Raw genomic sequence first — 57,671 nt, forward strand, 5'->3', positions numbered from 1 at the left:
TAGTTTTATCTCTTCTATTAATTGCTGGTACTACAGCACCACTCCATCTTGTTGATCAAACCGTTACTGGATTGGCCAAGTCTATTGGAATACCGATAAACTCTGAAGAAGACATGGGCCCAAGGCATTGATTGAGACTAATAAATATAATGAAAAGGGTGACAGGCACCATCCATTTTCTGGATGGTGCCTGTCACCCTTTATACCATCAAAATCTCCCGGATATCATCTTCGGTCAGCGATGAAAATGAACCATCCTGCTCGATGATTTCCTGGATCATATCCCGTTTTTTATCCTGCAGTTCATTCATTTTTTCTTCGATGGTTCCCCGGGCCACCAACTTGATGACCTGCACCGCATTTGTTTGTCCCATTCTGTGGGCACGGTCCGCTGCCTGCTCCTCGACAGCTGGGTTCCACCACGTATCGTACAGGATGACGGTGTCGGCGCCTGTCAAGTTTAGCCCTGTTCCACCGGCTTTCATGGAAATGAGGAAGAGATCCCGTTCGCCGGCATTGAAGCGATTGCACCTCTCCACCCTATCGGCAGAAGGTGTCTGGCCATCCAAGTAGAAATAGTCTTGTCCTTGTCCGTTCAGCTCTCTTCCGATCAAGCCAAGCATTTTCGTAAATTGTGAGAAAATCAATACCCTGCGGCCAGCATGCTTGGATTCATCGATGATTTGCATCAAGTGCAAGAACTTACCGGATGTACCGGTGTACCCATCGACAAAGAGGGCGGGGTGGCAGCAAATCTGTCGCAGCCTCGTCAATCCAGCGAGGATCTTGATCTTGTTTTTTCGGAGCGTGTCCCGGTCCAGGTGCTTCAGCGTATCATGGCGCAGCTTCGCCAAGTAAGCGGTGTAGAGCTTCTTCTGCTCGGGCAGCAGTTCCACAGAGTCAGCCGATTCCACCTTTTCAGGCAACTCTGCAAGGACGTCCTCTTTCAGCCTTCGCAGCAAAAATGGCCCGATCCGCTTGGCAATCGACTTTCTGGAAAGGTTGCTGTAATTCTTCAATCCCTGGAATAGTTCTGGGAATACGACATGGAAAATGGACCATAGCTCTTCTGAAGAGTTTTCGATCGGCGTTCCAGTGAGGGCGAAGCGGTAGTCGGCCTTGAGCTGTTTCACAGCGCGAGCCGTCTGCGTCCCCGGATTTTTGAATGCCTGTGCTTCATCGAAGAAAACGGTATGGAACGACTGCTTTTCATACCACTTCACGTCGCTTCGAAGCAAAGGATAGGATGTAATGACGACATCGACGTTGGATAGGTCCCGCTGCAGCTTCACCCTTTCTTGCTTCGCTCCGTCGATAACAATCGTTTCGATTTCAGGGGCGAAGTGGGTGAGTTCGCTCAGCCAGTTGTATGTCAGCGAAGATGGGCAGACGATCAGGGCAGGTTTCTTTCCTGCACGGATGCCGCCAAGTTCTGATAAAAGAAAGGCAATGCCCTGAATCGTTTTCCCAAGCCCCATGTCGTCGGCCAATATTCCCCCGAAACCGTAGTAAGCGAGCGTCTTCATCCAGTTGAAACCTTTGATTTGATAGTCCCTGAGAATCGCGGATAAGCTATCCGGAACCGGTAACTCCAAGATCCCAGGGTTTCTTATCGTTTTTAGAAAATCACGGAACGATTCTTCAAAATTGAAAATCTCTGATTCGTCGGCCGTATCAAGCAGCTGCAAGCCACGGGAAAGCGGAAATTCTATGCCATCACTTAGGTCTTGTATCTGTTCAGGAACGGTGCTTAAGAAACGGTTAAGCTCCTGAATTTCCTTTGTTTCAAGGGAGAAAAGAGAGCCGTTGGGGAGGCGGTAATATTTCCGTTTTTCCTCCAATGCCTGGAGCAGTTCGCGTACGTCATTCTCTGCGAAGCCATCCATCTCGAATTTGAACTCCAGCCAGTTGATCCGATCCTTTTGTGCCTTCACCCGGATCCGAGGCTTGGCATTCCCCCTGAAAATTCGATTCCGTACTGCTGTGGTCGCATAAATCTGCGCCATTTTTTGCAGTTTCGGGACGATATACGTCAAAAATTCATACTCGATTTCTTCATTATGAAGAAAGTAGCCGCCGTCCGTCTTCCCGAAGAATTCATCCATCAGGCTGAGGATTTCATCTTCTTTTTCCACATCGCGGATGATCAGCGACTTGGTCGGGAGTTCCCGATTTTCGAGCGGATTGATGACGAGGTTCTCATAATGAAACTCCAGCCCGGCGAGGAGCCTGTTGTTCACCCGGTCCAAATACAGCTTCGCCATCAAGGGTGTCTTCTTTAGCTGTTCGGCAATGTCAGGCGCAATATCGACCCGGCCGAATTTCTTCAGTCCCGGGATGACCTTTTCCATGAAGAATCCGACTTGCTCTTGGGAGATTGGAATCGCATTTGTTCCAGCTTGTGCGGTCAATTTTGCAAGGTATGAAAGCCTTTGGCAATCATCGACTTTCAGCTGATAGACCTTTCCTTCGTAAAGCGCTGTATTGTAGGATTTCAAGACGATCAAACGTGTTAGTCCGTATACATGAAGCTTATAGCTTTTGCCGTTTCCCTTGGAGAATTCGAACCGTAAAGAATGCGTCTCTGGGGAAATTTCCAGTGGATCAAACTGTTCTCCGGCATATACGAGTGAAGTTTGGGCTTGTTCTAAAAGCGGCAGCAGCTCTTCCCAGTAAGAAGGGGAGAGCGTGAGCAGGGATTCTTTATACCTAGTATGCTCATTACGGGCTTTTTCGTCTTCCAGCGCTGAAATGAGCTGCTGAATAATTTCATTATCAATATTTTTAAAACAATGACGGGACGGATTATATGTGAATGTTTCCGAAATTCGCATGGGTTCTAACGTTTGTACGCTCCGTAAAAGCTCTCGTATATCTTTGATGGGGAACCCTTCCATATTCATTCCGATCCCGATCAACTTTTCCGCAGTTTGGAGCTGGCATGTGAAGCCAACCTCAAGAATCTGTCTATCCTCGAAGTGGAGCTGCTCGCCGCTCGTTCGTTTCTGCTTGTCATCAAAGAGTGTCAGCAAGCCTTGCGCAAGATGATCATCGGCATTGTGATCTCTGCCGTGTGCGATTTCAGCAGAAATTGGACTCTTTTTCTGGAGATAATATATCGCTAAAAGGACTGCTGCGATATGCTGGCAGTCACGGTCAAACGAAGCTAGCGAAGGGCAGCTGCATGTCGCTGCGAATCCACTGTTTGCCTCTTTTTTAACTGACACATGAAAATCTTCCGTCCCGGCAACGGTCGCTTCACAAAAGTCGTTGGTATATTCATTGATCGTCACTTTATTAGCGCGGTAAAAGGCTTCACCCCGTTTGAAGGAGACTTCGCCGCACATTTCTTTGATGGTCTTGATCGATAGTTTGATATCCACGTTTTCTGCTCCTTCCTGGGGGATGTTTTCAATCCGTTCCTTGGTTCTCATAAGGATTATTATACTATTTTTGTGGAGTTATTTAAAAACCTCTAACACCATTCGAGCTATTTCCTTGGAAATTGACAAGGGGATTTCTTCATCAAACGATTGATTAAATGGGGGAGGAATGAAGTACGGGAGGGATTTGAAACCATTTAAGTATGTGAAGGTTGTCGAAAAAAGAGAGAACCATTGTTGGTGATTATTCAGAAAACACCATCACTTAGAGTTTATTCTTGGGAATAGGAGGGATGTTGCTTAGAGTGATTCAGGGCATACCCATTATATTTGGGGATTATTCCATCATGTTTTATGGTTTTTCAATCACAAATTACATTTGTATTCACCAAACCAGCTTAAACAGATCGAGTGGAGGAAAAAAAGAGACAGTATCCATCAAGAAAACGGATGAATACTATCTCCTTTTTTAATTAACTAGGCCAAAAAGAAGAGAGTTATTTTGAAAAGAACTTCTTAAACTCATCTTTATCCTGTAATCCTTCTATTCTCTTTATTTCTTTGTCTCCTCTGAATTTTACTAAGGTCGGGGTGCCGACAATATTATATTTTCCCCATCCATCTTCAAATTCTAATAAGTTATATTTATAAACGGTTATATTTAATTTTCTTGAAACGGAAACCATAATTGGTGTAGTTTCCTTGCAGTATTTACAGGAGGAACTATAAAAGTAAACAAATGTATCCTCATTACTGCGTTTCAGCTGTTGCAATAATTTTTTCGGTTGAATAATGTTTTGATAATTGGGATCATTTAATTGTTTTACTGTTTCGGGATGAAGATTCTTTTTTCCATATATATCAGATCCTTTTGTTTGTCCGTTGAAATAGAAAGATCCAAACCCAAATAGGAGTGCTGTACTAAAAAATATCAGTAATATTTTTTTCATTGTATTCCCCTCCTGATATTTATGAACGAAATAATGGAGATGACTAAAAAGCTTGTTAATGCTAAAAATGGAATAGTAATAAAACCAAACCAGTTTATATATTGTCCTGCGCAGGATACTTGGTTACACATGGTCCCTGAATGAGGGAACACCCCTTTTTGTAGGCCATAATGAAATAAGGAAATCAGCGAACCAATAATAGATAAAGTAAAAGCATAATGTGTAAAAAAGGACTGTTTTCTAATAATGGCTACGATTCCTAGGATAGCCATCGGGTACATTAAAATTCTTTGATACCAACATAATTCACAAGGAATATATCCAGCTACTTCAGAGAAAAAGAGGCTGCCCGCTGTAGCAAAAAAGGAAATCACCCAAATTACAAAGAGAATATTTACCTTATTTTTCATTCTTTTTTTCCTCTTTTGCTCTTTTTATTGCTTTACTCACATCAAGTACGGGTATCGATTGGTTATCTTCCTTATTAATTTTGGCTGTTTGAATGATAATTTTTTTAACTTCTTCAGGGTCTAAATTAGGATTTTCATTAATTATCAATGCTGCTGCACTGGCAACAAGTGGAGTTGCAGCTGAGTTTCCATCAAATTTTATTAATTCTTTTCTATTTGGCATGATTGTCTTAATATCATTACCTGGTGCAAAGATATCTACTTTTCCAATATCAGAAGGATTAATTACTTTGCTATTGCCTGCAATTGCTCCAACGTTGATGACCCCACTATATGAAGCGGGATAGTACTTTTTTTCACTAGCTTTATTTCCGTTAGAAGCTACGATGATGACCCCGTGATGGATGGCATTAGATACTGACTCTTCAAGTATAGGTTCATTTTTTGTAGTTCCCATACTAATGTTCAATACTTTAACGCCCTTTTTTACTGCTAAATATATAGCTGAAGCTAATTGTTTTGATGTCATTCCCATATCTGTACCCGCTTGGATAGAAATAATATGGGCATTTGGTAAAGTTCCAGTACCTTTATTTTGTCTAGCCAAAATACCGGCAACCATTGTTCCGTGCATTTGTTGTGAGGTTTTAGAAAGATCATCTAAGTAATATTGGTCAATATTTGATTCTTCTAAGTACTGATGGGTGGTTTGAATACCAGTATCAATTATTCCGATGTCAGGAGTTTTCCCTTTATAAGGAAAATAATTATTACCTGAAATTAATTTAATAGATTGTTCACCATGAGAATATTTAGTGCCTATGAAAAATGCCACAGAGAAAGCTACGAGTAATAAAACCGTTATAATAAGGGATTTTTTTTTCATATGTAAAACTCCTTTTTGAAAAAATTAATGTAAAGCACACTTTACTGTAAAAAACACTTTACAGTAAAGTGTGCTTTACATTATAATGGGATTATAAAGGTAAATAATTCTAAGTGAGGTGAATATGTATTGAAAAAATGTATACCTGATAACAACATTCCAGATTTAAGAATGGAGTTAAATATGTCACAAGAATTATTAGCTCAAAAAGCAGGAACGAGCAGGCAAACCATAATTTCAATGGAAAAAGGGAAATATTGCCCATCTTTGCCATTAGCAATGAAGATTGCCAAAATATTTAATCGACAGATTGAAGACATCTTTGTCTTCAGTGAGGAGGAAAAAAATGAATAAAAGGATTTCATTTCTAGGCTTAGGATCATTTTTTACTTTATTAGCAGGAATAATGATGATTGCGTTAATAATGGATTCAACGAATCATGGATTTAATTATAATTTACTGATAATGATTGCCTTAGCAGTTTTATCATTCTCTTGTGCTGCGGTATTACCACATATGCAAGACCAAGATGAAAGATCAGCTTTTATCAAACAAAAAGCTGTAAAAGTAACTTTCATTACTCTTTGCATTGTAGTGGCAGTCATTCTTATACTTGCCTCAACAAGCATAATTAGTTTAGGGGCAGTTCCCATTATCCAGGTAATTATTTCAATTTCGATTATTGTATCGTCAATTTCCGCCATTGTAATTGCAAAAAATAACTAAAAGCTTTCTGCTTACGCAGGAAGCTTTTAGTTTTATAGTAACTTGAAAAAACAATAAAATTAATGTCTCAATGCTTTTCCGAGACAATAGCCGATTGTCCCACCTGAACCAGCTGCACCAGCATATAGACATGGAGCACAAGCAGCTCCTGCTGTACCGACACATGCAGCTCCACATAAGAATCCTAATGCAGCAATAACTGCCCACGAAACTCCTTGGCTAGACAAACAATCATTAAAATATGAGAAGGACCATTGTGGTTGAACATCAGGCTTTTCGAATTGTACTTCCTGTACTTTTTTTCCATTTAACCAAGATGTTAATTCTGCGGCATCATTACTTGTTTCTTTTAATGTAACCTCAAGTGTAGAAGTTACTTTTTTATTGGAGTCAAACGTAACAGAAACACCATTGAATTTTTCTACATCAGAATTACCTTTTAAAGGTACTTTTACAAAATATCCACCGCCATCTAGTGATTTTACAATAGCGTCATGAAAATCAAGGTTACTATTTTTTAATGAATTTAAATCATAGTCTTTAAGATGTTTCTTGGTAATCTTCGTGAGATCCTTCTTTTCTTTGTCTTTTACGTCAGCCGTTTGTGCGTTATATTCCTCGACAATTGATGAAACTTGCATTGAAGCTCCATCTACTCCTGGTTCAGCCGCACCAACATTTCCAGCAAAAGTAGTCGCTGTAAAAGTAAATGCCATTGCACATACTGTAGCAACCTTAACGATTGGGGTGAAAATTCCTTTCTTCATTCAAACCACTCCTTTTTTTGTAAGTACATGTAAAAAGTTACCATGTTTTTTTCTTTAAAAAAGGAGATATTAATAGAGTTATAAATAATAGGTAATTTGAATCATTTTACAAAAAATTTAAATATTAAATGAATGGATATAAATAGGTGTATTAAATTTGCTTATAGATTGATCATTATTAACTTGCATTTTTAGAAAACTATTGAAATATTATCTTTATTTTGCAATAAAAAAACCCCCCTCATAGCTGCATTAATGTCTTCATATCTCAATGAAGTCTATTTTATGCTTGCTTTGAAGGGGAAATTAATGAAAGTAATAATGGTCATAGTATTTATTTTAATGTTGATTTGGAAGATCGTTGGTTATGGGCAGATTAATTTTAATACCATGGTGAAACGGTGTGGTTGGTAATAAAATTATTCCAATCGCAAGTATAGATAGTAGAGTTTTTTTCATAATCTCTCCTCCTTTCCAACCTATAATACAATACCATGGAAGAAAACAACAATTATAATAATGAGTATATTTGATTGTATAATTTCCATTTTTTGAAAATAGATAATAAAATATAAGTATAGTAATAATCTTGAGGATGTGTTTATTTTTGAAACCAAAAGAAGAAATAATAGGCGAAAAGATTAAACTCTTTAGAAAAAAAATTGGGCTTACTCAAAAAGAACTAGCTGCAGGAATTATTTCGCAGGCTCAAATGAGTAATATCGAAAAAGGAGAGGTAATTCCGTTATCTACAACATTGTACGAAATTTCCAACAGATTAGGTGTGGATGTAAATCTTTTTTACGAGTTTGCTTATAATGACCAGTATCAATATTTATCAGAAGTGAAAACTCGCATTAGGAAAGCTATTCGAAAGCGTGATTATAAGAAAGTCTCTTTTATTGTAAAGGAAGTCCTTGATAATCCATCTTTTAGTAATCCAAAGGAACAAAAATTTTTACTATGGCACAAAGGAGTTTCGGATTATTATCTTACAAAAAATCTTGAAGATTCATTGATTACTCTTGATAAAGCTCTTCATTTAAATAAAAAAAATGAAATTGTAGCAATTGTTGACATTGAAATCTTAAATAGTATTGGAATTTTATATAATGAAACACAACAATATGAAAAATCAGTAAAAATGTATAATCAAGCTTTTAGTAAATTTAATTCTTTGCTCGAACCTGCAGATTTTAAAGTCTGGGTAAGAATGTGCTATGGAACGGCAAAGTCTTTAAATAAATTGAATGAACATAAAAAATCTATAAATTATTGTCATGATGGTATAGCGGTATGCATCAAAGAAGAATCTTTGTATTTATTAGGGGAACTCCATTATGAAACCGGTCAAAACTTGAAAAGTCTTGGTCAAGTTAAAGAGGCTTACAATTCCTTTAATAAAGCTGTGAATATATTTGAAATTGAAAATAGGTTTAGTTATTTAGAAGCAACGAAAAAGAAAATTAGAGAACTATATTAATGAATGTTCATTAGAGAGAAACGCACTTAGAACATATAATTAATGTGGCCAATATATGAATGGATACAATAGAGAGCAAGACTTTATAGAGTTGACCATAAAAGGGACAAGCATCTTTCCTATTGTCCCTTTTTCCTTTCTTGATTAATCATCTCAATTTTCTGGATGGTGCCTGTCACCCTTTGGCTCCCTGATTTTCTTCCAATGCCCATTCGAAAAAGTTCATGATGTAGCATATTTCGTCGTCGGGGACGGTTAAGGCGTATTTTTTTTCTAGAGGAATGAGGATCTCTTTCAGGGTGTTGAACATTTGCTTGTTGTTTTCGATGTATGTGGCTTTTTCGGAATAGGAAACTGGGTTTTCATCTAAGTTGAGTCGGTCCAGCATGCAGCTGATGTGAAGGACGATGCCGATTAAATCATTTTTGTTGATCGTAGTGTTCAGGTGTTCTTGTACGGTTTCAAGAAATCGGCGGATATCGGGTACGATTTTTCTAGCATCGAGTTTTTCCAAGTGGTGATGGAGCGTCTCTTCCATGGAGAGGTAGATTTGCTCTTGGTCCACGAGTGTTTGGATTTCTTTTATTCCTTTTAACCTTACGACATCCTCTATCGAAAACTGAGGGTATTGATCTGTCAGGTGAAAATGGCTGACGATGCAGACGATTCTTTTCTCCTTCGACAATGTGTGGATGAGTCTTGCTGCTTCGGTTCTCTCCGAAATGTTGATGGAGATGAACTCGAAGTTGTTTTTGTCATAGGATAAGTACTTCTTCAGGGCGTTCTTGATGGTTTTCGCACTTCCATGGCCGGTAAGGCAGGCCGTCACAATGGCGAGTTTGGCAGGCTGGTCATGATTCACCGGATTTTTGGCCACTTGATAGTCTGCTGTCATGAGCTCTCCATATAATTCGTCCAATGAATATCCGAGCACGGCTTTTCGCACGATTTCCAACACATGTGGTGTACTGACCGCATCGATTGTTCTGACAGGCACACCTAAATCTTCTTGCAGTTTTTCCCCGAACGATACGAGCGATCCCATATCGACAAGCAGGAGCAATCCGGATTTTGTTTTTATCTTAAGAGCCATTTTTTTCAGTGATTCATAAGCGGCAGCCGTGCTCATATGAAGCGGCATATCGATCGATCTTGCATAGTTTTCATTCAACAATTGATTGACGGTATCGGCCATGGAGGAGGCTGTACTGTTTCCATGCATCATCACGATGACAGGAACTTTTTCACGGGATTCTTCCGGAAGCCCCATGTGCTCCGATTTGAAAAACATCGTTAAATAGCCCGCTTCGTCTATCGGCAAATTGACTTTCAAGTCTTCTTCGATCAACCGCAAGCTTTCCAGGGCGACCCAGAATTCTTGTTTATAAAAAGTTCTTAAGGAGTTCAGCTTCGGGTTCATGATTTCTTTTCCTAGTTTCAATCGCTCAATGGAAGTATGGATATGGAGAGCCAACCCCAGTGTGATTTTATTATCGAATCTTTTTTGAAGGCGTTCCTCGGCATATTGGATGATCTTTTCGCTTAGCTTGATGAATTTCACGTCAATGACCTTGAGCAGGTCTGCTGTATCCAGTTTTTGTTTGACGGAATTTATATATTGAGTGAAGGATTGTTCGATTTCGTGGTCCATCAATGTATTAATCTCATTTTTAGGTAGACCTTTGTCAGTTAGTTCGTGATGCTTTCTTTCGATTAAATCGTAGATATTTTGAGTTTGTTCAAAAGGGTCTTCGATCATAGGGGCGTCTTCTGCTTGCTTGCTGAATATGTAGTAGCGGTGATTCAATTGGATAGCCGGCTTATTATCCCTATAGGCAAGTCCTTCCCTTACATAAGCATTGAGATCGGTGCTGTTGATTTGGATTCTTTCTTTTTTCTCGGTGATAAAATCGGCATAGGCTCTCGCACAGGCGAGCTGGATATCATTTTTCAACTGTCCCACGTTGTTTGGACAAGGGTAGTATAAGAAAGAATATAGGGTATTCGCGGATACAAAGATTTCCTTCCCAAGCTGGATCGCTTCTTCTTTGAAGAAGTCCTTGATCATTTCATATCGTTCTTTTTCCGATCTCTCCCTTAGCGGAGGGATGGTGATGACCATGGGAATCCGCCTGATGAACGTTTGCAGCAAGGACGACTGTGCGTTTTCGGAGGTCGCGCAAATGATCATCACTTTTGCCGACCTTTCTTGATCGGCTTCTCCCAATTTTCTAAAAGTCCCATCGTCCAGGAACTTGAAAAACATCTCCTGTCCTTCTGGAGGAAGGCGATGGACCTCGTCCAAGAAAAGTATTCCTTGATCCGCCTTTTCGATTAATCCTTCCTGATCGACAGCTCCCGTGTAGGCGCCTTTTTTCACCCCAAACAAATGGCTGAGCAGCAATTGGGCGTTATTCGAGTAATCGGCACAGTTAAAGGAAACGAAATCATTGGAGAATCTTCCTGATTCCAGCCCGAAAGAATGCATCATCCTGGCAAACATCGATTTCCCTGCCCCTGTTTCTCCCATGATAATGGTATGCAACCCTTTCGGAGGATATAAAATCGCTGCCTTCCCTTGCTCGATTGCCACATGCAGGCTCGGGTTCTTTTGTGTGAATGTATCGATCTTGGATAAAATATGGTCCTTGTCCCCGTTTTCTTCCAAGCTGAAATAAATCGGTCGGCCCTTGCTCTTTTTCAATTTCCCTTCCTTATACAGATTATTTAAATCATGGCTCACATTTGCCCGATCAAGCTGCAGGTTCCTTGCAATTTGACTTGCTGTTGCCCCGGTATCCGCTCCCATTTCCTTGATCGCTTGAAAGATTCGCGTTTGTCTGTTCATGTAAATCCTCCTTTCCTATTATTCTGTCATTTACTTTATTTGGAATTAGTTTATCAAATTAGTAGATGATCTACAATGACCTGACACACTAAATGACACAGTAGTCAAAAGAGGACACAGTGTCCTTTCAACCCTTTGTTTATCCAGGATCATATACTTGGCATGAATCTTGCTAGATATTTGTAAACAAAGAAAGGGGAGGGAAAAATGAAAAATGAGGAATATCTTATTAGTCTGTGCAGCGGGGATGTCCACCAGTTTACTCGTTCAAAAAATGGAGAAAGAAGCGGCAAGCATGGGGCATGAGGGGAAAATATGGGCGGTGTCTGTGGATGAAATCAATGCGCATATCGATTCTGCCGATATTGTTTTGGTCGGGCCGCAAATCAGGTACAAGCTTCCTAAACTAAAAGAGCTCGGCAATGAAAAAGGCATCCCGGTGGAAATGATCAATCCGAGTGATTACGGGATGATGAACGCAAGGAATATTCTTGAAGCTTCTTTCAAAATCCTTGATGGAAAGGGTGCTTAAAGTGAATAAACTGCAAAATTTCCTCGATGTAAAATTGATGCCGATTGCCGGGAGGATTTCGGAACAGCGCCACCTGCAAGCCATTCGGGACGGAATCATTTTAGCCCTGCCCTTATTGATCATCGGTTCTTTTTTCTTGATCATCGGATTCCTGCCGATCAATGGCTACAACGATTTCATGGCAGGTATTTTTGGACCAAGTTGGCTCGATAAGCTCCTTTATCCAGTAGGGGCAACGTTTGATTTACTGGCCCTGTTTGTGAGTTTTGGCGTAGCCTACCGTTTGGCTGAAAAATATAAGGTCGACCCGGTTTCTGCAGGCGTGATTTCCGTTTCGGCCTTCATGCTGGCAACTCCTTTTCATGTTTCTTTTACCCCGGAAGGAGCTGGCAAAGCTGTTGAGGTCGGCGGGGCGATTCCGCAAGCATTGATGGGGAGTCAAGGGATGTTCGTAGCCATTATCTTAGCTATTTTATCAACCGAAATTTTCAGGAAGATCATTCAAAAGAACGTTGTCATCAAAATGCCGGATGGTGTTCCGCCCGCTGTGGCCCGGTCCTTTACTGCGTTGGTCCCTGCACTGGCTGTCATCATCACGGTATGGGTCTTAAGGCTGCTCATCGAACTGACGCCGTTTGAAAGCATCCACGCCATCGTCAAAGATCTACTGGCCACACCGTTGTCTTATTTGGGAGGAAGTCTCTGGGGCACGCTGATCGCCGTCTTTTTGATGATGCTCCTCTGGTCGATGGGGCTGCATGGCGATGCGATCGTCGGCTCGGTCATGGCCCCAATCTGGCTTCAATTGATGGACGAGAACCGAAAAGTATTCCAGGCGAATCCCAATGCAGAATTGCCTCATGTCGTCACACAGCAATTCATCGACCTGTGGCTGAATATCGGCGGGACCGGGGTGACCTTGGCGCTTGTCCTGCTCATGCTGATCCGGGCTAGGAGCAAGCAGATGAAACAGCTCGGGAAGCTTGCCTTCGGGGCAAGTTTGTTCAATATCAGTGAACCGGTTGTCTTTGGCACACCGATCGTCATGAATCCGACGTTGTTGATTCCATTCATTCTCGCGCCGCTCGTCTCGGTTGTCATCACGTATTTTGCGATGGATTGGGGCTGGGTCGCCAAACCGAATGGCGTGTTGGTCCCGTGGACTTCACCAGTTCTGGTCAGCGGTTATTTAGCAACAGGCGGAAAGATTTCCGGAATGGTCCTGCAAGCCGTGAATGTCGTTGTTGCCATGTTGATTTATTATCCATTTTTCAGGGCATGGGATAAGAAAAAGATGGAAGAGGAGCTGAGTTCTGAAAAAACTGCTGAGCCGGCTGTCAAGACCAATACACTGGACATCTAGATAAGGAGGAAGGAGAAATTATGCTATCGATGGAGGAAAACTCGTTCAGGATCATTCTAAAGGGCGGCAACGGAAAAAGCTTTGCCATGGAGGCCATAGGTGAAGCGAAGATGGGAAGGTTTACGGAAGCAAGGGAGCTGCTTGACCAGGCGGCATCCGAGTTGATAGAGGCTCACCATATCCAAAGCGAATTGATTCGCCAGGAAGTGAATGGAAATGAGCAGCCATTATCCCTGCTTTTGATCCACGCCCAGGATCATCTTATGAATGCGATGACGGTTAAAGATTTGGCAAGTGAGATGGTCGAGATGTACGAAAGGTTCCAGGCGAAGGGGGCGATGGAATGAGCGGGGCAGGCTTGAAGATTGTCACCATCGGCGGGGGATCCAGTTACACACCGGAATTGATCGAAGGATTCATCAAGCGGTATGAGGACCTCCCTGTAAAAGAGCTATGGCTGGTGGATATCGAAGAAGGGGCCGGAAAGTTAAAGATCATAGGCGACTTGGCCAAACGGATGGTCAAAAAAGCAGGGGTGCAATTGGAGATTCATTTGACATTGAATCGCGAGGAAGCGTTAAAAGGCGCCGATTTTGTCACCACCCAATTCCGGGTCGGCTTCCTGGAAGCACGTGCCAAGGATGAGCGTATCCCATTGAAATACGGGGTGATCGGACAGGAAACCAATGGACCGGGGGGATTATTCAAAGCGCTGCGGACCATCCCAGTCATCCTGCAAATCGCAGAAGAGATGGAACGACTCTGCCCGGATGCCTGGCTGATCAACTTTACGAACCCCGCCGGAATCGTCACGGAGGCTGTGTTGCGGTACAGCCATTTTAAAAAAGTCATCGGGCTGTGTAATATTCCGATCGGGATGAAAATGAAAATTGCCTCCTTTTTAGGGGAAAGTCCCGAAGATATCCAGATTGATTTCGCGGGGCTGAATCATATGGTCTTCGGACTCAACGTCTATCGAAAAGGCGAAAACATTACGAAAGATCTCATCGAAATGAAAAGCGGGGGCGAAGAGTCAGGCATGTCGGTAAAAAATATTGAGGATATTCCGTGGGAGCCGGAGTTTTTAAAGGGACTTGGGATTTTTCCTTGCCCGTATCACCGGTATTATTACCAAACCTCCAAAATGCTTGAAGAAGAAATGAAAGCGTCAAAGGAGAAAGGTGTGCGCGCAGAAGTGGTCAAGCAGATTGAAGAAGAATTGTTCAAGGAATATCAAAACGTGTCCCTCGATGTGAAGCCGCCTCAACTCGAGAAGCGGGGCGGAGCGTATTACAGCGATGCTGCTTGCAGTCTGATTGACTCGATCTACAACAATAGAGGTGACGTGCAAACGGTAAACACAAAAAATAACGGGGCGATATCCAGTCTGCCAAGGGATTCTGCTGTCGAGATCAACTGCATCATCACCAAAGATGGTCCCAAACCGATTGCCATCGGCGACCTGCCCGTATCGGTCAGGGGGCTTGTCCAACAGATCAAATCTTTCGAACGGCTCACCGCCGAAGCGGCCACAACCGGCGACTATCAAACAGCCCTGGTCGCCATGACCATCAATCCACTAGTACCATCAGACACGCTGGCTAAAGTCATTTTGGACGAAATGCTGGAGGCGCATAAGGAGTATTTGCCTCAGTTTCATAGAAAAGTTAATTGAAATTTAGTTTAGTAAGAAAACACCGTCCAGCTTTATTTGGACGGTGTTTTTCGTCTTGCTGTTAACCGCCGCCATTCGAGCTATTTCCTTGGAAATTGACAAATGGAGTCCTTGATCAAACGATTGATTAATTGAGTGGGAAATTAAGGGAGAACTCGGTTTGAGAACAAATCAGTCTGTGATCATTGTCGAAGAGTGTGGGGTATTCTTTGTTTTGCAGTCCTAATAAGAATAGGTAGCCCGAAAATGTTTTCTATAAGAGCTTTTTCTTCTAATTTGGGATTATTGAAATCCAGTTGATTAGATCCGAGGGGAATTAGTGGTAGACCAGGATCTCGATAGCGCGGATTCACAGTGTATCCATCACTATTTCTCATTTCTCCATCATACTTTGGGATTTCTCCATCACTTTTTGAATTTTTTCCATCAAGTTTCTGGGTTTTTCCATCACTATTTGGATTTTATCTATCAACTCTCAGGGTTTCTCCATCACGAGAAAAGAAAAAGGTGACAGGCACCATCCAGGAATTGGATGGTACCTGTCATCTCACTTGATTAATCATCTCGATCATTCTGATCACTTCGATCGTTTCTTCTTTCGGTATGGGGCTTGTTTTCGTATGAAAGAATTCCATGATTTTCTCTAAGAGGCTGGCATAGAATGGTTTGTGGTCCTTGGTTATGTCTGCGTGATAGGATTCTGTTTTTGTATGAACCACCGCTCCGAAACGGGGGTGCCATTCGGGGTCGCCTTTTATGATGGCATGCCTGCCGTCTTGCCATTCGGCGATCACGATTTCATGCAGGTTGTTCGCGGTGACGGATACATTTTTTATGCCTGTTCCCAGCGCTGCAACCGCCATTTCGATCATATGGATCCCGTACCAGAAGTAGCCTGGCATATGCTCCTGCATAGGCAGGGGGCCGTTGATATAGATGCTCGTGATGTCTTCTTTGTATTTTTCGATCAGCGCTGACAATGATTCGGCATAGCGAAGGGAGGAGGTGCTCATGGCTGGGACCTTGTGTGCCTCTGCTAGTGCAAAAAGTTCTTTCGCATCGTTGACAGAGAGCGTCATCGGCTTATCGATGAAGACGGGCAGTTGATAGGGCAGCAGCTCTTTGAATAGGTCCACGTGCTTCCTCCCATCAACGGCCGTTAAGAGGATGGCATCGCTCATTTTTGCTGTTCCTTTGATAGATTCCGTGATTGTGATATTGAATTCTTTTTCCAGCGTGTCGGTATAGCCGGAAACACGTTCTTTGCTGATAGGCAGGTCTTCTGAAAAGAAAGGGTAGGCAGATGTAATTTGTCCCCCTGGTACATGGTAAGGAAGGCTTGGGTTATTTAATAATTTCGTAAATTCGATGCAGTGAGAGGTATCAAGTCCAATCATACCGATCTTTAGAGGTTTCATTTATTTCCCTCCTGATAAATTCGTTAACAGAGTTTTATCGATGAGCTCATAAACTTGACGCGGTCTTCCCCTTGTCGATATTTTCTCCATCCCGATGATGGAGATGAGATTGGCATCCAGCCACTTAAGAATGATCCGGTGTGCACTGCGGGCTGTTATTCCCAATGTTTCTGCCAATTCATGGGCGGTGAATTGACTGTCTCTTTTCCTTCTGATTAGAGAGAGGAGCTTCTGCTGATAAGTCGCGGACATTCCTGCCTGTTCGGCTTTTTTCAGCAATGACTCGTCTGTGATATGTAATGGATAGATCATCGGTGCAGACTGTTCCACAGGTCCGAAAACACTGCGGTCTTCTTTGACGATGAAACAGCATTCGCCGCCGAAATCCATGGCCTGCATCAAGGCATGGCGGGCATGGGTGCCTGCTTCATTGGCGGATAAACCAAACCCGACTCCCATCGATATGTTCAGTTTTAATTGTTTCTTTGCTTCAGCGATGAGCGGAATCCATTTATATCCCTGGGTCACCCGTTCAAATACACCCCTTGTGGTGATGAACATAAATTCATTCCCGCTAAGGGAGGTTAAGTGGCCCTCGAGCTGCTCGACATAGTCCAGGATGAGTCGGTTCAAGCGAAGGTTCTGCCGCTGGATGAGATGTTCAGAAGCCATCTGATGGACGAGTTCATAGTAGCCGTCGAATTGGATCAGGCCAAAAACGATCTGAGACTCGCGATTCCGCCTTTTTTCTGTGGAGAGCAGGGCGCGCTCCAAGGTCACGATGATATCTTCTTCTGTCGGCACCACCCATTGATTAGGAATCTCTAGCTTTGTAAGCTCATCTGCGACGACTTTCAGTCCAGTGATTGCAGCATTGGTCTGCAGCGCAAATGATTTCTTATGGAAGTCAATCATATCCTGTATTTTTTCAAGATCATTGGAGCCCTCATAATAGGAAACGGAAATATCCTCATCTAATTCCCTTAATGCACGCTTAACATCTTGAGCCGGCAAAATATCAATGGAAATCCCCTTGATATCAGGCTGGATTTTCTTTAAGCCGTATAATGTCCGGTAAAATCCGGATCCTTTTAAAGGGATGAAATGTGCGGGAATATGGGGGGGGATTTCCTTCTTCGACAGCGAGTAAGGCGACCAGCCTGAATATAACAGAACATCGACTTTCTCGGATAATTCTTTTGTGAATAAAGGAGCATCAAAAAGATGGTTTGATAATCGGTAAGTAGGCTGGAAATTAGGGAACATCTTCAAGCTATGATTAATTTTTTCATATAAGTACTCAGGGCCGATGATCCCGATTTGTATTTGGTTCAGCATTATTTTCCCTCCTTTAAAAAGCTGAACACTCTCCGTTAGGAAAGTGTTCAAAATAACGCTACTGGCCGGATTCGACTAGGAGTTGTCTGACAAAAGCATCGTCGTTTAATTGTGGATAATCCCCATATACACGATCGATTTCACTTGCCTGCCCTGAACTTAGCTTTTCTTTCTCAAGCAGACACCAGTTTCCTTTCAGCAGCCCTTGTCTTGCCAACACTTCATTGATTCCGGCGATGCATCCTCTAAAGCCATTGGCAGAATCGAAAAAGGCGGCGTTTGAGTCTGTGACAGATTGGCCTAATGTAAGAAGGGCGGATGGTATTTCTTCCTTATCCCTTACCGCCTTTATTTCATCCAGAAGCTCCACTGCTTTTTTCGTCCAGACCGCCCAGTGGCCAAGAAGTCCTCCGACGATCTGCTTTTTTACGGATTTCCCGTTTACATTGAATTGATAGGTGGTCAGCAAATCATTGACGATATTATCATCATTGCCTGTATAAAGGGCGATTTCATCACAGCGCGAAGAGTGGCAGACAGCCCTCGCGACATCCAATGTCTGATATCTGTTGAAAGGCGCCATTTTGATGGCATGGACGTTTTCGATCTCGGCAAATTCTTTCCAAAATTCATAAGAGAATACTCTGCCGCCGACTGAAGGCTGCAGATAAAATCCGAAAACAGGGATGACTTCGGCTACTTTACGCGTCCGTTCCAGCAATTCGTCTTCAGTCCATCCGGCTAAGCCGCCGTTGCTCAAAAGCCCAATGTCATAGCCCAGTCCCTTGGCAATCTGGGCTTCTTCTACCGCCTGGTCATTCCTGCCGCAAATTCCTGCTACTTTAATAAACGGCCTGGTCGACTTTTTCCTGTTTACTTCTTCTACAGCAAGACGCAAAACCCTTTCGTAAAGATTGAATTCGGGGTCCCGGATCTCGAATTGTGTGGTGTGGACGCCGACTGCGATTCCACCGGCGCCTGCGTCCATATAATAATTCGTCAGTCTCCTCTGTCCTTCTTCATCCAAACTCCGGTCTTCGTTTAATGCCAACGGGTGCGCCGGAATGACAGTCCCTTCGAATAGCAATCGTTTAATGTCTTGTTTCAGCATGTTAAAACGCTCCTTGCCGCTCTTGGAAGTGGGTGGGCTTGTTTAACACATAACCACCTTCCATGACCCACTCCGCTATCCAGGAAATCATTTGATTCAATGATACTTTTGGATACCCGAATAGCTGGTGGGCTTTAGCGGAATTGTTCAATAATGCGGTCGGCTGTTCTTCATTGGTAAAGGATACTTCTTTATTGAATGCCTTACCGAATTGTTCGGCAAGCCATCTGACTGAAATGGTTTCTGGACCTGTCGCGTTCAGAATGGCTGGAGGGCTGTCGGCAATCTGTAATGATCGGAGTGCATATTCATTCGCATCGCCTTGCCAAATGACATTCACATGGCCCATCGTTAAATCAATGGGTTTTTCCTGATAAATCTGACGGGCGATTTCCAGGAGGACCCCATAGCGCATATCAATGGCATAGTTGAGTCTGAAAATGGTTACCGGTGTCTCATTCCGATGGGAGAAGTTCGTGAAGATCCGTTCCCTGCCAAGACATGACTGAGCATACTCGCCGATTGGATTGACCGGATGTTCCTCATCGCAACCTGATTGTGCAACAGGAACAAGCGGATATACATTCCCTGTAGAGAATGCGACTATTCGGGAGTTTTTGAATTTATCTGCCACACGTCCGGGCAAGTAGGCATTCATCGCCCATGTGTAGTGTTCATTGCCGTTCGTTCCAAATTTATTGCCCGCCATATAAATCACGTTTTTTACATCAGGAAGATTTTGAAGCTGCTGATCATCCATTAAGTCTGCAGCGATTGTTTCGACACCTGATGCCTCCAGTTCTTCCTTTAATGGACCGGAAGAAAATCGAGATACGCCAATCACTTTTTTTGCTGAGTTCCCTTTTCTCAGGGCACGCACCGCCATTTTGGCAAGGGTAGGACCCATTTTTCCGCCAACACCGAGAATCAGGATATCTCCATCCAGGCTGCAAAGATCCTTGATTAGCTCATTTGAGGGAATGGTCATCATTTCTTCTACTTCTTCTATTGTTTTCATATCAAATACCTCCCAGATTATAAAAAGAATGTGATCAATAAAAATTGATGTTATTAACAATTTTTCAAATGAATCCTTTGTGTGTGGATTGGTGCGAAAGGTATGAGACTCCGAAGTGATCACCCCCCGCCCTTCTGGAAGCTAGCATCCTTACGTAGAAGTCACCATTCCACACTCATGATGGATAGGAACAAACTTTACAAAGAAAACATTTGTAAACAAGTGAAAGTTCTTATTAAAAAAAGATATTGATGATGTTGTTGACGGCCAGCAAAATCAGGACGATCAGCCCCGCGGTGCCAACTATATTTTTCCAAAGTGTATTCTTTAAAGAACCCATGATTTTTTCGTCATTGGCCACTACCAAGATGGCAATCGCGATGAATGGGACAATGACGATGGTGATTGCTTGGGCGAAGATGATCATATTGATCGGGGCGCCGCCAAATATGATTCCGATTAGCGAACCAAATGCCATTACTAATAATATGAGTCCTTTCACGGATTTGGAGGATAATTTGCTTCCAAGCCCCAGCCCATCAGCAAGCATCGATCCACCTATCGTGGCATTTCCGACCTGGGAGGAGAAGGATGCACCGAACAGTCCGACCATAAATACGATTGTTGCCCAGTTTCCGTAGAGTGGCTCAAGGGCCATCCCCATTTCAGAAACAGAATTAACGACGATTCCCTTTGGCTTAAGAATGGCAGCTGCACAAATCATGATCATCATTGAGATAAATCCAAGAATGAATATTCCCCAATAAGTCTCTTTGACGCTGGAGTGATTTTGCTGCAGTGTCCAGCCTTTTTCCTGAATCAAGTAAGATTGATAAACAGCGCCTACAATTGAAAAACTCGTGGCAGTCAGGGCGATGATGAGAGGAAGTGAACCATCAGGGATGGCAGGTGCGAAGCCGGAAAGAACATCAGTCAAGGAAGGTTTGGTTAAAATCAAAGTAATGACGAACGATACCAGCATGATCATTACAAGACCAAGCATTAATTTCTCTAAGATGTTGTAAAAGTTTTTTGCGAAGACAAGTCCCATTCCCAGAATTGTAATGGCCAAAATCCAAAAAGTCGGGGAAGATCCAGTGATGGCCGATACAGCCAACCCTGAACCTAACGCATTGCCTGCCTGGAAGGATGCTGTGACGAGAAAGGCGCCGAGACCGATTAGCAGGGAAGCGGGCTTTCCCCATTTCGTTTTCATGACTTGAATAAAGGACTCTTTAGAAGCCATCCCGATTCGTGTGCTCATTTCGGTGTACATCATCATGAAAAAGACCACAATGACCAAGATCCATATCAACTGCATCCCATAAATGGCGCCAATCTTGGATGACAGCGTCAAACTGCCAGGACCGAGCACCAATGCCGATGTAATCAACGCAGGGCCTAATTGGCTGAGAAAACTCTTCTTGACCTGTACTTCTTGGCTGGTTGCAGGACTTTGATTAATTCCAGATTCCATCATTCATTCCCCCTTTAATAATTTCAGTAAATTCAGATTACTTATATTTCCATGTTAAATTGGCATTCAATTGAAGACAATGTCTTTAATATGTCTTTAAATAAACATTTTGGTGTTTTATCAGCCAAAAGTCCTGTTTTTTCTGAAACATCATAAATTTATTGATTTTTCTGTCAATTAATAATACCTTTATGATTGAATACAAGTTATATACATGTATTTTATTTTTTAAATCCAGTCTGATAAGGGAGGAAAAAATGAAAAAGATTACTCGGTTTATTGTTTTATTGTGCAGTGTATTGATTTTTCAGCTTGTGCATCCAGGATTGATACATAAAGCGTTGGCAAAAGGGAATGATCACCAGATTTCTTTGGCAAATGCAGGCTTTGAAGAGAGTGAGGTCAATGGGAAAATTCCCGGGTGGACGCAGGATTTTGGGACTGGGGGGATTGTTATCACAGACCAAGAGCATTCATCAGGGGAACATAGTCTGAGAATAAATGATGCCGGCAGTACAAATTATGGCATCATCAGCGACAATGTTCCTGTAAACCCTGGCTGGGAGTATGTAGCGTCGGCAAAAATGAAGAGCACCGGGGGATCAGGGGAAATCTATATCAGGTTTTTTGATAAAAATGGAAGTTATATCACGGGGATGAACACTGCTGTTCCTGGTCCGGTACCTGATTGGACGGATATCAGTGTATCGGAGACAGCACCTGCTGATGCTGCATATGCGGCGATTTTATTTTATTCGGGGAAAGCAAATAAAGGTACTTTTTATTTTGATGATGCTTCATTCACAGAAATCAAGCCGATTATGCCGATTGACCAAGTTGGCGAGGATTTGGGCATACAAGCTTCTAAAACGACAGTCATGCTTGGGGACATTGGGAAGGATGCAAACGGGCGTGATGTTTTATACACCGTTGTGGCAGGTGCCCCGGCCAAATTTGCCATCGTTGATGTCGAGACGGAAAAATTGATAAAGAGCTATCCGCTTGAAGACACTTCAGGAGCTTGGGGGGTCAAAGTCGCTGCTGATGGGACTGTCTATTTAGGCGGATACAATAAAGGCTACCTCTACCGCTATCTTCCTAAATCAGATGAGCTTGTGAACTTGGGCTATCCGGTGAAGTCGACGGATGCGGTCCTTTATCCGATGGATACAGCGAGCGATGGGAAGATTTTCGGAGGGACATACGGTTCAGGATCCGTGTACGAATACGACCCTGCTTCCAATGCATTCACGGACTTCGGCAGGATGGCTGAGGGGCAGAATTGGGTAAGGAGTACAGTCTATGATGAAAAGAATAATAAAGTTTATGCAGGGGTTGGAAGCCAGGCTCACTTAATTGAATATGATGTTGCTACAGGTGAAAAGCGTAATATCCTGCCGGCGCAGTTCAGTGATATCATCTCCGTTTATGACCTTGATTTAGTGGAAGGGAAATTGTTTGCTCAGAAGGAATCCGCTTATGAAATGTTTGTCATGGATACGGATACAAATCAATTGGTCGAGGCGACCAATGGTGATACAGGAGAGAAAACATTCGATATTCCTGAATCATCCCGCGGTGTTTCAGGGAAGTCGCCGGTTGCCAACAAAATCTACTATACGCACTATGGGATTTTATACGAATATGACCTGGATACAAATACGTTCAAATCATTGGATGTGGATATAAAGGGGAGCGCCATCAGTTACAAGTTCCTTCAACTGAATGAAGAAGGCTTCCCTGGCTATTCTCTCGTGGGCCTTTCTGGAAACGGGGGCAAGATGTACAAATATAATCTGGAAACGGGCAACCTGAAGCTGACGGATCTGGATCTGCCTTCAGAGCCGGTCCAAATCCATGATGTAGCGAAGGGGCCGGACGGAAAAATTTACAGTACTGGCTACCTTCCAGGAAACATGGGCGCTTATGTGCCGACAACAGGCGAAAATATTCGCTTCGACGGTATCGGACAAAGTGAAGGAATGGCTAATCTCAATGGCAAAATGTATTTAGGTCTCTATCCCCATGCGAAAATTTATGAATTTGATCCGTTCGAGGAGTGGAACAGGACGGATTCCGACGCGCTGAACCCTAATTTATTGTTCAGCCTTGAAAATAATGCCGAAATCCCTGGGTATACACCGCAGGACCGCCCATTTGCGATGCTCGGGGTAGAGGATTATAACCAATTGTTTATCGGCACTGTACCAAAGAACGGGAACTTGGGCGGGGCGTTTACGATCTACGAGCCTGGCACAGGGAAAGATCCTGACGTTCACTGGAATTTAATGCCGGATCAAAGTGTCGTTTCATTGGTTTATAAGGACGGAAAGGTATATGGTGGGACGACGATAGCCGGAGGACAGGGTTCCGTTCCGACCACCTCTGAAGCAAAGATGTTTGTCTGGGATGTTGAAAAGAGGGAAAAGACGGAAGAATTCATTCCTGTGGGCGGAAAGAAAGCGATAACGGCGTTGACGGTTGGTGCGGACGGAAATATTTGGGGAATGGCTGATGGAGTCTTATTCAGTTTTGATCCAGAAACCGATCAAGTCGTTTCCACCAATGAATTGGATCCGAATACATCCAACAACTGGCGTGATGCATCTCTTGAGGTCGGTACTGATGGTAACCTGTATGGCATCATCGGAAGGAAGTTCTTTAAATTTGAACCTGAAACAGGAGATTATGAGTTTCTTGCAGGGAATGTGGATTTCATGGCACAGGATGATTATGGTTCGTTTTATTTATCCAGCGGCATCAAACTATATAAATATACCGATCCATCGCTGCTGGTGAAGATGACGGGTGCTGAGCTCCTTATCGGAGATCAAAAGCTGAAAGCCGGCAGTTCCGTTCCGTTGAAAATGAAAGCGATTTTGGAGAAGAATAGAAGCACATTTGATTTATCGGGAGCAACGATAGAGTACAAAGTTGATAAGCCGAAAATCCTTTCTGTAGAAAATGGTGTCCTCACTGCATTAAAGAGCGGCCACGCAAAAGTATGGGCCATTGTAAAATTGAACGGGGTGTCCGTAGAGACGCAGCCTATTCCTATTTGGGTGAACAACAAAGGTGGAAATAAATAATATTTTGGGTTGCCTGGGGATTAATATCTAATTCCCGGGCTTTTTTTAATAGAGAAGATCTTCGAATAGAGTTTAATATTTTTTAATTATCTAACAATTCATTGAAAATAAACGGAAGTTATAATAATATTAAGTAAAATAATATACATGTTATATACATGTATACAAGAGGTTGGTGTTAATTTCATGAAAATGGCCAAATTAGGACTTCTTTTTGATCAGAAAGAAGCACAAAAAAGGTGGTCATCAAATCAAAATGTATTTGAAGTCTTTTTATTCGAGGTGATGGACCATCTTAGGATCCCTTATGAAAAAATTGGTTTCGAAGACCTTTCAAAGTCCTATGATGTGGTCATTTCCGTTTTGTGCGGGGAGCGACCTGAAAATGGAGAGAAGCTTCTGGACTATGTCAGCTCAGGCGGAATGCTCATCTCCTATGGGGGGCTGGAATGTATAAAGGATGCCCTTTGTTTTTCCTCCAGACAAATCGGGCAAATCGGATATGCTTTTTTATCAGACGTTTTATCACAGAAAATGCCGCCGCTTCGTTATCTCGCAGCAGACTCGTGGAGTGCAGGGGATAATTCTTGGACCATCGTTCAACAGGGTACAATAAGCAGCACAAATAAAGATACCGAAGTGCCTTCTGCGTTTGCCCTTCAGAAAATTACATATGGAAATGGCTCGATCCAACGCTGGTCGGTTAGAGTACCTGAAACCATTGTAGGGCTGCAGCAAGGGACGAAACCTGTTACGGAAGACGGTATCCCTGCGCCGGATGGAACAGCAAATCTGGATGAGGGTCTGTTGAAGGCAGACGATGGATTTGAATTGGATTGGGAACTTGACAGATCTGTGACGGAAACAGGGATGCCGTACTTCCCGCATCCATATGCCGACTTGTGGAAAGAGGCGATCATTGAGCATCTTTTTTCCTGTGCAGCTGAAAAAGGACTGACTGTTCCATTTCTGGATTATTGGCCGGCAGACATTAAGCATATGGCGATGATTTCGCACGACAGCGATTTGAATGTCGATGAATCTGCGCTGATCACGCTGGACACATTGAAAAGGGAAAATGTGCAATCGACCTGGTGTATGATTGCGCCGGGATACAGTCCATATATCTATGAAAATATTAAAAGTGATGGTCATGAAATTGCCATGCATTATAATGCCTTGGACCAAGACGATGGAGTGTGGTCAAAGGAAGCTTTTTCCGAACAGCTGAAGTGGGTGCAGAATATTGCTGGATCGAACCAGATTGTATCAAATAAAAATCATTATACCCTTTTTGAAGGTTGGGGGGAGCTGTTTGGGTGGTGTGAGAACCATGGCATTCAGGTGGACCAGACAAGGGGGCCAAGCAAGAAGGGGAATGTAGGGTTCTTATTTGGCACATGCCATCCCTATTTCCCGGCAGCCTGGGCTGACAAAAAGAATCGATCTTATAATGTACTGGAAATTGGCTTTCTTACCCAGGATTTGAATCATCATGCATTATCAGATTCCAGTATCATCGAGCCTTTTCTGGACGGGGTGAAGAAAGTAAATGGAGTTGCCCATTTTCTCTTCCACCAATATCACCTTTACAACCAGCCTAAGGTAAGAGAGGCGATCACACAGCTGATCCGTACGGCCAAGGAACAGGGGTTTACATTCTGGACCAGCTCGCAGATCAATCAATGGGAGCGGGATAGGAGGAAAGTTTCGATTAAAGGTCTATTAGGGGAAATTGAAGTGGACAGCAAGGTTAAACGCGAGGATTTTGCTGTTCTAGTTCCGCTGCCGGAAAGTACGATGGAGGAAAGTGATGATGAGATCGTGAATAGATTTGGCTTCCGCTGCCGAAAGGTTAGGAGTTTATCCAATATCGTGTGAAAAGGAAGGGGGATGGTCATGGAGCGTAATCAACTGGCGATTAATGGCGGACCGAAAGTGAAAAATACACCTTTTGGGACTGGTAGACGCTTTGGAGTTGAAGAGGCGAAAGAATTGCTTGAGGCACTCGAGCAAAATACACTTTTTTATCATTTCGGACAAAAAGTGAAGCGTTTTTTAAATGATTTTAACAAAATATACAAAACGAAATATAGTGTCGCGGCATCTTCAGGCACTGCAGCACTCCATGTTGCCCTTGGCGCGGCTGGGGTAACGGTGGGCGATGAGGTTATTACAAGCCCCATCACTGATCAAGGCACGGTCATCGGGATCCTTTATCAAAATGCAGTCCCGGTCTTTGCTGACTTGGATCCTCACAGCTACAATTTGACGGCTGAGTCGATTGAACAGAAAGTCACTGAGCGGACAAAGGCGATTCTTGTGGTCCATTTGTCCGGGAATCCATGCGATATGGATCCGATCATGGAACTGGCGAAAAAATACCACCTTAAAGTGATCGAGGATTGCGCCCAGAGCTATCTGACCAAGTACAAGGGCCGTTTAACGGGGACGATCGGCGACTATGGCTGCTTCAGCACCAATGACTTCAAGCATATTTCTACAGGAGACGGTGGAATCGTTACCATCAATTCAGGGGATGAAGCCGATTATTTTACTGCCCACGCCTTTGCCGATAAAAATTATCAGCGTCATGGAGACTCCGTATCAAAGGATTTGGAATACTTGGCGCCGAATTACCGTATGACGGAGCTCCAGGGGGCGGTCGGCATTGCCCAGCTGAAAAAGCTGGAATGGATTTGCACTAGACGCAATGCGCTTGGTGACCGGCTGAATGATTGTCTTAAGCGGATAAAAGGGGTTAACGCCATGAATATTCATGAAGCGGGTTGGTGCAGTTATTGGTTTTATATGTTCACACTCAACTTGCATGAGCTTTCCTGTACGAGAGAAGAATTTTCGAAGGCGCTGGCTGCCGAGGGGATACCCAATCAGGCCGGGTATATTCCAAAAGTGATTTACGCCCAGGAGCTTTTTCAAAAGAAACAGGCATATAAAAACAGCCATTTCCCATTTGATCAAGGAGCTTATGACTATTCACCGGGAAGCTGTCCCAACGCTGAGAATATCCTTCAAACAGCAATACGTCTAGATCTCAATGAATTTTTCTCAGATGAGGATATTGAGGAAATGATGGTGGGGATTGAAAAAGTGGCTGCTTATTATTCTAAGTGAGGTATAACTTGATATTTTCAGCCTGAAGTGAAAGGGGGGGGCAGCGTTGATTAATGAGACTTCATCATTTATTGACCATGGTATTCCGGTCCAAGCCGAAGAAGCAAGAACCGCAGCTTTCTGCATGCAGGGTGAAGAATGCAGGTTTGTCATCGCGGCTAAAGGGTTTGTGCTGATCATTGACCCGGAAAAGGGCGGTTTCAGTCAGGTATCATTTCCAGATAGCAATAATGAATATCCCTTTGCCTCATTCAGCAGCAACGGTTTATTTTATACAGGAGCTGGCAATGTATTACTCGTTTTAGATCCCTTTTTGGAAACATTCGTTTTCCATACACCTATTGATAATGGAGAAGAAATCGTCGGGTTTAGCTTTACTGAGGATAATGATGGTCAGATTTATTTCACTTCTTATCCTCATTGCCATTTGCTTCGGTACAGTCCTCGGGTCAATGAAATCATTGATTACGGCTCGATGGACCCTACGGAAAAATACCCTGGCACGATAGCAATCGATCGCGAAGGATGGGTGTACTTAGGGATAGGCACTGAGCGGAAAAATATTGTTGCATTCCATCCCAAAAATGGAAAAAAGAAAAACTTGGTTCCGGAGAATGAACGTCAAAAGGGTGTTGGGTATGTTTACTCCGGGACTGACGGATCTGTATATGGTCATTTGGAGGCAAACGATTTTAAGGAAGCAGTGACATTTACGTCCAACCTGTTATTTTCTAGAGGATGCATTGCCGGAAGTCTTGAATCAGCAATGTCTCGATACACAGGAGGAGGCTTTCAGAAAATCCATAGGAATTTGGAATCGACTTATCAAGTGGCATCCTATAGCCTTACAGAAGGATATGTTGATTTCTTTCGAAAAGAAACAGGGGCAGAAAAACGAATCACGTTCAAATATGACTCTTATGGCGCCAATCTTTCTACTATTGTTTTAGGACCTGATGGTCATCTATATGGATCATCTATGCATCCATTGCAATTCTTTCGGTATGACTTTACTGAGGATAAGATTACCAATTTCGGTGGAGATGTCATTGAAAAAGGAGGCGGCGGGAACATTGCTGCTTACGCTTCACAAGGCAATGTCCTGATGGGGGCTGCGTATGCAGGTGGGAAGCTATACAGAGTTGATACGCAAAAACCATTCGTTCGAAGCGAGAATCCTCGTCTGATCCTGCAGACGGAGGAAATCCATCGGCCCCGATGTGCTGTTGCACTGAGCGACGGAATACATATCGTCTGGGGAGGATTTCCGGGATATGGAATGGTCGGAGGTGGCCTGGGCATCTTCAACATTCAGACAGAGCAGCATACTTTACTTACGCATGATCGGGTGATTTCCAATCAGAGCACCATCTGTCTCGTGGAGTTAAACTCAGATTACATCGTGGGTGGGACGTCGATCGAAACACCTGGAGGGGCAAGCTCATCTGAAAAAGAAGCATGTCTTTATCTTTTTAATTGGAAAAAAAAGGTTGTAGAAGACGTCTTTGTCCCAGTTGCAGGGGCGAGGGAAATCGTTCAACAGTATATGGATCGATTCCATCGTGTGCACGGCTTGACCGATTCCAGCCAATACTTCATCTGTGATCCATGTACACGGAAGGTTCTTTTCAAAAAAGACTTATCCCAATGGGGATGTGTGGTGCGGAACGGGCTTGCTTTTAATCAGGGAACGAGCTCGCTTCTTATTTTGTTATCCAATGCGCTGCTATCGGTGAAAATTGGAGAAGGGGAATTCTCTGATCCCATGGTGATGGTTCGGCTCCCAATGGAGGCATCAAGCGGAATGGTCTTTCGTGAAGGAAGGATTTATTTCGGAAGCGGCAGCCGTCTTTGCAGCATACATGCTGAATTTCCCATAACGTTGGATTCGCTCGATTAAATCAATTGTGGGGGGTGAATGCTTTGTACTCGTTAATGGAGTTGTCCTTAAAAGGGGTTCCCTCATTATTGGAGAATATCGAAACGATTAAAGATTGGAAGTCCAAAAGGGAATCGATTTTGAATGCGTGGATTGATTGCATTGGGAAGATCCCGCCATTGATCAAAACGCGAATGGACATTATTTCATGGGAGGATCATGATGACCATCTTCTTGTGAAAATTCGCTACTTATCCGTCTTTGGCGACTGGGTCCCGGCCAGCCTTTTAATTCCGAATGCAGGTAAGGGGAATAAATTAATAGCGCAAGAAGATGTCCGTAAAAGGTTGTCCCATAACGGAAGTAGCTTGCCAGCCATCCTAGCGCTTCATCCTACTTCTGAATCTGGAAAAGATGATATTTGTCTCGATACAGGGAGAGAAAACCGTCAATATGGCCTCGAGCTTGTTAAGAGGGGCTATTTGGTTTTAGCACCGGATACTATAACAGCGGGAGAGAGGGTGCTTCCACACGATCAGCCTTTTCATACGGCTTCTTTCTATCGGCAGCATCCAGACTGGTCTGCTGTCGGAAAAATGATTTCAGATCATCGCCAAGGAATCAGCCTGTTGGAATCATTGAGTATTGTTGACGCCGAAAAGATCGGTGTCATCGGCCATTCGCTTGGAGGCTATAACGGTTATTTCTTGGCGGGGGTGGATAAGAGGGTCAAAGCCGTGGTGTGCAGTTGTGGATTCACTACTTTGTCCCAGGATCCTGAAATACATAGATGGGGAAGAAGGGATTGGTTCACCCACATTCCAAAATTAAGCGATTATATCAATGAAGCGAGGGTTCCTTTTGAATTCAATGAGATAGCGGCACTTGCTGCCCCTGTACCTTTATTTATGTGGATGGGGCAGAATGATAAGATTTTCCCGCATTGGAAGCCTGCCGCGGATGGTCTGGCTGACTTGCATTCTCTGTACGCGTGGATGGGTGAGGAGGAAAAGTATACTTCTTTGATTGGAAGCGCAGGTCATGATTTCCCTTTAGAAATCAGGGGGATAGCGTATTCATTTCTTGATCGCTGGCTGTATGCGGGAAAACCATGACAGGTTGGAAGTCATTTTTGCAAAACTTCGATTACTCATTTAAAATTGGGGTTATCAAGCTGTATGGGAGCTGTCTGTTATGTTGAAAAGAAAAAGTGAATTTGAAGATCGCTACAATAGGTTTATTCATGAATTAAAGGAAGAAATTATATCCGGCAGAATCAAGCCGGGTGAATTCATCCTTCCAGAAAATACATTGAGCAAGGAATATGAGTTAAGTCGTGTTTCCATTCGGAAAGCACTCGCTCTGCTAGTTGAAGAAGGCTTGATTGAGAAAATTCCAGGAAAGGGAAACCGGGTGACCATCCCGCAAGATGCCCAAAAACAAATCATAAATCTTGGCTGGTTCTCAGATTCATATGAAATTGAAATTGCCAAGAAGATCATTGAGCGTTTTGAACAGCTGAACCCATATATTCGGGTGAGCCTGCAAATCCTGCCGAATAGCCAATATGTATACAATTTGACCGAGTCCATCGCCGCAGGAAACGGCCCCGATGTATTTATTGTATCTGACTACCATTTCCGGGAGCTGGCAGAGTCGCAGCGCTTGAATGTCATAGACCCTTTTTTGCCTGAACATATCAATCCGGAGAAAGACAGCTACGAAAAGGTTTTCGAAATGTTTACCTATGATCATCAACTTCTTGTGACACCATTCGTATTTTCCCCTGTCATGATTTGCTATAACCAAAAAATGTTTGAAAAAGCAGGGATTCCAAAGGATTTCCGAATGGAGACGTGGGATCAATTACTCGATTTTGCGAGCCTCAATACAAAGGATTTTGATGGAAACAATTTAATTGATCAATACGGTTTTTGCTTCTCCTCATTGACGAATCGTTGGCCTGTTTTCCTATTGCAGAATAATGGACGTTTCATGTCGGAAGATCGTTCCAAATCCATGATGAATAGCAAAGAGAACATTGAGGCACTTAATTTTTGTGTAGATTTGATGTATAAGCATCAGGTTTCGCCGATTTTCTCACACGGCAGTAATGTCCTGGCGGAAAACCTGTTTATGCGTGAACGTGCCGCAATGATCCTTACCACTTATTATTTTATGAACGAGTTCAGGGACCATAAAATCAAATGGGATATCCTCCCGCCCCCGCAAAAAACTGCCCCGGCAACCTTGCTCATTGGGGGGGCGCTCGGAATAAATGCCAACAGTGAAGTGAGAGAGGCAGCCAAGGCGTTGGTCAGCTATATGGTCAGCACGGAAGCTCAAACGATGATTAAGCAGAATGGCTGTACCATTCCGATGCTTCGATTTGTTGCGGAGGATAATTATTTGCTTCAGCCAGGCATCCATCCGGCCCATTATAACGCCTTTAAGGAAGTGATGCCGCATGCTGTCACCGTAAAGGACCTCAATGTGCAGATCAAGGAATTGGAATTGATTGAAAATGAACTCCATCTTCTTTGGGCTAATATGGAAAGGGCGGAGGATGCATGTAAACGGATCGATGCGATGTTGAATGAGGAAGCGGCCATTATTTAAGTTCAACGTAACGTTGGAAAGGAGTGGTGAATAGAATGGATACTTTTCAGGTTCTAAAAGATTTAAAGCCTCACCCTAGGATACTGTTTAATAATGAAGAAATAGTTGAAATGAAATCCCGGGTTGATGTTACTGAGGTTTCCGGTGGTGCCATTCGTTTCGACGAGATCTGGAGGGAAATCGAGCTTTTGGCTGAAAAGTATGCCAGTGAAAAAGAGTTCTCCGTTTCCTATCCAAGCTGTGATATTGTACTGAATATCCCGCTGCCGCTTGTTCAGCTTGAACCTGTTGAAGACCCGCCAGGCTATACCGATTATCCTTATTGGACCATGTACTCAAGGGCAATTGAAGAGAGAATCAAAGTATTGTCTGTTGCTTACGGAATGACTAGGAAAGATTCATTCGCCTCAAAGATAAAGGAGTATCTCTTCTCTCTTTCGGCTTTTTCAAGGTGGTATGAGTTTCCGAAAAGAGGAGCAGAAGGCAGTTTGAGTATTGCTCACTTTGTTTTGGCGGTGTCAATCGGCTACGATTCTATTTATAACACTCTTGCTTCGGAAGAAATTTGGATTGTTAATCAAGCCATATTTGAAAAAGGACTGAAGCTGCTGGGTATTGATTTGAACAATCATGACAGCCATAATATCATCGCTTCCAAGCGGGTCGCGATGTTCATAGGTGCGCTGACGATCTTGGAGGAAGACAATAAAGGTGCAATCGATCCTTTCCTGCAAAATTCCTCGGAGTATATCATCCGTTATATGAACAATAGGTTAGTAGAGCCAGAGATTGAGGGCTTATTATATTTAAATGTAGCAGCACGACATGTTCTGATGGCAGCAGACATTCTAAAGAGATCAACGGGAAATGATGAGCTGATCACGCATAAATATTTCAGCTTACTTCCTGAGTTATTCTTGTACATGCTAGGAACGGGTGGACAATCGAGCTTTGTCAATTTTTCCGATTCCTTTTATAAGCTGGATGTTTCCTACTTGATGGCTGTGATTGCCTCCAATACCGATCATCCCGTATGCAGTTGGTACATTCATCAATTCTTTGAGAAAAAATTAGACATTTTATTGGAATTCAGGAAAATCCCACCTCCCATCCACCCCGATTTTTACTATAAAAATAAATGCTCAAAGATATTCCCGACAATTGGTTGGGCGGCCTTCAGAAGCGGTTGGGGGAAGAAAGATCACCTTCTGGCATTTACATCAAGTGAGTCGGCAAAGGACCATAACCATTTTGATCAAAATAATTTCGTCCTCCACACAGCAGGGGAATGGCTGATCACTAATCCGGGATACCAGGATTATGTTGAAGGGCCAAAGCGGGAATACACACTTGGAACGGTGGGGCATAACAGTATGCTGGCAGATGGGAAGGGCCAATTGAATAGGGGCAGAAGCAGATTTGTTGATTGGTATTCATCTGAAGGCTTCTCTTTCATCATCGGGGAGGCAGCGGATGCTTATGATTCTTGTATTTCTGGATGGGAACGCAAAATTATTCACATCGATAAGCGGTATTTTGTCATAATCGACAAAGTCAGAAAAGAGAAGCCTGAGACTAAGCTATCATTTCTGTTCCATACACCTTCCAGAATAGAGGCTGGGGGTATGGTGCTGAGGCCTGGGGATAGAGCACAAGAAAGGACGGTCAAGTTTATAGGCGAGCATTCAGAAGCCGCGATTTCTGTTTGCTATCCTTTTAAGGCGGACAGCAAGGTATGCCATTACACTGGTGCAGAACAATATGGAACCTTTCTCGAAGTGGTTCCTCAAGAAATTCAAGAAGTCCAGTATATGGCCACATTAATTCAGCCGTTGGATCCGAGGGAAGGAAAGCCGAAACAGTCACCTTATACCTTAAAACACTCGGGTGCGCTTTTTGATTTGAAGGTAGAGAATGAAGACACAGTGGATTATTTGCTTATGAATGAGGAACGGACATGTGTTCACCAATCGACAGAGGACGGGATTGTGAGACTGGCAGGGGAGCAGGGCTGGGTTTCTTTTAATCAAGGCTCAAAAAATCTGCGCTGATAAATGGCTGTGAATTAGTTGTGCATGAAACCCTCATTATTCAATCCAGTGAACAAATAAATGTCTCTGTAAGCTTTTATGAGAAGGAAGCAATTGTGAAATTGGAACAACGGAGTAAAAGCTATGTGTTTGTTAAAACTCCAGAACCATTAAAAGTTGTTGTGAACGGAAATTGTCCAGTTAGGGATTTGGGTAAATACAATGCTGAAAAAAGCGGCATGGAGTTCAATCTGCCAAATGGAAACTATGAAATAGTGCTTATTTTCTCAAGCACTCTAGTAATGTAGGCAAGCCTGATGTAAGATGTAAATAATCAGACTATTTACATTATTTAGGGAGGGAGGCATTTACATGGAATTGACAGGATGGAAAGGCGGCCTTTATCGCTATGGAAATTGGGCCATGAAATTGGCATGCCTCAATCTCCTGTGGCTCTCGGGGATTCTCATTGGAGTGGGTGCGGCTGGTATGTTTCCTTCTACCGTTGCGATGTTTTCTGTCGTCCGGAAATGGAATCAGAGCGGCGATCTTGACCTTCCTTTGATTTCGTATTTCAAAAAGGAATATCAAAGGGAATTCCTCAAATCTAATCTATATGGCTATGCATGGGTGGCGATAGGGCTCATCCTCTATGCGGACCTTCATTTCTTCCGCGGCATCCCTTCTTTAACGGGAATTCTATTTACGTTTTTCTTCTTTCTCTTGGGCGTTATTTATCTGGCAGCGTTGCTTTTTGCTTTCCCGGTTTATGTTCAATACGAACTTGGCATTTTTCAATACATAAGAAACGCAGTCTACATCGCGCTTTCGAATCCGCTCTATTCCATATTAATGGCTCTGGGACTTTATTTTCCATATTACTTGATGATGAAAATACCTGGACTCCTTCCTTTTTTTGGAGGGAGCTTGATTACCTTGCCTCTCATGCTGTTGTCGCTTCGCCTCTTTGAACTGATTGAAAAAAAGAATAAGGAGTAGGAAAAATTTTTCATTAAAAATCATTGAATTTTCTAATAATTTGTATTATTGTTACCTTATAAATACATGTTGTATACATGTATGGAAATTTCAGAAAATACATATGAGAGAGGAGAGTCGGTTTGTGGAAGCCAAGCCCAGGTCAGAACGAATGTCTTCTAATGCCGTTCATCATAAAATCAGCGCAGAAACAAAGTGGGGAAGTATCAGAAAGAAAATTTGGCGCGATCGATATTTGTACTTGCTTGTCTTGCAGGGTATTTTATTTTTCTTGATCTATCGTTATGTCCCGATGGCGGGTCTTTTACTAGCTTTTAAGGATTATAGTCCGTTCCGCGGCTTTGCCGACAGTCCATGGGTGGGGATGAAAAATTTCAAACTTATCTTTGAGGGGCCGGAAGTCATCCAGGTTATCTGGAATACGCTGCAAATTTCACTTCTTCAGATCATTTTTGCCTTCCCGATCTCCATTTTGCTTGCCTTGATGTTAAACGAATTGAGGAACCAGGTATATAAACGTTTCCTTCAATCCATTGTCTATATGCCCCATTTTCTATCATGGGTTGTTGTCGTCGGTATTACGGTCATCTTTTTGAGGAGCGAGGGTCTAGTAAACAATTTCATGGGTAAGTTCGGAATGGACCCGCTTCCCTTTCTTACCGACCCTGCCTGGTTCAAGCCACTTATTGTCATCCAGGTCATCTGGAAGGAATCAGGGTGGGGGACGATCATCTTTTTGGCAGCGCTTTCAGGGATCAGCCCGCATTTATATGAAGCTGCTGTAATGGACGGTGCAGGACGGTGGAGGCAGATTTGGCATATTACGCTTCCAGCGCTGAAGAGCACCATCATCATCCTGTTGATTCTCCGCCTGGGAAACGTCATGGACAACGGTTTTGAACAAATCTTCCTGATGCTCAATCCATTTAATATGGAGTCAGGAAATGTCCTTGATACATTCGTTTATTTTAAGGGGATTCAGCAGGCGAACTACAGTTTTGCGACAGCCGTGGGATTGTTTAAAGGGGCCATTGGTCTGGTGCTTGTAGTGTTGGCAAACAGACTGGCCAAACGGTTTGGAGAAGAAGGTTTATTTTAACTAGAAAGTGTGGGGATTGCTTTGTCTAAAACTTCACCCGGTGAAAAAGTTTTTAATGGAATCAATGGTATTTTACTTCTGATCATAGCAGCTAGTATGATTCTCCCTTTCCTTTATATATTTGCCGTCTCCTTTTCAAGCTTGAGCGATTTTTTGGAAAATGTTTTCTCCTTTGGCCGAAGGAATGGGTGACAGATGCTTATAAATACATACTGAGCTCCGATCCTTTCATCCACTCCATCTTCGTCACCATTTACATTACCGTGGTGGGGACGTTTGTCAATTTAATATTTACCTCGACAATGGCTTATGCATTGGCAAGAAAGATATACGGACAGCGGACGATCCTCTTCCTTGTGCTTTTTACTATGCTGTTTTCCGCGGGGATGATCCCAACCTATATGATTGTCAAAGCAACAGGATTGCTGAATACGTGGTGGTCTTTGATCATTCCGGTAGCCATCAGTCCGTTTAATTTAATTATCATGAGGCAATTTTTCATGGCAATCCCAGAAGAGCTTTCAGAAGCGGCGATCATTGACGGGGCAAATGATTGGCAGATATTCACGAGAGTCGTTTTGCCACTCTCGAAGCCTGCACTGGCTGCATTCGGCCTCTTTTATGCAGTCAGTCATTGGAATAGTTACTTTACCGGGGTTTTGTACTTGAGTGATCCTGCGAAATGGCCGATTCAGGTCATTTTGCGGCAAATCGTCATCGTAAATGAGCCAAATGCAGCTCTCGGATCACACGAGATGATGGAAGTGCTCCCCCCGCCTGAAACGGTACAGATGGCAGCTATTCTATTAGCTACCGTTCCTATATTGATTGTCTATCCATTTCTGCAAAAACATTTTGCTAAAGGAGTGATGCTTGGTTCCGTAAAGGGCTGATTGAGTGATGCTGTTTGCATGGTACAGTGTGTCAAATAAATATATGGAGGGGTTAATTTGAGAAAAAAACATTTGTTGGCTGGTTTTCTAAGTCTTTCCCTTAGTTTTTCATTGATTGGCTGCACCTCGGATGAAACAAAAGGAGACGCTGATAGTAAAGGAACTGACACTAAAACAGCAATGGACCCGTTCGATCATAGCAAAAAATATACAATTACCGGGATGACTTTCCGATATGGTGATCCGCCGCCAGCATCAAGCCCCGGTATCGATATGATCAATGAGCGATTCAATGTCGATTACAAACCTGAAATCATTCCTCAGGGTGATTATGCAGAAAAGTCTTCAGCCATTGTCGCCTCTGGCAGCATGCCAGATATGATCGGCTTCACTGCGGACGATAATCGATTCTATCAATGGGCGAAGGAAGGCGCTTTCCTCCCGCTGAATGATTACCTGAAAGAATATGAAACACTCTCCAAAATCCCTGATCATGTCTATGATTCTTTTAAAGTGAATGGCAAGATTTATGGGATTCCACGCTATTCAAACCCATATCCACTGACGCCGATCATTCGCAAGGATTGGCTGGATAATCTGGGATTGGAAATGCCGACGAACTACGAGGAATTGGAAAAGGTTGCGATTGCCTTTACAAAAGATGACCCTGATCAAAATGGAAAAGATGACACATATGGCCTTGCGGTTGGGGAAAATATAAATCCCAACTTCAATATGGGGGCCTATTGGGATGCCAGTGCCTGGTACCATAAAAACGACGACGGCGACTTCATTCCCGGGATGATTTCCGATGGGCGGAAAGGTTTGATTCAGTTCTTTGCCGACCTTTATAAAGAAGACGCTATGACAAAGGATTTCGCCGTACTGAATTGGGCAGATACAAATAATGAATTCTACTCAGGAAAAGCAGGAATCTTTGTCGGTGGTGTCGCTGGTATGAGCGAAGATTATTTAAGTGGATTGTTGAAAATCGATCCTAAAGCGAAGTTAGTGGCCATTCCGCCATTTAAAGCACCAGATGATTCTCAAGGGTTCACGATGGGCTCTGGGTATTCAGGGATCTTGGCCCTCAATGCCAAGCTGGAAGGCGACAAAGGGAAAATATATCGGACTTTGGAATTGGTGGACGCAGGTAAAAAGTTCTTCCCAGCCGATCAACGAAATCCGCAAAATCAAGACTTCGACTGGATGTGGGGCAAAGAAGGCAAAGGATATAATATGGAGAACGATTTGCCTGTCCGTGTACCGACTTTCTCTTCCGAAGGATTGGCGCCATCCACGTACTTCCTGGATAACAGAGAATATGTACCATCTGATGCAGATGTGCGCTATGCGGACGATTACAAGCTTCCTGAAATGAAGGAGCTGGTCAATTCCCTGCAGGATATGTTTAATGACAGCCATATGTATATCAATCCTTCCTATGGCGTCATTTCGAAAACTGAACAGGAAAAAGGAGCCGACCTGATGCAGTTCCTGACAAACGAACAAGCAAAAATGATAGCCGGCCAAAGACCAGTATCTGATTGGGATAAACTAGTCGACGAATACCTCAAGCGCGGTGGATCCGACATCATAAAAGAAATGAATCAAGGCATCAAAGACAAAGGGTATACAGATAGAAAGTGGGAATAGAAGGTGTTTAATAGGGGTATGCCCCCTAAAGTGAAGGGTGACAGGCACCATCCAGGAATTGGATGGTGCCTGTCACCCTTTCAATCACTATTTGTCGAAATACATTGAATTATCAAATTTTTTATGCGTATAATTATTATGTACTAGATAACATTTTTATTAGGGGGTAGAAAATGGCACAGCAAGGGAAATTTAAAAAAGAACTTAGTTTTCTCGATTTAACATTTCTGGGCTGCGGATCGATCATTGGCTCCGGCTGGTTGTACGGGGCAATGAATGGTGCCAAGCTCGCAGGTGCGCATTCTTGGATCTCTTGGGTGATCGGCGCAATCATTTTTATTTTATTAGGCCTCGTTTATGCAGAATTATCCGCTGCACTTCCGCGATCTGGCGGATTTCTTCGTTTTCCAGATTATACGCACGGTTCCATGGTTGGGTATCTCATCGGTTTTGCCTCTTTGCTCGGTTATACGAGTGTCATCGGGGTTGAAGTCATCGCGGTTCGAAGCTATGCCACCCATTATTGGGCAGCACTCTCGACGGCAGATGGCGGTCCGACAACCTTGGGTTTTATCGTACAAGCACTCTTAGTCCTCATCTTCTTCTTAATCAACTACTGGAGCGTCAACTTCTTTGGAAAAGTAAACACCTTTGTCACGTTCTTTAAATTTGTCGTACCAATCTTGATCATGGTTGTCTTATTCATGAATATGGATGTCAGCAACTTCCACGCTGGCGGCGCAGATCCGGGAGGCATTCACGGTGTCTTCAAAGCCGTGGTTGGCGCCGGGATTGCTTTCGCCTTCCTTGGTTTCCGGCAGTCGGTCGACTTTGCCGCGGAAGCACGAAATCCACAAAGGGACATCCCGTGGTCGATCATCATCTCGATCGCTCTTTGTCTAGTGCTTTATGTATTGCTGCAATTAGCCTTTATCGGCGCGGTTCCTGCAGATGTCGTGGCTGCAGGCTGGTCAAGCCTCGACTATTCTTCCCCGTGGGCTGATTTGGCGCAGACATTGGGCATCATCTGGCTTGCCAATCTTGTCTTGATTGATTCGGCGATTTCACCTGCTGCGACGGGGAACATCTTCCTTTCCGGTACAGCGCGCGTCATGTTCGCTTGGGCGAAAAACGGATATTTTTATTCCATTTTCCGCAAGGTCGATCCAAGAACAGGTCTTCCGCGCGGCGCATTATGGCTGGCACTGATCCTTGGAATCGCGTGGACGCTTCCGGCTCAGTTCCAGGTATGGAGCGGTCTCGTTGGCGCTGTTACAGCTGCCTTTGTTTTCACGTACATGACCGGGCCGATTTCCGCAGCATCACTACGGAAAACGAATCCGGAACTTAAACGTCCATTCTATTTAAAAGGAATGGGCATCGTATCACCGTTAGCCTTCATCGCAGCATCTTTCATTGCGTATTGGAGCGGCTGGGACGTTGTGAAATTGCTCGTCCTCATGCTTGTCGGCTCGCTCGTGCTTTACTTTGCTTTCGTCGATAAAGATGAAAAACTGCGGGCAACTTTAAAAGAGGACTTCAGAGCATGTCTATGGATGTTCGGGTACTATGCATTCATGCTGATCATGTCCTATATCGGTTCATTTGGTCCAACGAATGATGCCGGCGAAAAACCGCACCAGCTCATCAGCGGCCCTTGGGATACACTCGTCGTGGCTATCGGTTCCTTGGTCATCTACTACTGGGGTGTGAATACATCCTTGAAGAAAGCTAGAATTACCGAGGAAGAGGAAGTAGAAGAATAAAAAAGAAATCACCGTCCTGGTCGGACGGTGATTTTTTAAGGAATCAGGCTGTTTTAGGGTTCGGGCCATATTTATTTTCGCCATCCTGGCTGCTCTGACAAAAGAAAATGATTAAGACAATGATTCCAACAATCGGAATCAGGGCAACCAACAACCACCAACCGCTTTTTCCCGTATCATGCAGTCGGCGCAAGCTTACTCCAAGTGCTGGGAGCAAAGTAGCAAGATAGTAGATCCCCTTCAGGTATGGATCGATATCTGCGAAATATTCTATCGTTGCAAGAATGAATATTATAATTTGATTAATCAGCAAATACATCCAATATTCCTTCCGTCTAGCCCTCCCTTGAAATCCAACATAATTTTTCAATACTTTCAAATACCATTCCATGAAATATCCCCCCGGATGAAATGTATTGCGATGAACACAATCTTTAACATCCTATCATATAATTTCCTTGCGTCTGAAATTTTTCTAGTAAAATATTATTTTGATGAGCCCTTCATATCATACTTACACAATTGAAGTTGATTTACTTATGGACAAGCTTCTATTCCAGAAAATGTGATGAATACGAAAGGTTTATTTGATTCGCAGTTATATAAATATAACAAACCACCGTCCTAGTTAGAGCGGTGGTTTGTTAATAGGGTATTACCTATGTAAATATGGTCTGTGTCACACTTTAGGATTCGGGCCATACTTATTTGCTCCATCTTGGCTGTCCTGGCAAAAGAATATTAGCAGAACGATTAATCCGACAATCGGTATGATGGCGATCAATAACCACCATGCACTTTTTCCAGTATCATGCAGTCTGCGAAAACTGACTGCGAGTCCTGGGATCAAAACAGCCAAGGAATACAGACCTAATATTATGGAAGGAAGATCTGCAGCATGCTGTAAAGCAGTAAGAATGAGTACAATGATTTCGTTTATCAAAGCATACATCCAATATTCCTTGCGTCTAGCCCTTCCTTGAAATCCAACATAATTTTGCAATACTTTTAAATACCATTGCATGTAATGTCCCCCCGGATGAAATTAATTTTGAAAAACACAACCTTTAATATTTTACCATATAATTCCTGTTATCTTGAGTTTTTCTAGTGAAATATTTTTCATGATCCTCCATCTTACATATACGCCAATTTAAGGTAATTTGCACATGAACAAGATTCCTTTCCAAAAAATGTGATAGAATACGAAAGGTTTATTTGATATGCAGTTTTATAAATATAACAAACTGCTAATTTCATCTAAGAAAAATACATAATGGGAGTTGGAAAGGAAAATGGGTCGATTATCAAAATCTTTACGTATGTTGATGGCAACGGCTGCAACTGCGGCAATTGTTGCGGTGGCTACAGCACCTGCTGCTGCGGCTTCGTTCAGCGATGTTTCCGATCGCTATGAAGAAGCAGTTGGCTATTTAGTAAATGACGGGGTTACCAATGGTTTGACAGATTCAAGCTTTGGGGTTTCTCAGCAAATCAAACGGGCAGATGCTGCCGTGATGATTGCCAGAGCGCTGGATTTAGAGTCCAAAGATGCCCCAGATGCAGGATTTACAGATGTCCCTCAGCGTGCGCAGTCAGCGGTTAACAGCTTGAGGCAAGAGGGAATCATCAATGGGAAAACGGCGTCGAGCTTTGGTGCAAATGACAAATTAACACGAGGCGAAATGGCCATTATTTTAACTCGTGCCTATCATTTTGGAGGCACTGGGGAAGTTCCCTTCACAGATGTGAACTCACGCTATATGGATTATGTCAAAGCGCTTGTTGCCAATGGGATTACGAAAGGTAAAACTGAAACGCAATTTGGAACAGGTCAGAAAATTACACGTGGGGAATTCGCCCTTTTTATATACCGGTCTGAAAAATCAATTGAACCTAAAGTGATCAATGTCAGCAGCTTAGAGGATATGAGCGTGACAGAAGGGGAAAAAGTCAATCTTCCTGGTAAAATAGAAGTGACTCTCGAGGACAATACGAAAGCCCAAAAGGAAGTTGTTTGGGATGAGGCAGATTTCAGCAAGGCTGGCGAATACATAGTAAAAGGGGATGTGGCCGATTCTGATCTGCAAGCTAAAATTAAAGTGGTTATAAAGGAGTCAGAGGCTACCCTGGCTGTGAAAAAAGCAGATGAAGCGATTGCTGCTTTGCCAACAGAAATTACATTGGAAAATGAAGATGTGGTGAAAGAAGCAAGGTCTTTCGTTGATGCGGCTTATCAGCTAAATGATCAAGCGGATATTGAAGGAATCGCTGTTTTGGAAAAAGCAGAATCTATGATAGCGTTCTTGCATGCAAAGGAAGATGCGGAGAATGCAATCGCAGCACTTCCGGCGTCCATCACGCTTGCAGAAAAAGCTGCAGTCGATGCAGCACGCACGAAGGTGGAAGCTGTTTACAATTTGGATAAAAATGCAGATGTAGAAGGAATTGCAATTCTTAAAAAAGCAGAAGACGCATTAGCCTTACTTGAAGCAAAGGAAATGGCAGAAAAGGCAATTGCAGGTCTTCCTGAGATCGTGACGTTAAACGAACAAAACGCGGTGAAAACAGCCCGTGTAAAAGTTGACGACGTGTTGAACATGGATTCTTCCGTTTCAATTGAAGGAATCGATAAGCTTGAGGCAGCCGAACAAGAGATTCACAGACTTTTGGTGGAAAGTGCTGTAGTGAGATTAAATACTTCTGGAAAAAAATTAAAAACCAATAAAACGTATCAGCTGACTTCGACCGTAACACCAGATGAAGTTTCTGATTTGGCTGTAGCTTGGAGTTCCGATAACCCCAACGTTGCAACCGTAGATCAAAATGGCGTGGTGAAAACGATCAGCGAAGGTGAAGCAACCATTACAGCCCAGCTTGAAAAGGGACATACGGCGGTCTGCCAAATCACTGTCAGCAACAAACCAGATTTAAGCTTCAACACGTATGCATCCATGACCATCAATGGTGTCATCAATGGAGTCAACACCTCCTTTTACAACTTGAGCGAGGATACCATTCAAGTGGAAAAAGTTGAAGTGTATGAAGGTTCTACAAAAAGAGCAGAGTTTTCTGCACAAAATATGCAGGACAGTGGAATTACAACTGAAATCCCTGCCTACCAACAATTTGGAATGAGCATTTCGTTCAAACTCGGCCTCTGGGCAACAAGCGAGAACTATGTGAAATACACCATTAGCGTCGGCGACGATACGTATGAGTATATTTCTAACATAAATAATTAAGTTGATTGTGAAAAACCTCAATCCGTAAATGGGTTGAGGTTTTTTTTGTGGATAGTTCGCGGCTGTATTAATGGATAGGTTATATTGTTTTCTTAATCATTTTCCCGTATCTCGAAACAACTGCCCCGCTATCCCAGGATCGACGGCTCTTGGATTGGCGTGCTTTCAACGTATCTTCCTGCAGCAGCGTCCCAAAGTTATTGGTCGGCAACAAGGGCAACCCATGCTTCGCACACAATCTATCCAGGTAGGGCCTCATTTTTGATGTATCCTGGGAGTTGCTTCCATGTCCATGGGCGTAGAGGACACTGGCGATCGGGAGTTTTTTAATGTTAAAAGATTTATAGACTCTTAAGAAGAAATCCCAGTCCCAGTAATTGTTTATCTCAGGATCGAAGCTGCCGATGACTTCATGGATCTTCTTCCGGTATATTGTCCCGGAAGGTACATAGGTTGAGTAGGTCTTCATATCATCGATGGTGTAGTCATAGGCAAAGAGTCTGTGATGAAAGGGTTGTCGGCCAAATTCCTCTACCGTAAATTCAAACATCTCTGCATCAGTATGGACAAAGTCCGCTTCACCGGCATCGAGAACTTTTACGCATTCTTCGATATGATGCGGCAGCAGCATGTCATCGTCATCGCATAGCAAAATATAGTTCCCACTGGCTGCGTGGACGCCTTCATTCCGGGCGACAACATGACCCAGCTTTCTATCGGGCTGGATGAGTTTTAGATTCAACTCGGGATAGAGCTCCTTAATAAAATCTACTTTCTCCCCAAAATCATTAACAATGATGATTTCCAATTGTTTATACGTTTGACGGAAGAGGCTTTCCACAAGCTCACACAAAAACATTCCCCGGTTAAAGGTAGGGATGATTACGCTTACTAAAATATTCATAAATATTTCTCCTGTGTAGGTATAATTAACCATTAACTATTATAGTGGATATTTTGGTTAATATGTCTGTATTTTTGCAGAAAGAGGAGAGCCTCCACATAATCTATTACTCTATAAATAATTTTCCTTTGTTTTTCTTCAAGTGTTCCTTCGCCCCATTCCGCCATTTCTTCACCGCAGAAATGGAGACGCCTTCTTTCTCTGCGATATCTTTGGCCGTCATTCCGTAGAGGAAGGTGTAAAGGACCCATTTTGTCTGGTTTTCGGTCAGTTTGGTGCAATAGGAAAGAAGGGTGTCTCGGTCATTTAGTGCGACACTGAACATTTGATGGTCGTTTTCGATGTTCTCCCAGTATTCTTCCTTGGCGTAGGTGAAGGTTTCCTCTCTTTTTACGGAAGATTTGAGTTCCTCTGTCATTGCTCCCTTGATGTTGATGTAAGCATAGCTGGTGAAGCTTCCTTTTGAAGGGTCCATCTTTTCATAAGCCTTCCACAATCCGATCAGCCCTAGTTGATAGAACTCATCTTTGTTTTTGTACAGGTTGAGTGAATGGACGATTTTGTGGATCATCGGTTCATATTGCTTTTGTATTTCTTCAAAACTGGTCATGCTCCGAACCTTTCGGGAACGGCCGGCCTTCCAGGTAATCCAATTGGTTGTGTTTACTATAATCATTGGGGGAGGAATGCTTCAAAGTTTGGAAATTTAAAAATCTTGTAGGGAAAATTTAATTATCAAGGCTGGTTTTTTAATTTTCTATACATTAAAATTAGAAAATTCTGCAAAATTAGACTTATTTCACGGGAAATAATGTATAATAAGCGGGAAGGAGGGGGATTTATGGAGAAAAAACCTTATTTGGTTTCGCAAAACACGATGGCCCTGGAGCCGATTTATCATGAAGTGTTTCGGACGAAGATTTATGATGTGCAAGGAATTTATTATTCGACCTTAACGTCCATGGAGTTGCTGGAAGCTGCCTGTTTGGAGAGGGGATCAGATTACTCAGGCAGAATCAAGGCAGTCCGGAGAAAGCTTGGTTATCTGAAGAAGACACCTCTGATGATTTCCCGCCATGAAATGATCTACGCGTTCCCCACAAAATCACCTGAAGACTATGACAACGTATGGATTTTTCATCGTCATATTCAATCATTTCAAGCACTTCGAAGAAAAGTTGTTGCCGTTGTCTTTGCAAACGAAATGACCATAGAAGTGAACTGTTCTTCCTACACCTTTCAGACGCAGCGTGAGAAAACGGCGCAATGCCTATGCCACTTCTCATCGCCGCCATTCACAAAACTCCACTCATCTCAGAAATCCAATCCTGTTAATACATAAAAGTTAAATATGAAGGAAGAGGATCTGGGAGATGAGAACAAACCCAGATCTTTTTGATTTTTCGACTGTAGTCGAGTTTAATCAAACGTTTGATTAAATTCGCAAGGAAGATTGAAGTATCAGGATAATTTAAAAGGTGACAGGCACCATCCATTTTCTGGATGGTGCCTGTCACCTTTTTCGTCACTTTTTTAGTGCACGGTCGTATTCGAGAGGGTTGCGTATAGTTCCAGGGCTTCAGAAACGTTGTAGTTTTTGTGGACGATGCCGTTGATGGCGCGGATCATGGCCTCTGGATGTTGGGATTGCCAGATGTTCCGCCCCATGTCGACGCCTGCTGCTCCTTGTTTCATTGCGTTGTAGGTAAGGTCGAGTGCATCTTTGATTGTGTTGAGCTTCGGTCCGCCCGCGATGACGATCGGGACGGGGCAGGTGCTGGTGACTTTTTCGAAGTCGTCACAGTAATAGGTTTTGACAATGTCAGCTCCCATTTCGGCTGCAATCCGTGAGGCGAGTGCAAGGAATCTGGCATCGCGCTTTTCCAATTCTTTTCCGACTGCGGTGATGGCGAGCACAGGGATCCCGTAGTCGTGTGCATCGGTGACCACATTGGCCAGGTTGTTGACGGTTTGGGTTTCGTAGTCCGATCCGACGAAAATCGAGACGCCGACACCGACGACATTGTGGCGGATGGCTTCCTTGACCGGTGTTACGATATGCTCGTTGGCCAGGTCGTTCAGGACGCTCGGACCGCCTGAGACACGCAGCAGCATTGGTTTATCTACATCGGCCGGGATGCAGGCATCGAGCGATCCACGTGTGACGAATAGTGAATCCGTATGCGGGAGAAGCTTTTTGACGGTTTCACCCGGCTTTTCCAATCCATGGACAGGACCGAGGAAATAGCCGTGGTCAATGGCAAGCATGACGGCCTTTCCATTCGGCAAGATTTGGTTCATTCTATTTTTAAATCCCCAATTCATGGTTCTTCACTCCTTGATTTTTGGATTTTCGACAATGACGGAATCCCGTTCGTTTATATGAGGTGACTTGATGAATACAGCTTTGAAGTCAACCGTGTTCGTATTTTTTAGATAATGAGCTTCCATCGGCCTGACTTGGAGCATATCGCCCGCTTTGACATGAACGGGATTGCCGTCTATATAAATATCAATTTCACCTTCAAGGATGTAGAAGATTTCTTCGCAGGTTGTATGATAGTGATTGTCGTGGTCATCGCCTGGTTTTAAAAGAACAACGCCAACATCGACGTTTGGTCCTTTCGTTAAGTATTTCGGGCCGTGTGTACCGTAGCGGTATTCAACGTCCTTTTCACTGACATGGATCATACCTTTCACCTCCTCTCAAATGGATATTCCCGGTGCGATCCACATGTGGCGGGTCTTGCCTGAATCTGCGAGCTTCAGCTGCTCGGCGTAGACGCTGCGCCAGTTTTCATAGATTGCTAGATATTGTTGATGATGGTCCTCGTTTGGCTGATGGACTCTTTCCCATTTCACAAGCTCGGCAACCGCCGTTTCAAGATCCGGATAGAGGCCGACTGCGATTCCTGCCATGATTGCAGTTCCGAGCGCCGCCGCTTCTTTTTCGACAGGGACCTTTACCGGGATCCCCAGTACGTCTGCGAGCGTTTGACTCCATAGCTTTCCTTTCGACCCTCCGCCGGCAAAAATGGCTTCCTGCGGGTAATGGCCGGTGACATCCTCGACGATTTTTAAGTTTCCGTAAGTGATGAGTGCGGCATTTTCCTGGATCGATTTAAACAGTTCTTTTTTGCCGGTTTTAGCGGCATCTAAAGTAAGGTTCAAAAAGGAGGGGGCTGCATGGCGCCATGACATGTAATCCATCACATCTGAAAAAATTGGGATGATGCCGTTGGAACCGATCGGCACATCCTTTGCTTTCTCCTCCAAAATTTCGTAAGCATCACGACCGGTTCTCGCCGCTTCCAGCATTTCCGTTTCACAGAAGGCATCGCGGAACCATCTCATGACGAGGCCAGGGAAAAAGGCGATCGTTTCGATTTGCCAAAGGTCCGGGATGGCATGGCAGTTGACACGGATGCGGTTTTTCGGATCAACGACAGGCTCTTTGATATTGATTTCCTGCTGCCAGAAGCTTCCTCCGCAAATAAAGGTTTGACCGTCCTTAATGGCGCCGACCCCGATAGAAGCCATTTGGGCATCGCCGCCTCCGCTGATGACAGGCGTTCCTTTTGAAAGACCAGTCGCAGCTGCCATCGATTCAGAGATGGTACCCAATAGCTGGCCGGCTTCATTGACAGGTGGGAAAATATTGTTCTTTAAGTCGCAAGCCTCTGCAATCACCGGAGTCCACGTCCGGGTTTTTAAATCAAAAATACCGGTGGTGCAGCCATTGGATGGATCGACTTGAAGCATATTTGTCAGTTTATAAAGGATCCAATCGTTGATCATCGTCATATAGGCAGTCTTTTCATAGAGGTCAGGCTGATTCTTTTTAAGCCAAAGAAGTCTTGGCAGGGCACCAAGGGCAAAGGTCTGGCCCGACTGTTCGTAAAGTTTCTTTTCCAAATCGGGGTCGATGCTTTTTAGCTCCTTCGCTTCGGCGGCAGCTCGGGAATCCACATTGGCACAAGCCCATATTTCCTTTCCGCTGTGGTCATACAGAACAAAGCCTTCACGCATACTAGTGGCACTGACGGCTTTAATCGCTGTCGGGTCTACACCGGATTTATTCAGAACTTGAGAAATACAAGTGTTGACCAGCTCCCAGTTTTTCTCTACATCAAAATTCATCGATCCTGGAAAGCGCGGGTCTTCGATGTGGGTCCATTCGAATTGGGACGCGGCCACCTGGTTTCCATTTTTATCGAAAAGCAGTGCCCTGACGCTGCCGGTGCCCGCATCAAAGACGAGAATATACTCCATTTCGTTTCTCCTCCTTTTTTGAAAAAATCCTTTATCTGCACTGCAAGTGATGGAGAAATCCCGCCAAGTGAAGGAATCAACTCCGTAAGTGATGGAGAAATCCCCCCAAGTGAGGGAATCAACTCCGTAAGTGATGGAGAAATTCCCCCAAATGAGGGAATCATCTCAGCAAGTGATGGAAAAAATCCCGCCAAGTGAAGGAATTAGCTCCGCAAGTGATGGAGAACTTCCACCAAGTGAAGGAATCAACTCCACAAGTGAAGGAGAAATCCCGCCAAGTGATGGAATCATCTCTGCAAGTGATGGAAAAATCCCGCCAAGTGAAGGAATCAACTCAGTAAGTGATGGAGAAATTCCCCAAATGAGGGAATCATCTCCGCAAGTGAAGGAATCATCTCTGCAAGTGAGGGAATCATCTCCACAAGTGATGGAGAAAATCCGCCAAGTGAAGGAATCAACTCCACAAGTGATGGAAAAATTCCGCCAAGTGAAGGAATCATCTCTGCAAGTGATGGAAAAATCCCACAAAGTGAGGGAATCAACTCCGTAAGTGATGGAGAAATCCAGAAACATAACATAATGAGTGCCGCTAAAAGCAGAAACCAGCAAATTTTCACGACGCATTAAGGGGAATCCGGGGTGAAATGCTAATCCAGCTTTTTTATTAAAGCTTTGGCTGTTTCTTCATCCGTGATGATCGTGTTGAGGTAGCCTCCTTTAAGTGCGCCGTAGATGGCATCGATCTTTTTCGGACCTCCGGCAACGCCGATGACGTTGTTCAGGTCTTTCAATGTACTGATGTTGGTGCCGATGAGCCGCTCGTGATGCGGCAGGTCAAGCGGTTCGCCATCGGCATCGAAGAATTGGCCTAGTATGTCGCCGACGGCATTTTGGTTTTTGATGTAGACCAATTCATTCAGGGTCATTTTTTCTTCCTTTATGATGGTGGAGGTTTTGGATAGTCCCCCGATTCCGACGACGACGTGATGGGAAAGGCTGGCGAGGTCAAGGATGTCCTTGACTGACGGCTCGGATAGCATATTGGCAGCCATTTCTTTGGTTGAGGCCAAAAATGGTGCAGGAATCACGTGGATGCCGCCTTTGAATTTATCGAGTCCGCCTTCCAATGAATGATCCCGTTTCTGGAAGTAATAGTTCACGCCGCCGGTCAGAGTGACCATGGAGACTGTAATGGACGGATCGATCGTCAAGGATTCGATCGTCCGGGATACGGCTTCTCCCCAGCCAAAACCGATCAATTCATGATTGGCGATGGTGTTTTCCATATATTGTGCGGCCGCTTTTGCCAAGGAGCGGCTAAGGTCATGCTTGGGTGTCGGGATGACAAAGGCGTTGGAAATAGCAAAGGCATCCATCAGCGTGTGTTCGATTTCCAAGCAATTCACGCCGTCTCCTTTAATGTGAAATTGGACGATATTTTCTGCCCTTGCCCGGTCGAGCAGGCGGACGACTTTATTTCTAGATAGGTGAAGGAGATCGGAAATTTCAGTTTGGGTCAAATTATCTTTGTAGTAGTACCAGGCGACCTTGATCAGCAGGTTTTGAGTAAAAATATCTTTGCTTGTCAATTCCATCCAACCTCTCAACAAATAATCGGGGGCTCAACAAATGTTTCATTTTGAGCCGATAGGAAGGGCTCTCGATCATGATGAGAGCTGCTTCTAAATATTTGGATAATTCAGCATATGTGTGTCGGGGAGGGAATATACTTCAGTAAATATTTACTATGTAAGCGCTTTAATGAAAGGGTGTTCATTTTTCAAGGGGTAAACAAAAGTTCACGGGTGAATGAAATGTTCAAAATCAGGTGGGTTGGTGATCAAAATGAACAACGAACTGATTCGTATCCGGCAGATATATAAGCAATTTTCGAACCACACTGTTTTAAAAGGCATTGATCTGACCCTGCATAAAGGGGAGGTGTTTGCCATTGTCGGGGGAAACGGTGCGGGGAAATCGACCTTGATGAAAATCATCACGGGCCTGTACCGTCCCGATGAAGGAGAAATGATGGTGGAAGGGAAGGACGTTTCTTTTCAAAAGCCAGCCGATGCGCATAAGCACGGGATTTACTTGGTTCCGCAGGAGCCGTTGATCTTTCCCAACATGACGATTCGCGAAAATATTACGATCGGATTAAAGGAGTCAAAAGCAGAATGTACAAAGCGAATCAACGATTATCTGTCGCTGCTTGGATGGAAGCTGGATCTGGGAAGGAAGGGATTGACGCTTTCAATCGCTGAGCAGCAGCTTGTGGAGCTTCTAAGGGGATTGGTCCGGAACGCCAAGATCCTGATTTTGGATGAACCGACATCAACCCTGACCTTCAGTGAAATCCATTCTTTATTCGCCACGATTAAAAAGTTGACGAGTGAAGGGTTGGGTGTGTTTTATATCACCCACCGGCTGACGGAAATCTTTGAACTGGCTGATGCGGTTGCAGTTCTAAGGGATGGCATTATTTCTTCCATGGGAAAGGTGAAATCCTACACCCATGAAAAACTATTGGAAGGCCTGCTCCCTGAAAAGAACGCAGAGGTAGGGGCAGCTTCGATTGAACCGTTGGATTTGAATGCAAGCCGGGCCGTTTCGGTGGTGGACCGGACGAAACCGATACTTACTGTAAAAAATTTATGTGGAAATCGGTTTGATCAGATTTGCTTTGAGCTTTTTCCGGGAGAAATCCTTGGAATTGCAGGAGTGGTCGGCGCTGGGAGGACCGAACTTGCATCCTCTATCTTCGGCTTGTCGTCGTGGGAATCAGGGGAAGTTTTACTCGATCAGGAAAACATCCATAAGCTTTCGATCAGGGGACGCATTAACCGGGGACTCGTGTATGTGCCTGAGGATCGCTATCAGCACGGAATTTTCTCAATCGGTTCGATCAAAATGAATATCACCTCTACCACGCTGCAGCGGAATAAAGGATTTTTTCTTCCTTTTAAAAAAGAAAAAGCAGCGGCATCGCGGGCGATCGAACGCTTGAAGGTCGCTGCCACTGGACAGCATCAGTTATTGAGTCAGTTGTCCGGCGGCAATCAACAAAAAGTGGTTTTGTCCAAATACCTTGAAGCAGGTCCAAAAGTGATGATGTTGGATGAACCGACCAGAGGGATCGATGCGGGTGCGCGTGGAGATATCTACCAAATCATCGATGATTTGAGGGATCGGGGGCTCGCCGTTATCCTGATTTCGTCAGATATGGAGGAAATCGTCCAGCTGTGCGACAGGGTGCTCGTGATGCATGAAGGCAAAGTGGCATCATCCTTGGATAAAAAGGAGTTAACGGTGGATTCGCTGACTTCTGCAGCATTTGGAATCCAAAAGGAGTTGAAGGTCCAATGAACATTCTGGCGAGGATCATGAAAGGTAGGGAAGCATCGATTGTCATCCTCATCATTGCGTTTATCGCCATCGTCGGATCCATCAACAGCAAGTTTGTCGAAGGCAACAGCCTTCTTTTGCTTCTGAGCAGCAGCATTATCTTATTTATCCTGGCAATCGGTCAATCGTTCGTGCTTCTGACGGCTGAAATCGATGTCTCGGTCGGATCGACAATGGGATTGTGTGCAGCGATTTGCGGCCTCCTTTTGACCGGCGGAATGTCCGTCTGGCCCGTTGTCCTGATTGTTCTGCTAGTCGGCGCAGCGGCAGGTTTGTTTAATGGGTTCGGCGTTGCTTATTTAAAAATACCGGCGATTATTATGACCCTCGGGACGCTGGGGATTTTACGCGGGTTGATGATCATTACGACGGGCGGAAAATGGATCGAGGATATCCCTAACTTTTTCAAAAAACTTTCGACCGAGTCCTTCCTTGGGCTGCCGATTCCAATATGGATTGGGCTGATCCTTGTGGCTGCGGCATATTTGATGCTCAGGCTGACGCGATTTGGGCGCTATTTTTATGCAGTCGGCGATAATGCCGATGGCGCCCGGCTGATTGGGATTCCAGTCGCGAAGGTGAAGATGATCGCATTTATGCTCTCGGGTATTTCAGCTTCGATTGCGGCGATGGTTTTCGTGATGAATATCGGTTTCATCCCGAATCAAACAGGAAACGGGATGGAGCTCCAGGTCATTGCCGCGGCCGTTGTTGGCGGGGTGAGCTTGAATGGTGGACTCGGCACGGTTTGGGGCGCTGGGCTGGGGGCGATTTTTTTGACGGCGATCAATAGCTCCCTCATATATTTGAAGATCCCTGCCTATTGGAATAATGCGATTTCGGGTCTTTTATTGCTGGTCATCGTCATCAGCAATTCTAAATTCCAAGATTATTTGAGAAATGCTCCATTCAAGCGAACAGCTTTTGTGAAAGGGGGGATGGGAAAAGATGAAAAAGCAGATCAATCTTCTGCTTAGGTGGGAAATGGCTTTGGTTTTGTTTCTGATTGTTGAAATCATTTTTTTCAGTATGATGAATCCGCAATTCCTGAATGTCACAAATCTCATTTTCAGTATGAATGACTATGTCTATATAGGCTTGGCTGCCATACCGATGACGTTTGTGATCATTACTGGCGGCATCGATGTCTCCGTTGGCTCTGTCATCGGGCTGACGTCGATTTCAATCGGCGTTCTTTGGACAAATGGTATGGAGGTTTGGCTCGCGGTATTGATCGCCGTTGCCATCAGTGCATGTGCCGGGGCAGTCAATGGAGGGATTATTGCATATAGCAATGTCCAGCCGCTCGTTGTCACGCTCGGTACGATGTTTCTTTTTTCCGGAATTGCCTTGGTCATTTCCGGTGGGAACAGCGCATCCGGTTATGAAGGGATCAGCGGTTTCCCCGATGCGTTTGTGCAGCTGGCGAATGGCCTCACCTTTGGCCTTCCGAATCCCCTCTATTTCTTGATATTTTTCTTGCTTCTGTTTGCGGTAATCTTGAGCCTCACACGTTACGGCAGGCAGGTGTTCCTGGTTGGGATCAATATGAAAGCAGCGGTCTACAGTGGGATCAGGGCAAAATTCATTTTGATTTGGGCTTACGTACTGGCTGGTGTGGGAGGTGGTATCAGCGGTGTCATCCTGACCTCCTACTTCAGTTCTGCCCGCGCGGATTTAGGGGCTGAAGCGGTCCTTCCGGTCATCACTGCCGTCGTGCTTGGCGGGACCAGCATCACTGGAGGAAAAGGAACGGTTCTAGGAACTGGCATTGCCAGCGTCGTGATCGGCATGATGCAATACGGTCTGCAAATGATGAGCATGACCAGCCAGGAAACAAGCGTTGTCGTCGGTTTTATCCTGATCATTGCGGTTCTGCTTCGGTTAGCGAAGTGGAATAATATTCGGTCATTCGTTAAATTTCGATCTCATGCTGAATGATTTTTTGGAAATAAGAGCGTCAAAATATTAGGCAGACATGAAACAACAAAAAGGGGAGTGTAGACGTATGAGAAAATCGGCTATGATAAAGCTGTTTGTCCTTATCGTATCGGCATTCTTGGTGCTTTCTGCGTGCAGCAGCGGGGAAAAGGGGTCAGGGGAGAAAGGAAGCAATAAGAAAGACGTCAAATTGGCGTTCATTCCGAAATTGACGGGAGTCGGATTCTTCACGTCAGGGGGTGAAGGCGCAAAGGAAATGGGGAAAAAGCTTGGGGTTGAGTTGACGTATGATGGGCCGTCCGAAGCTTCTGTCGCAGGACAGGTGAAATACATCAACAACTTCGTCAACCAAGGCTATAAGGCAATCATGATTTCATCTACCTCGGTCGACGGACTGAATCAAGCGCTGGACCGTGCGAAACAGCGCGGCGTCAAGGTGTTGACGTGGGATTCTGATGTGAATCCAGAGCACCGCTCCTTTTATATCGACCAGGGGACGCCTGAACAGCTGGGCGGCATGCTCGTCGATATGACCGCTGATCAGATTCCGGATCAAGCAAAAGTCGCGTTCTTCTACTCAAGTCCAACCGTCACCGATCAAAACCAATGGGTAAAAGCGGCAAAGGCGAAAATTCAAGCCGAGCATCCTGGCTGGGAAATCGTAACGACGCAATATGGTGAGAACGATGCGCAAAAATCGTTGACGGTCGGTCAAAATATATTGAAAACATATCCAGATATCAACGCCGTCATCTGCCCGGATGCCACAGCATTACCGGCCATGGCCCAAGCGGCTGAGAACCTGAATATGAATGGAAAGGTAGCGATTACCGGATTCTCCACGCCGAATGTCATGAGGGATTTCGTGAAACGCGGCACCGTTAAGCAATTCGGTCTCTGGGATGTAAAAAAACAAGGCGCACTTGCTGCCTATGTCGCCTATCAAATGACGGTGGAAGGAAAGGATCTGAAAGTCGGCGATGAGTTCGATGTTCCGGATATCGGGCATGTCAAAATCGAGCCGAATACGATTCAAGGCTATGACTACACCGATCCGCACAGCGGCATCATTCTGCTGCCGGAACGAGTGGTGTTCACGAAAGATAATATCGATGATTATGATTTTTAAAAGTTAGAATTAAGTTTGATGGAGGAAAAGCTGCCTTATAGGGCGGTTTTTCTTTTTGTTTGGCTGTTTTATAATGATTGTTTTTAAAACAGTTAAATGCATCATAGGGTGGTGTTGGAAAGGAATGTGAGGGACTCCGGAGGGCTCAAAACCTGCCTCTCGGAAAGTGAGCATCCTTCTGCGGAAAACAACAATGCTCATTCCTTAATAATAGAAGCAAACTGTACGAAATGGACCTTGTGTTTAGAGAGTGTTTGGGAAATGGGATCAAATTAAAAAGAAGGCTGAAAGCAGCCCAAAGTAGTGGGAAGAAGACATGAATCGACAATAATGATCATTCATCAAACGTTTGATTAAAATGATGTAGATAGTTGATGTAAATGAAATTTTTAGAAAAGGGAAGTGAAAAGTTTGTCGAAGGTAGGCGTGGTTATGGAAGGCTGCCTGTTGGTTTTAAAGAGCGTTGGACCATCTGGATTAGGGACCTAAGTTCGATTTTGCTATTAATCTTGAGATATGACATGAGCCAGCCAGGCAAAATGTTCGATCATGACAAATACATAAAGAAATAAGCTAAAAATGGTAAGACACGGATATATGGTTTTGCCTGCAGCTTTGTCACAAGAGCAAGTAAGAGGATGGGAAGTGCTATTTTAATGAAATAGAAACTTGTGATGCTTGAGTTGTAAAGAACATACATGAGGGGGGGGTTCGTGGATATAGTTTGTTTTTAATTTTGTTCTTAATAAAGAATAATTCGTTATTCTATATGATGTACCCTCTTTTTATAAAAATCACTTTATATTATTCATTTTGGTCAAATGGGTTCTGAGGTAAACGTGATGGGGAAGAGAAAGGGTGAGCACCATCTATTATCCACCATAGCGATTTAAAATTGGATTGAACGAGAAACACTCTGGTGTCTTCAATCTCAATAAATGAGTTTCTATAAAACTCCTAGTATGAATTTTTTGTACAAAAGGGCGGGATGTAAAAATTTTGTATTATGTTATTATGAAAATACGGTTGGTTAATTTGGAATAGGATGGGTTTATTAATATATTATGTATTAAAGTGGAAAAATTAGGAGTCTTTTAATCCACGGTGTATCTATTATTCTTAAAGTTATATCTTTTACAGAAAATCGTACTATTCATCATGTAATCAAGGTTTAGATAACTCATACGCTATAATAATACAAAAACATACAAATAATTACAATGATACCCTTAAATGGTAATAAAATACTATTCAGGAAGAGGGATGCTTAATGAGTACTTTTAGGAAAAAAATGGGTAAAATCGGAGTGACGGCAGTCATGGGGTTAGGGATTTTAGCGACTGCAAACTTTGCGCATGCGTCTAACGACAATGTACCATACAGTTTTACCCTAAAACCAAATTATGCAAACAGTTATACCACTTCAAGGTATCGTCAAACGAGTAATACGAGCAACAAATTTAAAGTGAATTTAGCTTATTCTTCTGAAGGCTCTGGCACATATGCGACTTTCTGGTTGGATAAGAGTGGGACTAGGGTCTCTGATGTTCATGATGTGAAGCAAGGATCAGGCAATCATTACTATACACCGTTCAGCACGGCAAATCAGTCATATGTAAGGCTAGGGGCAGAAAACAATAATTATTCCGCCAGCAGCTACTCAGTAAGCGGTTATTGGGACGAGGAAATCAATTAATTTAGAAGAAACAAAAGTGATATGCATTTATCACTTTTGTTTCTTTTCTCTTGACCGTAGGACATAAATCATAGATTGGGAGACATGTTATGTTTAAAAGCCATATTATCAGAATTTCCAAAAATAGAATAAGCATGCTTGCTTTTTTGCTTATCCTGTTCATTCCATTTATTGAAATTATTCAATTACTTACATATCAACAGAACTCTGCTGAGGTCTATCACCCCGCTTTTGCTTTCTTTTTATCAGGGTCCAGTATCGGCCATGCGCCTCAAATTTTATTATTCTGGTTTTTGCCTATTTTCTTATTGCTTTTGGGTGCAGATGATGCAATTCAAGATCGGCAAACAGGTTATAGGAATATTCTCATCAGCAAGGTAGGAAGGAAGAGGTACTTTTCCGAAAAACTTACTACTTCTTTTATTTTATCAGCTGGTGCGATGGGTGCTTCTCTCCTCTTGAATTTTCTTTTAACAGCCATTATTTTTGCGGGTGGAACATTTTCAAAAGGGCTGTTGGATATCAATG

The 57,671-nt window shown here is 43.7% G+C and carries 47 protein-coding genes and 1 pseudogene (1 of these 48 only partly in view); 29 read left to right on the forward strand and 19 right to left on the reverse strand.

Annotated elements, in window-relative coordinates; all coding sequences use genetic code 11:
• Positions 1 to 200: 200 nt before the first annotated feature.
• The 4 genes from D9X91_RS12695 to D9X91_RS12710 form a co-directional block, all read right to left on the reverse strand.
• Positions 201 to 3,383 carry a DEAD/DEAH box helicase gene (locus D9X91_RS12695; RefSeq protein ID WP_121681006.1) on the reverse strand — a complete coding sequence of 1,061 codons (3,183 nt, stop codon included), beginning with the start codon at positions 3,381 to 3,383 and terminating at the stop codon, positions 201 to 203.
• 497 nt (positions 3,384 to 3,880) lie between these two features.
• Positions 3,881 to 4,333: a thioredoxin family protein gene (locus D9X91_RS12700; RefSeq protein ID WP_121681007.1), complete on the reverse strand. Its 453-nt coding sequence runs from the start codon at positions 4,331 to 4,333 to the stop codon at positions 3,881 to 3,883.
• Positions 4,330 to 4,743 carry a disulfide oxidoreductase gene (locus D9X91_RS12705; RefSeq protein WP_121681008.1) on the reverse strand — a complete coding sequence of 138 codons (414 nt, stop codon included), beginning with the start codon at positions 4,741 to 4,743 and terminating at the stop codon, positions 4,330 to 4,332. Before D9X91_RS12705 ends, D9X91_RS12700 begins: the two co-directional genes overlap by 4 nt.
• Positions 4,733 to 5,629, reverse strand: coding sequence for a S8 family peptidase (locus tag D9X91_RS12710; protein ID WP_121681009.1), 897 nt, complete (start codon positions 5,627 to 5,629; stop codon positions 4,733 to 4,735). Before D9X91_RS12710 ends, D9X91_RS12705 begins: the two co-directional genes overlap by 11 nt.
• A gap of 171 nt (positions 5,630 to 5,800) precedes the next feature.
• Between D9X91_RS12710 and D9X91_RS12715 the strand changes: the two genes are divergently transcribed.
• Together D9X91_RS12715 and D9X91_RS12720 are read left to right on the forward strand one after the other, a co-directional pair.
• Positions 5,801 to 5,983: a helix-turn-helix transcriptional regulator gene (locus D9X91_RS12715; protein ID WP_121681074.1), complete on the forward strand. Its 183-nt coding sequence runs from the start codon at positions 5,801 to 5,803 to the stop codon at positions 5,981 to 5,983.
• Complete coding sequence (locus D9X91_RS12720) at positions 5,976 to 6,356, forward strand: hypothetical protein (protein WP_121681010.1); 381 nt, start codon at positions 5,976 to 5,978, stop codon at positions 6,354 to 6,356. The genes D9X91_RS12715 and D9X91_RS12720 overlap by 8 nt, the downstream gene beginning before the upstream one ends.
• A gap of 59 nt (positions 6,357 to 6,415) precedes the next feature.
• Here the strand turns inward: D9X91_RS12720 and D9X91_RS12725 are convergent, their stop codons facing one another.
• Positions 6,416 to 7,123, reverse strand: coding sequence for a hypothetical protein (locus tag D9X91_RS12725; RefSeq protein ID WP_233569786.1), 708 nt, complete (start codon positions 7,121 to 7,123; stop codon positions 6,416 to 6,418).
• Between the two features lie 607 nt (positions 7,124 to 7,730).
• Here D9X91_RS12725 and D9X91_RS12730 point away from each other — a divergent pair.
• Complete coding sequence (locus D9X91_RS12730; RefSeq protein ID WP_158598313.1) at positions 7,731 to 8,606, forward strand: helix-turn-helix domain-containing protein; 876 nt, start codon at positions 7,731 to 7,733, stop codon at positions 8,604 to 8,606.
• Between the two features lie 175 nt (positions 8,607 to 8,781).
• On the opposite strand, the gene D9X91_RS12735 is transcribed toward D9X91_RS12730, so the two are convergent.
• Complete coding sequence (locus tag D9X91_RS12735) at positions 8,782 to 11,454, reverse strand: sigma 54-interacting transcriptional regulator (protein ID WP_121681012.1); 2,673 nt, start codon at positions 11,452 to 11,454, stop codon at positions 8,782 to 8,784.
• 214 nt (positions 11,455 to 11,668) lie between these two features.
• On the opposite strand from D9X91_RS12735, the gene D9X91_RS12740 reads away from it, so the two are divergent.
• From D9X91_RS12740 to D9X91_RS12755, 4 genes are read left to right on the forward strand one after another with little or no spacing between them, the layout of a single operon-like run.
• A complete protein-coding gene (locus tag D9X91_RS12740; RefSeq protein WP_121681013.1) occupies positions 11,669 to 11,986 on the forward strand; it encodes a PTS sugar transporter subunit IIB in 318 nt (105 codons plus the stop codon).
• A gap of 1 nt (position 11,987) precedes the next feature.
• A complete protein-coding gene (gene celB / locus D9X91_RS12745) occupies positions 11,988 to 13,349 on the forward strand; it encodes a PTS cellobiose transporter subunit IIC (protein WP_267900814.1) in 1,362 nt (453 codons plus the stop codon).
• Positions 13,350 to 13,369: 20 nt separating this feature from the next.
• Complete coding sequence (locus D9X91_RS12750) at positions 13,370 to 13,696, forward strand: PTS lactose/cellobiose transporter subunit IIA (protein ID WP_121681014.1); 327 nt, start codon at positions 13,370 to 13,372, stop codon at positions 13,694 to 13,696.
• Complete coding sequence (locus D9X91_RS12755; RefSeq protein WP_121681015.1) at positions 13,693 to 15,024, forward strand: 6-phospho-beta-glucosidase; 1,332 nt, start codon at positions 13,693 to 13,695, stop codon at positions 15,022 to 15,024. The genes D9X91_RS12750 and D9X91_RS12755 overlap by 4 nt, the downstream gene beginning before the upstream one ends.
• A 542-nt stretch (positions 15,025 to 15,566) precedes the next feature.
• On the opposite strand, the gene D9X91_RS12765 is transcribed toward D9X91_RS12755, so the two are convergent.
• The 5 genes from D9X91_RS12765 to D9X91_RS12785 all read right to left on the reverse strand — a co-directional run bounded on the left by D9X91_RS12765 (position 15,567) and on the right by D9X91_RS12785 (position 21,386).
• On the reverse strand, positions 15,567 to 16,442 hold the full coding sequence (locus D9X91_RS12765; protein ID WP_121681017.1) for a Gfo/Idh/MocA family protein: 876 nt from the start codon (positions 16,440 to 16,442) through the stop codon (positions 15,567 to 15,569).
• Positions 16,443 to 17,780 (reverse strand): GGDEF domain-containing protein, encoded by a 1,338-nt coding sequence (locus tag D9X91_RS12770; RefSeq protein ID WP_121681018.1) that lies wholly within the window; start codon positions 17,778 to 17,780, stop codon positions 16,443 to 16,445.
• Positions 17,781 to 17,838: 58 nt separating this feature from the next.
• Positions 17,839 to 18,891, reverse strand: coding sequence for a dihydrodipicolinate synthase family protein (locus tag D9X91_RS12775; protein WP_199738107.1), 1,053 nt, complete (start codon positions 18,889 to 18,891; stop codon positions 17,839 to 17,841).
• 1 nt (position 18,892) lies between these two features.
• Positions 18,893 to 19,909, reverse strand: coding sequence for an NAD-dependent epimerase/dehydratase family protein (locus D9X91_RS12780; protein WP_121681019.1), 1,017 nt, complete (start codon positions 19,907 to 19,909; stop codon positions 18,893 to 18,895).
• Positions 19,910 to 20,144: 235 nt separating this feature from the next.
• On the reverse strand, positions 20,145 to 21,386 hold the full coding sequence (locus tag D9X91_RS12785; RefSeq protein WP_121681020.1) for an Nramp family divalent metal transporter: 1,242 nt from the start codon (positions 21,384 to 21,386) through the stop codon (positions 20,145 to 20,147).
• A 257-nt stretch (positions 21,387 to 21,643) separates the two neighbouring features.
• Between D9X91_RS12785 and D9X91_RS12790 the strand changes: the two genes are divergently transcribed.
• From D9X91_RS12790 to D9X91_RS12850, 13 genes and pseudogenes are all read left to right on the forward strand, one after another.
• On the forward strand, positions 21,644 to 24,475 hold the full coding sequence (locus D9X91_RS12790; protein WP_121681021.1) for a carbohydrate binding domain-containing protein: 2,832 nt from the start codon (positions 21,644 to 21,646) through the stop codon (positions 24,473 to 24,475).
• A gap of 186 nt (positions 24,476 to 24,661) precedes the next feature.
• The gene (locus D9X91_RS12795) at positions 24,662 to 26,356 is read left to right on the forward strand and encodes a polysaccharide deacetylase family protein (protein WP_121681022.1); all 1,695 of its coding nucleotides are present in this window, start codon (positions 24,662 to 24,664) and stop codon (positions 26,354 to 26,356) included.
• Positions 26,357 to 26,374: 18 nt separating this feature from the next.
• The gene (locus D9X91_RS12800; protein WP_121681023.1) at positions 26,375 to 27,610 is read left to right on the forward strand and encodes a DegT/DnrJ/EryC1/StrS family aminotransferase; all 1,236 of its coding nucleotides are present in this window, start codon (positions 26,375 to 26,377) and stop codon (positions 27,608 to 27,610) included.
• A gap of 46 nt (positions 27,611 to 27,656) precedes the next feature.
• Positions 27,657 to 29,510, forward strand: coding sequence for a ligand-binding sensor domain-containing protein (locus tag D9X91_RS12805; RefSeq protein WP_121681024.1), 1,854 nt, complete (start codon positions 27,657 to 27,659; stop codon positions 29,508 to 29,510).
• Positions 29,511 to 29,533: 23 nt separating this feature from the next.
• The gene (locus tag D9X91_RS12810) at positions 29,534 to 30,604 is read left to right on the forward strand and encodes an alpha/beta hydrolase family protein (RefSeq protein ID WP_121681025.1); all 1,071 of its coding nucleotides are present in this window, start codon (positions 29,534 to 29,536) and stop codon (positions 30,602 to 30,604) included.
• Between the two features lie 79 nt (positions 30,605 to 30,683).
• A complete protein-coding gene (locus D9X91_RS12815) occupies positions 30,684 to 32,108 on the forward strand; it encodes an extracellular solute-binding protein (protein WP_121681026.1) in 1,425 nt (474 codons plus the stop codon).
• 35 nt (positions 32,109 to 32,143) lie between these two features.
• Entirely contained in the window at positions 32,144 to 34,159 is a 2,016-nt protein-coding gene (locus D9X91_RS12820; RefSeq protein WP_121681027.1) for a heparinase II/III family protein, read from the forward strand.
• 95 nt (positions 34,160 to 34,254) lie between these two features.
• On the forward strand, positions 34,255 to 34,446 hold the full coding sequence (locus D9X91_RS12825) for a hypothetical protein (RefSeq protein ID WP_121681028.1): 192 nt from the start codon (positions 34,255 to 34,257) through the stop codon (positions 34,444 to 34,446).
• Positions 34,447 to 34,510: 64 nt separating this feature from the next.
• A complete protein-coding gene (locus D9X91_RS12830; protein WP_121681029.1) occupies positions 34,511 to 35,137 on the forward strand; it encodes a YesL family protein in 627 nt (208 codons plus the stop codon).
• A 151-nt stretch (positions 35,138 to 35,288) separates the two neighbouring features.
• Positions 35,289 to 36,236, forward strand: a complete 948-nt coding sequence (locus tag D9X91_RS12835) for an ABC transporter permease (RefSeq protein ID WP_121681078.1) — start codon at positions 35,289 to 35,291, stop codon at positions 36,234 to 36,236.
• Positions 36,237 to 36,257: 21 nt separating this feature from the next.
• A pseudogene (locus tag D9X91_RS12840) lies at positions 36,258 to 37,129 on the forward strand (carbohydrate ABC transporter permease).
• A 57-nt stretch (positions 37,130 to 37,186) separates the two neighbouring features.
• Positions 37,187 to 38,785 (forward strand): extracellular solute-binding protein, encoded by a 1,599-nt coding sequence (locus tag D9X91_RS12845; protein WP_121681030.1) that lies wholly within the window; start codon positions 37,187 to 37,189, stop codon positions 38,783 to 38,785.
• Between the two features lie 173 nt (positions 38,786 to 38,958).
• Entirely contained in the window at positions 38,959 to 40,551 is a 1,593-nt protein-coding gene (locus tag D9X91_RS12850) for an APC family permease (RefSeq protein ID WP_121681031.1), read from the forward strand.
• Positions 40,552 to 40,594: 43 nt separating this feature from the next.
• Here the strand turns inward: D9X91_RS12850 and D9X91_RS12855 are convergent, their stop codons facing one another.
• Positions 40,595 to 40,942, reverse strand: a complete 348-nt coding sequence (locus tag D9X91_RS12855) for a DUF805 domain-containing protein (RefSeq protein WP_121681032.1) — start codon at positions 40,940 to 40,942, stop codon at positions 40,595 to 40,597.
• Positions 40,943 to 41,230: 288 nt separating this feature from the next.
• Complete coding sequence (locus D9X91_RS12860; protein WP_121681033.1) at positions 41,231 to 41,575, reverse strand: DUF805 domain-containing protein; 345 nt, start codon at positions 41,573 to 41,575, stop codon at positions 41,231 to 41,233.
• Between the two features lie 271 nt (positions 41,576 to 41,846).
• Here D9X91_RS12860 and D9X91_RS12865 point away from each other — a divergent pair, with 271 nt between their 5' ends.
• Entirely contained in the window at positions 41,847 to 43,796 is a 1,950-nt protein-coding gene (locus tag D9X91_RS12865; RefSeq protein WP_121681034.1) for an S-layer homology domain-containing protein, read from the forward strand.
• 79 nt (positions 43,797 to 43,875) lie between these two features.
• On the opposite strand, the gene D9X91_RS12870 is transcribed toward D9X91_RS12865, so the two are convergent.
• Both D9X91_RS12870 and D9X91_RS12875 read right to left on the reverse strand, forming a co-directional pair.
• Positions 43,876 to 44,700, reverse strand: a complete 825-nt coding sequence (locus tag D9X91_RS12870) for a glycosyltransferase family 2 protein (protein WP_121681035.1) — start codon at positions 44,698 to 44,700, stop codon at positions 43,876 to 43,878.
• Between the two features lie 106 nt (positions 44,701 to 44,806).
• Positions 44,807 to 45,310 carry a sigma-70 family RNA polymerase sigma factor gene (locus D9X91_RS12875; protein WP_121681036.1) on the reverse strand — a complete coding sequence of 168 codons (504 nt, stop codon included), beginning with the start codon at positions 45,308 to 45,310 and terminating at the stop codon, positions 44,807 to 44,809.
• A gap of 231 nt (positions 45,311 to 45,541) precedes the next feature.
• Here D9X91_RS12875 and D9X91_RS12880 point away from each other — a divergent pair, with 231 nt between their 5' ends.
• Positions 45,542 to 46,042 carry a competence protein ComK gene (locus D9X91_RS12880; RefSeq protein WP_158598314.1) on the forward strand — a complete coding sequence of 167 codons (501 nt, stop codon included), beginning with the start codon at positions 45,542 to 45,544 and terminating at the stop codon, positions 46,040 to 46,042.
• 191 nt (positions 46,043 to 46,233) lie between these two features.
• Here D9X91_RS12880 and lsrF read toward each other — a convergent pair whose 3' ends face one another.
• The 3 genes from lsrF to lsrK are packed head-to-tail and all read right to left on the reverse strand — an operon-like array spanning position 46,234 to position 48,972.
• Entirely contained in the window at positions 46,234 to 47,025 is a 792-nt protein-coding gene (gene lsrF, locus D9X91_RS12885) for a 3-hydroxy-5-phosphonooxypentane-2,4-dione thiolase (RefSeq protein ID WP_121681038.1), read from the reverse strand.
• A gap of 6 nt (positions 47,026 to 47,031) precedes the next feature.
• The gene (locus D9X91_RS12890) at positions 47,032 to 47,391 is read right to left on the reverse strand and encodes a cupin domain-containing protein (RefSeq protein WP_121681039.1); all 360 of its coding nucleotides are present in this window, start codon (positions 47,389 to 47,391) and stop codon (positions 47,032 to 47,034) included.
• 15 nt (positions 47,392 to 47,406) lie between these two features.
• Positions 47,407 to 48,972, reverse strand: a complete 1,566-nt coding sequence (gene lsrK / locus D9X91_RS12895; protein WP_121681040.1) for an autoinducer-2 kinase — start codon at positions 48,970 to 48,972, stop codon at positions 47,407 to 47,409.
• Between the two features lie 151 nt (positions 48,973 to 49,123).
• On the opposite strand from lsrK, the gene D9X91_RS12900 reads away from it, so the two are divergent.
• On the forward strand, positions 49,124 to 49,522 hold the full coding sequence (locus D9X91_RS12900) for a hypothetical protein (protein WP_121681041.1): 399 nt from the start codon (positions 49,124 to 49,126) through the stop codon (positions 49,520 to 49,522).
• A gap of 97 nt (positions 49,523 to 49,619) precedes the next feature.
• Here the strand turns inward: D9X91_RS12900 and D9X91_RS12905 are convergent, their stop codons facing one another.
• Positions 49,620 to 50,567 (reverse strand): sugar-binding transcriptional regulator, encoded by a 948-nt coding sequence (locus D9X91_RS12905; protein WP_121681042.1) that lies wholly within the window; start codon positions 50,565 to 50,567, stop codon positions 49,620 to 49,622.
• A gap of 250 nt (positions 50,568 to 50,817) precedes the next feature.
• Here D9X91_RS12905 and D9X91_RS12910 point away from each other — a divergent pair, with 250 nt between their 5' ends.
• The 6 genes from D9X91_RS12910 to D9X91_RS12940 form a co-directional block, all read left to right on the forward strand.
• On the forward strand, positions 50,818 to 52,338 hold the full coding sequence (locus tag D9X91_RS12910; RefSeq protein ID WP_121681079.1) for a sugar ABC transporter ATP-binding protein: 1,521 nt from the start codon (positions 50,818 to 50,820) through the stop codon (positions 52,336 to 52,338).
• Positions 52,339 to 52,343: 5 nt separating this feature from the next.
• On the forward strand, positions 52,344 to 53,354 hold the full coding sequence (locus D9X91_RS12915; RefSeq protein WP_121681080.1) for an ABC transporter permease subunit: 1,011 nt from the start codon (positions 52,344 to 52,346) through the stop codon (positions 53,352 to 53,354).
• The gene (locus D9X91_RS12920; protein ID WP_121681043.1) at positions 53,326 to 54,318 is read left to right on the forward strand and encodes an ABC transporter permease; all 993 of its coding nucleotides are present in this window, start codon (positions 53,326 to 53,328) and stop codon (positions 54,316 to 54,318) included. Before D9X91_RS12915 ends, D9X91_RS12920 begins: the two co-directional genes overlap by 29 nt.
• A gap of 82 nt (positions 54,319 to 54,400) precedes the next feature.
• The gene (lsrB, locus tag D9X91_RS12925; protein WP_121681081.1) at positions 54,401 to 55,447 is read left to right on the forward strand and encodes an autoinducer 2 ABC transporter substrate-binding protein LsrB; all 1,047 of its coding nucleotides are present in this window, start codon (positions 54,401 to 54,403) and stop codon (positions 55,445 to 55,447) included.
• Between the two features lie 1,270 nt (positions 55,448 to 56,717).
• Entirely contained in the window at positions 56,718 to 57,143 is a 426-nt protein-coding gene (locus tag D9X91_RS12935) for a DUF2712 domain-containing protein (protein ID WP_121681045.1), read from the forward strand.
• 89 nt (positions 57,144 to 57,232) lie between these two features.
• On the forward strand, positions 57,233 to 57,671 hold the 5' portion of the coding sequence (locus D9X91_RS12940; RefSeq protein WP_121681046.1) for a DUF2705 family protein. It continues 332 nt past the right edge of the window; 439 of the gene's 771 nt are visible here — the first part of the coding sequence; it begins with the start codon at positions 57,233 to 57,235; the stop codon falls past the right edge of the window.

Origin of the sequence: Falsibacillus albus (assembly GCF_003668575.1) — a bacterium.
Lineage (GTDB): Bacteria > Bacillota > Bacilli > Bacillales > DSM-25281 > Falsibacillus > Falsibacillus albus.

What these genes read in the sequence shown, in the direction of transcription:
- D9X91_RS12700 (WP_121681007.1), bottom strand. Translation starts at nt 4,333, where the DNA reads ATGAAAAAAATATTACTGATATTTTTTAGTACAGCACTCCTATTTGGG.
- D9X91_RS12705 (WP_121681008.1), bottom strand. Translation starts at nt 4,743, where the DNA reads ATGAAAAATAAGGTAAATATTCTCTTTGTAATTTGGGTGATTTCCTTT.
- D9X91_RS12710 (WP_121681009.1), bottom strand. Translation starts at nt 5,629, where the DNA reads ATGAAAAAAAAATCCCTTATTATAACGGTTTTATTACTCGTAGCTTTC.
- D9X91_RS12715 (WP_121681074.1), top strand. Translation starts at nt 5,801, where the DNA reads ATGGAGTTAAATATGTCACAAGAATTATTAGCTCAAAAAGCAGGAACG.
- D9X91_RS12720 (WP_121681010.1), top strand. Translation starts at nt 5,976, where the DNA reads ATGAATAAAAGGATTTCATTTCTAGGCTTAGGATCATTTTTTACTTTA.
- D9X91_RS12725 (WP_233569786.1), bottom strand. Translation starts at nt 7,123, where the DNA reads ATGAAGAAAGGAATTTTCACCCCAATCGTTAAGGTTGCTACAGTATGT.
- D9X91_RS12735 (WP_121681012.1), bottom strand. Translation starts at nt 11,454, where the DNA reads ATGAACAGACAAACGCGAATCTTTCAAGCGATCAAGGAAATGGGAGCG.
- D9X91_RS12740 (WP_121681013.1), top strand. Translation starts at nt 11,669, where the DNA reads ATGAGGAATATCTTATTAGTCTGTGCAGCGGGGATGTCCACCAGTTTA.
- D9X91_RS12750 (WP_121681014.1), top strand. Translation starts at nt 13,370, where the DNA reads ATGCTATCGATGGAGGAAAACTCGTTCAGGATCATTCTAAAGGGCGGC.
- D9X91_RS12755 (WP_121681015.1), top strand. Translation starts at nt 13,693, where the DNA reads ATGAGCGGGGCAGGCTTGAAGATTGTCACCATCGGCGGGGGATCCAGT.
- D9X91_RS12765 (WP_121681017.1), bottom strand. Translation starts at nt 16,442, where the DNA reads ATGAAACCTCTAAAGATCGGTATGATTGGACTTGATACCTCTCACTGC.
- D9X91_RS12770 (WP_121681018.1), bottom strand. Translation starts at nt 17,780, where the DNA reads ATGCTGAACCAAATACAAATCGGGATCATCGGCCCTGAGTACTTATAT.
- D9X91_RS12775 (WP_199738107.1), bottom strand. Translation starts at nt 18,891, where the DNA reads ATGCTGAAACAAGACATTAAACGATTGCTATTCGAAGGGACTGTCATT.
- D9X91_RS12780 (WP_121681019.1), bottom strand. Translation starts at nt 19,909, where the DNA reads ATGAAAACAATAGAAGAAGTAGAAGAAATGATGACCATTCCCTCAAAT.
- D9X91_RS12785 (WP_121681020.1), bottom strand. Translation starts at nt 21,386, where the DNA reads ATGGAATCTGGAATTAATCAAAGTCCTGCAACCAGCCAAGAAGTACAG.
- D9X91_RS12790 (WP_121681021.1), top strand. Translation starts at nt 21,644, where the DNA reads ATGAAAAAGATTACTCGGTTTATTGTTTTATTGTGCAGTGTATTGATT.
- D9X91_RS12795 (WP_121681022.1), top strand. Translation starts at nt 24,662, where the DNA reads ATGAAAATGGCCAAATTAGGACTTCTTTTTGATCAGAAAGAAGCACAA.
- D9X91_RS12800 (WP_121681023.1), top strand. Translation starts at nt 26,375, where the DNA reads ATGGAGCGTAATCAACTGGCGATTAATGGCGGACCGAAAGTGAAAAAT.
- D9X91_RS12815 (WP_121681026.1), top strand. Translation starts at nt 30,684, where the DNA reads ATGTTGAAAAGAAAAAGTGAATTTGAAGATCGCTACAATAGGTTTATT.
- D9X91_RS12820 (WP_121681027.1), top strand. Translation starts at nt 32,144, where the DNA reads ATGGATACTTTTCAGGTTCTAAAAGATTTAAAGCCTCACCCTAGGATA.
- D9X91_RS12830 (WP_121681029.1), top strand. Translation starts at nt 34,511, where the DNA reads ATGGAATTGACAGGATGGAAAGGCGGCCTTTATCGCTATGGAAATTGG.
- D9X91_RS12835 (WP_121681078.1), top strand. Translation starts at nt 35,289, where the DNA reads ATGTCTTCTAATGCCGTTCATCATAAAATCAGCGCAGAAACAAAGTGG.
- D9X91_RS12850 (WP_121681031.1), top strand. Translation starts at nt 38,959, where the DNA reads ATGGCACAGCAAGGGAAATTTAAAAAAGAACTTAGTTTTCTCGATTTA.
- D9X91_RS12855 (WP_121681032.1), bottom strand. Translation starts at nt 40,942, where the DNA reads ATGGAATGGTATTTGAAAGTATTGAAAAATTATGTTGGATTTCAAGGG.
- D9X91_RS12860 (WP_121681033.1), bottom strand. Translation starts at nt 41,575, where the DNA reads ATGCAATGGTATTTAAAAGTATTGCAAAATTATGTTGGATTTCAAGGA.
- D9X91_RS12865 (WP_121681034.1), top strand. Translation starts at nt 41,847, where the DNA reads ATGGGTCGATTATCAAAATCTTTACGTATGTTGATGGCAACGGCTGCA.
- D9X91_RS12870 (WP_121681035.1), bottom strand. Translation starts at nt 44,700, where the DNA reads ATGAATATTTTAGTAAGCGTAATCATCCCTACCTTTAACCGGGGAATG.
- D9X91_RS12875 (WP_121681036.1), bottom strand. Translation starts at nt 45,310, where the DNA reads ATGACCAGTTTTGAAGAAATACAAAAGCAATATGAACCGATGATCCAC.
- D9X91_RS12880 (WP_158598314.1), top strand. Translation starts at nt 45,542, where the DNA reads ATGGAGAAAAAACCTTATTTGGTTTCGCAAAACACGATGGCCCTGGAG.
- lsrF (WP_121681038.1), bottom strand. Translation starts at nt 47,025, where the DNA reads ATGAATTGGGGATTTAAAAATAGAATGAACCAAATCTTGCCGAATGGA.
- D9X91_RS12890 (WP_121681039.1), bottom strand. Translation starts at nt 47,391, where the DNA reads ATGATCCATGTCAGTGAAAAGGACGTTGAATACCGCTACGGTACACAC.
- lsrK (WP_121681040.1), bottom strand. Translation starts at nt 48,972, where the DNA reads ATGGAGTATATTCTCGTCTTTGATGCGGGCACCGGCAGCGTCAGGGCA.
- D9X91_RS12900 (WP_121681041.1), top strand. Translation starts at nt 49,124, where the DNA reads ATGAGGGAATCATCTCAGCAAGTGATGGAAAAAATCCCGCCAAGTGAA.
- D9X91_RS12905 (WP_121681042.1), bottom strand. Translation starts at nt 50,567, where the DNA reads ATGGAATTGACAAGCAAAGATATTTTTACTCAAAACCTGCTGATCAAG.
- D9X91_RS12910 (WP_121681079.1), top strand. Translation starts at nt 50,818, where the DNA reads ATGAACAACGAACTGATTCGTATCCGGCAGATATATAAGCAATTTTCG.
- D9X91_RS12920 (WP_121681043.1), top strand. Translation starts at nt 53,326, where the DNA reads ATGAAAAAGCAGATCAATCTTCTGCTTAGGTGGGAAATGGCTTTGGTT.
- lsrB (WP_121681081.1), top strand. Translation starts at nt 54,401, where the DNA reads ATGATAAAGCTGTTTGTCCTTATCGTATCGGCATTCTTGGTGCTTTCT.
- D9X91_RS12935 (WP_121681045.1), top strand. Translation starts at nt 56,718, where the DNA reads ATGAGTACTTTTAGGAAAAAAATGGGTAAAATCGGAGTGACGGCAGTC.